This is a genomic window from Streptomyces yamdrokensis (assembly GCF_053890455.1).
Genome location: NZ_CM132679.1, coordinates 6,841,134 through 6,897,867, shown reverse-complemented (window position 1 = coordinate 6,897,867; position 56,734 = coordinate 6,841,134). Strand labels below are relative to the sequence as shown.

Sequence of the window (56,734 nt, the reverse complement as noted above, 5' to 3'; positions counted from 1 at the left end):
TCTCCAGTGCGACCAGCGGCGACCAGCCACGCAGGTCGGCGATCGCCTGCATGCGCGACACCTGCCAGGCAGGGGCGCTGGAGATCCCCACATACAGAACCTTGCCCTGCCTCACCAGGTCGTCCAGGCCGCGCAGGATCTCCTCCACCGGCGTCCTGAAGTCCCATACATTCAGATAGAGCAGATCGATGTAGTCCGTGTTCAGCTGCCGCAGACTGGCTTCCACCGACGCCAGCATGCTCTTGCGGTGCGTACCCCCGGAATTGGGGTCACCGGGCTGGCGCAGCGTCGAGTACTTCGTCGCCAGCACCATTTCGGGGCGGTTGGTGCGGGTGAACTCGCCCAGCAGTCGCTCGGAACTGCCGTTGGTGTAGGTGCTGGCGGTGTCGAGGAAGTTGCCGCCGAGCCCGGTGTAGCGATCGAAGAGCCTGCGCGCCTCCTCGCGCTCGGCACCCCAGCCCCAGTCGTTGCCGAAGGTGGCCGCGCCCAGCGCCAGCGGTGAGACCCGCAGCCCGGAACGGCCCAGCAGCCGGTAGGTGTCGAGAGTGAGTGGCATCGCGTTCTCCTGTAGTTGTGGTACGTGGCGTTCGAAAGGTGCGGGCCGGTTGACCGGCAGGTGTCCGTATGTCAGGCGCCGAGCCCGTAGCCGCCGGCCACGGCGACGTCCTGGCCGGTGATATAGCCGGCGGCGTCCGAGGCGAGGAAGGCGACTGCCTCCGCGACCTCCTGGCTGGATCCGAAGCGCTCGAAGGGGATCTTCGCGCGCATGGCGTCCCGGCCGCTCTGGGGCACTCCCAGCTTGTCGAACAGTGGGGTGTCGGTGGCCCCGGGGCTCACGGCGTTGACGCGAATTCCGCGCGGAGCCAGTTCGAGCGCGAGCGAGGGCAGCATCGCCAGCAGCGCGCCGCGTGTCGCCGCCCCCACTGTGGCGCCAGGGCTGCCGCGACGGGATCCGATGCCCACGGTCAGGACGATCGAGCTGCCGTCGTTCATGAGGGGAAGGGCTTTTTGGAGGGTGAAGTACTGGCCCTTGAAGTTGAGGTCGGCGTGCTCGTCGAACGATCTCTCCGTCACATCGGCCACCGGTGCCGGACGGAATATCCCGGCGTTGAGGAAGAGCAGGTCCAGTGACCCGAACCGCTCCGACACCGCTGACATCAGAGCGTCGGTGTCGGAGAGCACGCGCGCATCGGATCGGACGACGAGCACGTCGTCGGGGAGCTCGGACCGTGCCCGTGCGAGGGAATCAGGATTCTGTCCGGTGACCGCGACCTGGTAGCCGCGGGCGTGCAGCAGCTCGGCCGTCGCTCTGCCGATCCCGGTCGTCCCCCCGGTGATGAGCGCTGTGGGCATGGCAAACCTTTCGTCGCTGAAGCAGTGGGCGGGACCGCTTCACAATCGGGGAACTCCCCGGTTGCCTCACCGTACACTGAACCGGGGACATCCCCAATTCGCTCCCGAGCCTCATCCGACACTCACGATCGCGAAGGTCATGACACCTCCACGCAGCACCCTGCGCGCCGACGCGCAACGCAACCGCGAGCAGCTGATCGTCACGGCCGCCGAAGCCTTCGCCTCCGGACGCGCGATCTCGCTGGATGCGATCGCCAAGCGCGCGGGAGTAGGGAACGCCACCCTGTACCGGCACTTCCCCACCCGAGAGGATCTGGTCGAAGAGGTCTACCGGGACCAGATCCGCCCCTTGCGCGAAGACGCGCGCACCCTGCTGGCTACCGAGCCGCCCGCACAGGCCCTCCACGCGTGGATGCTCCGGTTCGCCGACTGGGCCGGCGAACGACGCGGCATCTGCGAGGCCCTGGTCGCCATGAGCGCTTCCGGCCGCTTCGGCACCGGACCGGTCTGTGACGAGGTCCAGCAGGTCCTGGCGATGGTGCTCAAGGCCGGCGCCACATCAGGAGAACTGCGCAGCGACATCGACCCGACCGACGTAGGCGGCATCCTCGCCGGTTTGCTTTCCGTAGCCGGCGCACCCGAGCAGCGCCCCCAACTAAACCGCATGCTGGACGTCGTCGTCGACGGACTCAGGCCCCGCTAGGCGATACGCCAGCGGGTTCGGCGAGGCGTCGGCCTGTGCCGGACGACATGGCTGCTGCCGCGGCGGTCGTGGTACCCCAGACCTTGGTGAGGACCCACGGGATGGTCGCCTGCGTTCGGCTCGTTCCCCGCCCCGCGACGACGCCCGAAACGGCTCGTCAGGTGCTCCTGCCGTCCTGACCGCTCAAGAGCCTGGCCGTTCTCCTGGGGCGGGGGCTTGATTCTCGGCTCGGATCATTCGACGCAGGCCGCTCCGCCAACCGCCCTGGCCAACCTGCTCGGCCGCACCCGCGCCTGCGTCCTCGGCCACCTCACCCGGCCGGCCAGCACGACCGAACCGGCTCAGCGGTTGGAAGTCACTCCCGGCACGGTGAGCCGGCACCTCGGCGTCCTGCACCGCGCCGGACTGGTCACCCGGACCCGGCACGGACACCTCGTGCTCTACCTGCGCAGCCCCCTCGGCGACCGATTACTGACGTGACGTGGCGAGCCCAGAGGGACCGTGGGACAGGTTGGGGACTGGTTGCCGTGGGGCTACGCGATGGCTGCCGCGAGCGCGGAGCGGGGTGCACGGCCCAGCAGTCGTCGCAGGTCACCGTCGGTGCGGGACATGAACCCGGCCGCGATGGCGGAGTAGGTGCCCACCAGCATCGGCACCTGGAGCGGCTCGGCGCCGGCAGCGGCGATACGGGTGCGGGCCCGAGCGAGGGTCTCCGGTGTGTAGGTGACGTGCGGGCCGTGCGCGTCGGCCAGGTCGGCGCCGCCGATGGCCTGTTCACCGACGAGTTCGTAGATCCGGCCCGCGTGAGCGGGCGCCTCCAGCGTCACACGTGTGGCGGCCTCGGCCAGATCCGCCCGTGCGACGGCGGCCAGGCGGCCCTCGCCGAGCGGGGCAGTGATTCTCCCGTCGACCGACGGCGCCGCGAGCCCGCCCAGCAACTCCGCGTACAGGCCGTTGCGCAGGATCGTCCAGTCCATGGTGCTGTCCCGAAGCCGACGCTCGGTCCAGCGGTGCGGCAGCGCGTAGGGGAGATGATCGCCGTCGCCGGTCAGGCTCGTATAGACGACATGCCTCACGCCTGCCTTCCCTGCGGCGTCGACGGCGGCGCCGTGCCGGGCTATGACGGTGTCGTCCTCGCCGTAGCCCGCGGAGATCAGCAGCAGCACATCCACACCCTCGAAACCCCCGGCGAGGGTGGCGGGCTCGTCGAAGTCGATGCGGCGAACCGGCAGCCGGGTCTTGGGCTGTTGGGGGTCGCGTGTTCCGAGGACGGTGTCGTCGCGGGCGGCCAGCCGCTCGGCGATCAGCGTGCCCAGGGCACCGGTGGCGCCAGTAACCAGGATCATCAGGGTCTTCCCGTTCCGGTAGGTTCTTTTCGGTAACCGGGATCATCCTGCGGTTCCGCGCCGGGGAACGTAAGGAGGCACTTCCATGTCAGTGGGGCACACCGGGGTAACCACCGAGCCCGTCGTCAGTTGCGGCGATGAGCACGAGGACTGCGGGATCCGCGAGGTGCTCGATCGGATCGGCGACAAATGGTCGGTCCTGGTCGTCGTCGAACTGGCCCAGGGCGTCCGCCGTTTCCGGCAGTTGCAGCGTGCTGTACCCGGCATCTCACAGCGGATGCTCACGCTCACCGTGCGCCGGTTGGAACGCGACGGCCTGGTCACCCGGACCGTGCACCCCACGGTGCCCCCGCAGGTCGAGTACGAGCTCACGACGATGGGCCACAGTCTCACCCATCTGGTCAAGGCCCTCACGGACTGGTCGGCAGAGCACCGCGACACCATCGCGCGAGCACGCCAGGAATGGGACACCGAACATCCCGACTCCGGAATCCGGTGAGCAGGCGGGCGCCGGCACCCTGTCGACCACGACCGGGACGGCTTGATCAACCCCTCCGCGGGCTTCCGCGGAGCAGCACTACTCCTGCGGTGCCAGAGTGCGCAGGACGCAGAACTCGTTGCCCTCGGGGTCTGCCATGACCACCCAGCCCCGGTCCGGCCCTTGGCCCACATCCCTCCCGGTGGCACCGAGACCGAGCAGTCTGGTCACCTCGTCCTCGGTGCTGCCGTCGATCGGGCTGACGTCGAGGTGGAGCCGGTTCTTCACGCTCCTGCCCTCGGGCACCCGGACGAACAGCAGGGTGGGCGGCATCTGGCGGGCCCGGACCTCCTCGACGGTCGGCACCCAGGAGCCGATCTCGACCTTGCCCTCGCTCCGGTCGATCACCTCGAAGTCCAGGACCTCGCACCAGAAGGCCGCCAGCCTCCCAGGATCGTGGCAGTCGACGACCAGCTCGGTGAACCTACTCGTCATGACTCTCCCAGACAGGGCGACCACCGGGACACGGCTCACACCTCCACGACGAACCCCACGAAGCACGACCGCACCCCGGTCCACATCTCTCCCTTGACGGCGGGTGAGGCGGTACGGCACGGACCTCCCGTCCCCCGTCCGTGTGCCGGCGTGCCCACACACCGTAGAGGCTGAGCATCACCCCGTCGCCCCGGCGGTGCTCGGAGAGGTGGGAGCGGCCACCGCGGGCCGACCCGCATCGGCTTTGAGGTATTGGCGGTATCGGCGGCGTCAACGGGCCACGTGCCAGGTTGCCTCGTCGAAGTCGGCGGGCAGGCCACCTCCGGTGAGGTCCCAGGCCCACATGCCGACGAACGCGCCGGTGAAGCCGAGAGCCCTGATCTGTCCGTTCTCGAATTCCTCGGCATGCTCGTCGGACAGAACGGTGGCATCGAGGGGCGGGCCGACCGGGTGCCAACCGTCGTCGGTGGCGTAGCGGAAACGCAGGGCCGGCCCTTGGAGATCAAGGCCGAGACGCAGGCGGCGGATCCCGTCGAGAGGTATCCCGTCGGTCTCCTTCACGCTCAGCACACCGCGGTCGCGGCCTGCCACGCGCAGGACCGTCCGCCCCTCGTCGTCCGCCGTGACGTGCAGGAAATACCAGTTGCGTGTGTTGTAGTACGCGGTGATACCGGCCAGGTGCTGGAAGGACCGCGGCCTGTACTCCATCGTCGCCTCGAAGGCACCGTTCGCGGACGTCACCCGGCGGCCCACCAGACTGGGGCCGATCAGGCTCTGTGGCGAACGGCCCCCGTGCAGCCGCAGATGGGAGGGGCGGGCAGTGAGGGAGATCCAGTCGGGCGTCGCGGGACGCCGCAGCGTGGACCACTGCGGTCCGAGTACCGGCCGGTCGAAGCCGTCCGTCTCGCCGTCCTCGCCGTCCTGGGTCCGCGTCACCTCACCGCCGGCCTCACTGTCCCCGGTGACCAGGCCGGGGGCGGGGACTTCCGGGGCGGGCAGACCGGTGGGGACGCGCGGCCATCCGTCGCCGGTCCAGGTGACGGGTGCCAGCGCGGTCTCGCGGCCGAGCACGCACGGACCCCGGCGGCCCTCGGGCCGGGCGACGAGATAGGCCAGGTACCACTGGCCCTCCTTGATCTCGACGAGACTGCCGTGACCGGCCTTCTGCAGAGTCAGGTCCGGGTGGTGGCGGGCCGTGATCAGCGCCCCGTGCGGGTCGCGTTCGAAAGGGCCGGTCAGGGTGCGGGAGCGAGCGACGGTGACCTGGTGGTCGTAGCCCGTGCCTCCGTCCGCGGTCAGCAGGTAGTACCAGCCGGCGTGCCGGCAGAGGTTGGGGCCTTCGATCCAGCCGGCCTGCGGCGGCAGCACGATCCGCATCGGGTCTCCGATCAGACGGCGTGCGGAGCGGTCGTACCGGGTCGCCTCCAAGCCTGCCGAGCCACCGTGCCCCGGCCGCCAGTCGTGGACCAGGTTCAGCAGCCAACTGTCGGATCCGTCGTGGAAGAGGGACGCGTCGAAGCCCCGCGCGTGCAGCGGTACGGGATCGGACCAGGGGCCGTGGATCGACGGGGCCGTGGTGAGATGGTTGGGGCTGTCGGTGAAGCCTCCCGCATAGGTGGAGACGTTGCTGTAGACCAGGTGGAACAGGTCGTCCGCGTAGGTGAGGTTCGGCGCCCACACCCCGCCGGAGTCCGGGCAGCCGGTGAGATCGAGAAGGCGTGTGGTGTCCAGGGCACCGCCCAGCGGCCGCCAGTCCACCAGGTCACGGGAGTGGTGCAGCCGTATTCCGGGATGCCATTCGAATGTCGAAGTCGCCAGATAGAAGTCGTCGCCCACGCGCAGCACGGACGGGTCCGGGTGCGAACCCGGCAGGACCGGATTCCGGATGATCTGGGTGGCTGGCTGCCGCATGCGCCTCGTGCACCTTTCAAGCCATGGACGGCCGCGTCTGTGGAGGCCGTTGATCGCCGAGGACCGTAATGTCGAACACGCTTGCGCGCAATGGGCTGTCCGCTCGCCGCCCACATCCCCCTGCCAGGCGCCTCCTCCCCCACAAGCGCCCGTCCGCGCCGGCACCCGGACGTGTCCGTGCTGCCGGCGTGCGCTGCTGCCTCGTGTCCGACGCGGACACCGGGCCGAGGAACCTGACCGGCCCGGACACCCGGAAGAAGGACCCGAAGCTCCGGGAACCGGGCGAGAAGAACCCGAAGATCTTCAGCTGCCCGGGCCTTTCCGCTGTGACGCCTCTCCCGACCCGGCGTCTCGACGGCGCCGGTGTCCTGAGGACGAGCCCGCCGGACGTGTCCGTCAAACGGCTCGCCCCTGAACGAACGTGAGCACGATCCCGCCCTGGATGTGCCCTCGGGCGGCGCATCCGGCCTCGCCCCCACCCGGCACCCGGCACCCGGCACCCGCGGGGTGCTCCTCGGCCTCCGGGACCAATCCGGAATTGATTATTCCGTGACACCTGTCACACCGCGTCCGCGATCTACGCAGGCCGCTTAGTAGAACCCGCTCCGATGACATAAGGGATTTGTCCGGCTTGCCATGGGCGCGGGGCGGGCCGGGGCGGGCGGTGATCCGGTGGGGAACCGGGAGCCGCGGTTCCTTCGCCGGGCAAGGGCTTCTGACGAGGCGGCAGGCCGCCCGAGGGCCCTCCGCGAGCGGGTCGGCACGCTCTCCGGCCCGCCGCAAGACCCTCGCGGACCTACGAAGCCCGGTAGTACGACGGCCTTTGCGCCCTGTGCCGAGCCGTCCCAAGAATGACGACCTCCGGACAGCAGCAGGTGAGGTCACGCATGGGAAAGCATCGTCATCAGAAGCGGTACCGGCGGACGGTCGTCACGGCAGTCGCCATGAGCGCCATAGGCATACCCTCGGTCGCCATGGCCTGTGCCGACTGGCCCGGCAGCGGGCGACAGCAGAACCAGGACACCGCCGCCCCGGTCGCGGCCAAGGACGGGTGGGGCGACGCCGACCGGTACCGCCCGTGGAGCGGGCGGCAGCACGGCGGGCCCTCGACGGCGCCGTCGAGCACACCGGCCGCCACCGCGAGCCCCTCGAAGAGCGGCACGCCGAAGGACAGCGTCGCCAAGCCGTCGCACAGGCCGAAGAAGACGGCTCCCGAGACGTCCGCCTCCAGGCCCATCAGCACAGCCCCGAAGCCCACCACCGCGGCCCCGAAGCCCACCACCGCGGCCCCGGAGCCCTCTACGACCGCGCCGAAGCCCACCACGGCCGCCCCCGAGCCCACCACCGGTTCCTCGAGCCCCGCGGCGACGGGTGACACCAACGCCTCCGGAGCCGTCACCGAGGTCGTGGAACTCGTCAACGCCGAGCGCGGCAAGGCCGGTTGCTCCCCGGTGAAGGTGAACAACACCCTGACCGAGGCCGCACAGAACCACAGCGAGGACATGGCGGCAAGCGGCAGCATGTCGCACACCGGCTCGGACGGCTCCTCACCCGCCGACCGCATCACACGGGCCGGCTACAGCTGGAGCACCTACGGCGAGAACGTCGCCTACGGCTACTCCACTCCCGAACAGGTGATGGCCGGCTGGATGGCCAGCCCCGGTCACAGGGAGAACATCCTCAACTGCGCGTTCAAGGAGATCGGCGTCGGTCTCGCGCAGCCCGGTGACTACTGGACCCAGAACTTCGGCACGGCCCGGTAGCCGCCGTACGCTCACACCCGCCGGCGGTCTGCCGCCGGCGCGACGTACACGGCGCCGGAACGCGCACAGGCCGGTGCGGCTGAGAACGTACGGCCCCAAGGAGGTGCCGCCCGTCATGCGCGCCGGCACGGCGTCCGGCTCCACGCGGCCGGGGCCGCCGGGCGGAAGCCCACCCCGATCGCTTCAAGATCCGGCTCATAGACGCCGTGCCGGCGGGCGCACCGGGCCAGGTCCCGGTCGTGGCGGAACGCTCCGCCTCGGGTGACGTGCCGGTCGAAGGCCCAGTCCTCGGTGCCCGGCACCTCGGCGGGCGCGCCGGGGTAGGGAGCGTAGAGGGTGGAGGTCCACTCGTCGGCGTTGCCCGCCATGTCCAGCACGCCGAAGGGGCCGGCTCCGCCGGGGAACGAGCCGACCGGCATCGTGGTGCCGATGCCGAGGTCCACCAGATTGGCCAGGCCGGTGCGGTACTCCTCGCCCCACGGGAACTCCCGGCCGTCGTCGCCCCGCGCGGCGCGCTCCCACTCGTCCTCCGTGGGCAGCCGCACATCGAGGCCGAGCCGTCCCCCGAGCCACCGGCAGTAGGCCGTAGCCGCCTCCCAGGCGATCCCGATGACCGGGTGGTCCGCCGCCGGCGTCCGCGGGACCGGCCGGCCGGTGGCCGCCGCGAAGAGCGCCCACTGGCCGGCCGTGACCGGGGTGCGGGCGATCCGGAACGCGGGGACGTGGATCTCCGTGCGCGGGGCTTCTTTCATGTACCACTCCACCGGCACTCCGGTGTCCGCGTAGCGGCGGGCCACTGCCGCCACCTCGTCGACCGGTGTACCCCGACGCAGCAACCCGGCCGGGATCTCGACCCAGTTCACCTGCTCCACACGCACGGCTGCCTCCTCGGCTCGAACGGACCACTCTCATGATCACCTCGGTGGCCGGGGCGGGCATCGGCCGATGGACCCGTCTCGGCGGCGACCTTGGGACCAGGACGTCGGAACGGGACGGCCGAGCTCAGGCCCAACGAGCGGCGCACGTCAGCGTGTACCGGTGCGGCGGACCAGTTCGGTGAACGGCTCTTTGTCCTTCTCCAGTCACAACAGGCGAGTCCTCGCATCGGGTTCCGGACCGCTCGACCTCCGAGGGTCCGTCACCGCGTATGCGCTGCCCGTAGTTCTCGCCGGGCCCGTGCGGGCTTCGCCGCGCACGAGGCGGGAAGAACACCGCAGAGCGCGCAACGCAGGACGCAGAGCAAGGACAAGTGCCGCCTCCGCCCGACCCGCCGCACCTCCCGCCCCGTGCCCGCCTCCCGGCGCACCGCCCCGCAGAGGAGTCGCCGGCCCATGTCCGACAACAGCACCCCCGGGAGACCGGCACCGGAACCTTCGCCGGCCTCCGCGCCCCCGCCGCCCTCCACGCTGCCTCCCGCCCCGTACCCGGCCCCCCCGGGCACACCCGGCTCCTGAGATCGTTCAGGATCCTCATGGCCATCGGGCTCCGACGCTCCCGGCCGGTCCCCGGCCCGGAGCGGGAACGGGGCGGCGCACTCCCGTACTCGCCGTCGTCGCCGCGTTCCTCGCCGGTGGCGGCGTCGCCTGGTGGGTTCTGGGCGAGGACGGCGGCGACGTGATGGCCCATGTCGAGGTCTCGGGCGGTGAGCTCGTCGCCGACGACAGCGACGACGCGTACTGCGACGACGACGACATCTACTCGTACAACGACTGCGACGCGGACCCCGACGGGACGTACGAGTTCACCTGCCGGATCACCAACAGGGGCGACGGGCCCGCCAACTACTCCGTCGTCGTCAACGCCTTCGACGAGGACGGCGACTTCGTCGGCCAGACCTACGTGGGCACGACCCACCTGGAGGCCGGCGACACCGAGTCCGACGAGGGCGAGTTCAGCGGGTACAGCGACTTCGAGGGCAACCGTGAAGTCTCCGACACAGCCTCCGTCGAGGTCGCCCACGCCGAACGCACCGCACTGGCCAACTGAGCCGCCACGGCCGGCGCGACGGGCACGGCCGGGCTGTCGCTCCGGGGTCGTCCCGTAATCATGTCGAACCCGGGCCGCCCGCCGCCTACTCTGGCCGACATGGGACGCGCGAAGACCTCCTACGTCTGCCTGCCCTGCCGGGCCTCCTGCAAGCAGACCTACGCCAGGGACGGGCAGCAGCGGATCTGCCCCCGCTGCGCGGAGCCGCTCATCCACGTGGGCATGGCCTTCGCCGCACCTCCGCGTCGGGACACCGCGGCCTGGCGCACCCTGTCGGTCCTGCTGCACGCGGGTGTCCACTTCCACAGGAATTGCTGCGGCGGGCCCGGTTACCGGCCTCGCACGCTGCGCGAGGTGCGCGAGCGGATGACGTACGCCCGGCGCACCGGCGAGCCCTTCGCCAGGGCCCTCGTCCGTCCTGACATACCGTGACGCAGCCGTCGGCCCGGCTCCGGTTCCCGGCGGTGGCACGGGCCGATCCCGACCGGCCGGCGGACGGGCGCGGGACACGTGGGGTACCGCGCCCGGGGTACCGCGCCCGTCGACGGGTCGAGGGCGCGGCGCGCGCGGTGTGGGTCAGCAGGCGCTGTCGGCCCGGTTGGTGGACTTCCTGAACGCCGCCCGGGTGGCGGACCCGGCGGTGCGGTCGAGCGCGCCGGATTCGGTGGAAGGCATCCTGGCCACGCCGCCACCGTGTCCCCTCGGGGCGCGAACGCCCCTGCCGCGCCCCGAGGGGACACGGCCGCCTCGCCCGCCCCTCCTCACCCCGCCGGCGGAGTGCCGCGGCGGACCCGCCCACGACGCACTCTCCCCGGCAGGACCACCGGCTCCGCAGGAGGCGGCCGGTCCACAAGGTCGCCACCGGGTCGGGAGCGTCCGCCGGGATCGGTGTTGCGGAAGAACGTCGCCCGGAGACGGGCCTACTCCGGCAGGTGTGCCTCCGGCGCGTCCGGGCGGTGGTCGGGGAAAGCCGATCCGGCCGCCGCCTCGTGGTGCAGCCGCAGGAACTCCAGGTGCCGCTCGTACTGGTCGAGGCTGTCGGCGATGAGCTGTTCCTTGGTGTAGCCCATCACGTCGTAGCCCTGGTTGCCCTCGGCGAGCTGGACCTCGAAGCGTACGTAGGTGTCGTGGGTGCTGACCGACTTGGTGGCGAACGCGGGCGTCGGCAACTCCACGGGCCAGATCCGGTAGACGAATTCGTCGCTCGGGCCGCTCGGTACCCTGAGGCCGACATGCGTGAGGTCGTTCTCCTCGTCGACCCCTTCCAGGAATTCCGCTTCCACCCCCTGTTCCCGCAGCTCCTGGACGACCTCCTGGAAGGCGGGGCGGCCCACTTCGTCGACGAATCTGGTGGCCGCCCGCCGGCCGGGGAACGCCATCACCCGCGCCAGCCGGGCCCGCCAGTTCCGGGCCCCCGGCGGGCCCTGCTGCGTGGTGCGCCCGGAGAGCGACGCCGGCAGCGTGGTGGTCAGCGCCTCCGCCCTCATCCGTTCGGTGCGCAGCGCCAGATAGAGCCCCGCCATGATCAGGAACATGACGAAGGAGAAGGGCAGCCCCATGATGATGGTGGCGTCGGTGAGTGCCTGCACACCGCCCACGAGGAGCATGGCGAGGGTCAGCAGCCCTGTCGTCACCGCCCAGAAGATGCGCAGCCACGGGGCCGCGTCGGTCACCGGGGTGGGAAGATCCGCGCTGAGGTTGCCCATGACCAGGGCCCCGGAGTCGGCGGAGGTGACGTACAGCAGCAGCCCGACGAACGTGGCGAGTCCGACGCTGAACAGGGCACCCGGGTACTGGTCCAGCAGGCCGTAGAAGCCCTGCTCGGGGGCGTTCATGGCCGTTTCGCCGAACTCGGTGTTCCCGTCGCGCACCAGGAACAGGGCACTGTTGCCGAAGACCGCCAGGAAGAGGCCGGTGAAGAGGAACGGGATGATCAGCGTCGCCGCGACGAACTGACGCAGGGTGCGGCCCCGGGAGATGCGTGCCAGGAACAGCCCGACGAACGGCGCCCAGGCGATCCACCAGGCCCAGAAGAAGAGCGTCCACGCGTCCAGCCACTCGGTGGGCTGGTCGTAGGCGAAGGTGTTCAGGGTCATCGACGGGAAGCGGCTGACGTAGTCCCCGACGTTCTGGACGAGGGAGTTGAGCAGCCGGAACGGTTCACCCACGACCAGGATGAAGAGCATCAGCAGGACGGCCAGAAGGACGTTGAGCTGCGACAGCCGGCGGATACCCTTGTCCACACCGGCCACCGCGGACACCGTGGCCATCACCACCGCCACGGCGATCAGGCCGATCTGCGCGGGAAGCCCCTCCGGTACGCCGAAGAGGACCTTCAGTCCGTAGTTCAGCTGCACCACGCCGATGCCGAGCGACACGGAGATGCCGAACACGGTGCCGAGGATGGCAGCCAGGTCGACGGCGTCACCGATCCGTCCGTGGATCCGGCGGCCGATGATCGGGTAGAGCGCGGAGCGGATCGCGAGCGGCAGCCGGTACCGGAAGGCGAAGTAGCCCAGTGCCATGCCCATCAGCGCGTACATGGCCCAGCCGGTGATGCCGTAGTGGAACAGGGTCCACACCACGGCCTGCCGGGCGGCCTCGACCGTCTCCGGGTCGCCCTCCGGCGGCGTGAGGTAGTGGCTGACGGGCCCGGCGACCGAGAAGAACATCAGGTCGATGCCGATGCCCGCCGCGAAGAGCATCGCCGCCCATGCGAAGAGACCGTAGTCGGGCTTGTAGTGCTTGGGCCCCAGCTTGACCGTGCCGTACTTGGAGGCACCGATGAAGACGACGAACGCCAGGTACAGGGTCGCGGCGAGGAAGTAGTACCAGCCGAACCACGAGGAGATCCTGTCGACCGCCACTCCGATGACCGACTCCGCACCGGAGGGCGTGATGATCGCCCAGATCGAGATCGCGAGGATCAGTACGGCCGCCCCGTAGAACACCACGGGTTTGAGCGTGCCCGTGCCCGCCGTCCCGGCTTCCGCCGTCGGTTCCTCCGGTGCTGTTCCGGCGCTCTTGTCTCCTGCGGTCGACACGGCCGTTTTCCTCCTTGGTCGAGGGTCAGGGCGTCGGCTCGCGGCGGCCGGCGGCGGTTGCCGCGGCGCACGGAGCGCGGGAGACCTCTCGTCGGTGTCCGGACTCGCTGTGGTACGGGTGGTACGGCAGTGTCCTGGTGGTTCCGTGTCCCCGTCCAGCACCGGTGAAACATGTCGACCTCGTTCTCCGGCCCCGGGTCCCGGACTGCTACGGGCCGGGTCACCGCCCCGTCCCCCCGGCGGGCCCGGGGCGGCCGGTGAGCAGGTCGGCGGCGCGTTCGGCGGTGAGCAGGACGGTCACCATGGGGTTGATGGTGGGCATCGTCGGAAACACCGACGCGTCGACGATGCGCACGCCCTCGACGCCACGCAGCCTCAACTCGGGGTCGCAGACGGCCATCGGGTCGTCCGCGGCGCCCATGCGGCAGGTGCCCGCCGGGTGGTAGACGGTGTGCGCCGCGCGGCGCCCGTACTCCGACAGGTCCGCGTCGGAGGTGACGTCCGGGCCGGGTGCGACCTCGCGGACGAGCCAGCCGCTCAGCGGATCGGTCGCCGCGATCTCGCGGGCGATCTTCAGGCCCTCAACGACGGTGCGTTCGTCGTGGCCCTCGGGATCGGTGAAGTACCGGAAGTCCAGAGCGGGATGGTCGGTCGGGTTGGCGCTGCGCAGCCACATGCGGCCGGTGGAGCGGGCGCGCGGCACGTTCGGCGTCATGCACACCCCGTGTTCCGGAACGGGGTAGCCCAGCCGTTCGGTGTTGACGGTGAACGGCACCTGGTAGAAGTGGAACATCAGGTCCGGGCGCGGCTGGCCGGCCTCCAGGCGCAGGAACAGGCCGGCGTCGGAGTCCATCGCGGAGTTGGGCGGCAGTGGGCCGTCGGTCTCCCAGACGATCACCGACTCGGGGTGGTCCAGCAGGTTCTCCCCCACGCCGGGCAGGTCGGCCCGCACGTCGATGCCCAGGCGGCGCAGGTCGTCGGCCGGCCCGATGCCGGACAGCATCAGCAGCCGCGGGGTGTCGACGGCGCCGGCGCACAGCAGGAGTTCGCGCTCGGCGCGCACGGTGGCCGGCTCGCCGTCGGCGCCGCGGACGGCGACGCGGGTCGGCCTCCCCGACTCGTCGTCGAGCAGCCGGTGGGCCCAGGTCTCCAGGAGCAGGGTGAGGTTGGGGCGGTCCAGGACCGGGTGGAGGTAGGCGACGGAAGCGGAGGAGCGCAGGTTGCCCTCCGGCTCGTAGGCCAGGGAGAAGAAGCCGGTGCCGTCGGCGAAGGGCTCGGCGTTGAAGTCGTCGACGACGGGGACTCCGGTGGCCCGGGAGGCGGCGGTGACGAAGTCCTTGGCGATGGGGTTGCGGTCGGCCTCGGCCACCGGGACGATCTTGGTGAGCAGCCGGTCGCGGTAGGGAAGGATCGTCGCCGGGTCCCAGCCGGTGCAGCCGTGGGCCACCCAGTCGTCGAGGTCCTGCGGCAGGGGCAGGAAGCTGATCAGCGTGTTGTGGGAGGAGCAGCCGCCCAGGACACGGGCACGCGAGTGCAGGATGTGGGAGTTGCCGCGCGGCTGCTCGACGGTGGTGTAGCCGTAGTCGAACTCCGAGCCGAGCAGGTTGATCCAGTTGCGCAGGCGCAGGATGCGGTCGTCGCCGATGTCGCTGGGGCCGCCCTCGATGACGCAGACGCGGCAGTCGGGGTCCTCGCTCAGGCGGGCGGCGAGCACGCAGCCGGCGGTGCCGCCGCCGACGATGACGTAGTCGTAGGCGGACTCGGCGCCGTGCGGGGTGGTGGAGGCCATGGGATGCCTTTCTTCGGCAGCCGTCGGGGGCGGACGGGCCAGGGGCTGCGGGCTGCGGGCTGCGGGCTGCGGGCTGCGAGCGGTGTGTCGCGCCTGGTCAGCCCTTGAACCAGCCGGAGGGCGCGGGGGCCAGGTTCTGGTAGATGTGCTTGGCCTCCTGGTATTCGCGCAACCCGGTGGGGCCCAGCTCGCGCCCCACGCCGGAGCGGCCGAAGCCGCCCCACTCGGCCTGCGGCACGTAGGGGTGGAAGTCGTTGATCCACACGGTGCCGTGCCGCAGCCGCTGGGCGACGCGCTGGGCGCGGCTCGCGTCGGAGGTCCACAGGCCGCCGGCCAGGCCGTAGCGGGTGTCGTTGGCCAGTTCCACCGCCTCGTCCTCGGTGCGGAAGCGTTCGACGGTGACGACCGGTCCGAAGACCTCCTCCTGGACGATGCTCATGGACCGGTCGCAGTCGGCGAAGACGGTCGGCAGGAGGAAGAAGCCGCTGCTCAGCGCCGGGTCGTCGGGGCGGGTGCCGCCGGTGACGAGCCGTGCGCCCTCCTTGCGGGCGGCGGCGATGTGGCGTTCGACCTTCTCCCGGTGCTCGGCGGAGCTGAGGGGACCGCTCTCGGTGCCCTCCTCCATGCCGTTGCCGAGGCGGATCGCCCGGGCGCGCCGGGCGAGGGCGTCCACGAACCGGTCGTGCAGGGAGTCCTGGACCAGCAGCCGTGAGCCGGCGGAGCAGACCTGCCCGGAGTGCAGGAAGGCGGCGTCCAGCGCGTAGTCCACGGCGGCGGCGAAGTCGGCGTCCTCGAAGACGATGTTGGGGTTCTTGCCGCCCAGTTCCAGGGCGATGTTCTTCGGCCCCTTGGCGGCGGCGGCCATGATGGCGCGTCCGGTGGCCAGACCGCCGGTGAAGGACACCAGGTCGACCTCGGGGTGCTCCGTCAGGGCGGCGCCGACCCTTGCCCCGGAGCCGAGCACCAGGTTGGCGACGCCGGGAGGTGCGCCGGCCTCCTCGATCAGCCGGATCATGGCGATCGTGGTGAGCGGTGTGGTCTCGCTGGGTTTGAGGACGAAGGTGTTGCCGGCGGCCAGCGCCGGCGCCACCTTCCACGAGGCCTGCAGCAGCGGGTAGTTCCAGGGGGCGATGAGCGCGCACACCCCGACGGGCTGGTAGACGACGCGGCTGAGGACGTCCGGGCCGACGTCCACGACCCGGCCCCCGTCCTTGCCCGCGAGTTCGGCGAAGTAGCGGAAGGCGTTCGCCACGTCCTCCACGTCGATGCGGGCCTCGGTCAGCGTCTTGCCGGTGTCGAGGGTCTCGGTGCGGGCGATCTCGTCCCGGTCGCGCAGCAGCAGGTCGTGGACGCGCAGCAGGAGGTCGGCGCGGTGGCGGGTGGGGGCGTTCGCCCACTCCTCCTCCTCGAAGGCACGCCGGGCGGCGCGCACCGCGCGGTCCACGTCGGTGGCGTCCGCCTCGTCGACGGTGGTGACGACGGAGGCGTCGTACGGGTTGACCACCTCCCGCTGCCCGCCGGCCGCGGCCTGCGTCCACTCGCCGTCGATGTACAGCTCGCCCACCGCGGGGCCTCCTTCGCATCCGGCCGGTGCCGGCCGGTGTGCCGGTCGGCGACACGGCCCATCGTGCGGTCGGCGGCCGCGGGGCGCACCTCCACGATCGCGACCGGGTGGTCCGGACGGTCCCCGCGACGCCCCCGTGATGTCATGTCCGGTTCACGTGTTGCCGCGGGGTGCGGGGTGCGGGCAGGCCGGTTCCGTGCGCCGGCGCCGCAGTGGTCGGCCGCTGCCGGACCGGGGTTCAGCCGTCGACCCGCAGGGCGTCGAGCAGCATCGGCAGGGAGGCGTGCAGCTCACGTTCCCAGTACGCCCAGCCGTGGGTTCCCGGCCCGTAGAAGTGCGTGGTGACGTGCTTCGCGCCCACGCGTTCCAGCTCGGCGGCGAGGGCGTGGTTCTGCCGGTTGAAGTCGGCCTCGAGCGCGCTGGTGGCGCCCGGCGGGTCCAGGGGGCCGGTGGTGCCGTCGCCGCAGGACAGGTGGACGGGGACCGACCTGAGCCGCTCGGCCAGGTGGAACGGGTCGTGGGCCTGCCAGATGCGGCGCTGCGCGACCGGGTCGCCCCAGACGCGCAGCGGGTCGTCGCCCTGGCCTGCGAAGAAGCCCATGATGCGATCGGCCGACTCGTCGTTCAGCAGGGGATGGGCGGAGCCGGAGTACGCGGCGGCCGCCTTGAACATGCCGGGGTGCCGGGCGGCGTACTGCAGGGCGCCCTGGCCGCCCATCGACAGGCCGGCCACGACGCGGTGGGCGCCTGCGGCCCAGTCCCGCTCCAGAAGGTGGCGCAGCTCGACGGTGTGGAAGGTCTCCCAGGCCGGGGCGCCGCCCCGGCCGTGGTTCCACCAGTCGCTGTACCAGCCGTTCCAGCCGGCCTCCGGCATCACCACGAGGACGTCGTCGCGCAGGCTGTCGATCCCGGCGACATCGGTGAGGCCGGTCCACGAGGTGTAGTCGCCGCAGCAGCCGTGCAGCAGCCAGAGGGTCGGCCAGTGCTGACGCCGGTCACGGGGGTTCCAGCCGTCGGGGGTGAGGAGGCGCACCTTGACGGTCCGGCCGCCCAGGGCCCGCGATCCCACCGACAGGTCGGCCTGCCGCTCGGCGACCCGGGTGACCGCGACGACCTCGGCCCCGCCTCGCGGCTTCGCGGAGCGGACGGTGTCGGCAGTCCCGTTCGTGGCAGCGGCGGGCGCGGCCGGTGTGAGAACGATGAACAGCAGTACGGCGAGGAGGAGCGGGACGCGTGTTCGGTGGGGCAGGACGGCGGTCACGTGCGCGATCACGGCGGCTCCCCGTGGTTCGGTTCCTCGCTGCATGAACGGGGCGACCGGGCCGGGCAGGTGCCTGCCCGTCGGGATCGTCGACCGTGGCCCCGCCTCATGGTGACACCCCTGCGGACGGCCCGACAGTGCACGACCGCCGGCAGGAGGGCGGTTGTCCTCTCTCTGGTTCCTCGCTCCATCCACTGCTCGGCCAAAAGCAGTTGAGCGACGGGAACGAGCGCCCTGCGACGGTCCGGCCGGCCCTTTTCCGCGTCGTCGGCCACGAGAACGCGTGTCCTTGCCGTCACGCGATCGTTGGTCTTCACGTCGAAACGCCGAACCAGCCGGGACGGCCACCTCCTGACTGCGGAAGCCGGGCGACAACGCCCCGACGACATCGGCCCTGGCATTGGCCACCGCCGCTGTTCACCTTGCCACTGCGCGCCCCAGCGGGTGGCCTCGTACGAGCCGGGGCGCCCCGACGAGCACCGGAGTACGACACGTGAAGAACCGCTCACGCGCGGCCCTGTCCGCCCTGACCCTGGCATTCGCCACCGCGCTGTCCCCGACGACCGCGACCGCCGCCACCCCCGCGGCCCCCGCGACCTCCGCGACCTCCGCGACCGAGGAGCATCACCGGACGGGACGAACGGCCCCGCGTCCGGCCCCGTGCACCGGCGCGTACCGGGGCGATGCCCGGCTGGGTCCAAAGGCCCTGCCCCGTCCCTGGGAGGCCCCGGTGGGACCGCTGCTGAAGGACTACCGGCGCACCGGTGACCTCTCCCCCGGCGCGTTCCTGGCCAAGTACTGGAAGGACGAGGATCCTGAGGGGCCGGCGGGGTGGAAGTACCCGCCCAACGACGGGTTCGCCGAGGTCAACGGGGAGGTCGACAAGCACGTGGAGGTCCTGGAGCCGGGTGAGGACCTGGACCGCTTCGGTTCCGAGTACGGCTCCTACCTGGCCCCCGCCGGCGACCCCTACGCCAAGCGGGCGCTGCCGCCGCAGAACCTCAACACCCGTGAGCCGGCCTACCCGTGCGACTACCACCGCTACACCGTCACCCAGCCCTTCGCCGTCTGGCAGGGCGGCATCGCCCCCTGGTTCGAACAGCCCGGCGGCGGGCAGCAGATCAAGCTCGACCCCGCTCTGCTCACCCCGGGCGACGGCGAGCGTCTGAACGTCAGATGGCTCCTGGACAACGGCTACCTCGCTCACGCGGCGGGCTGACCCGGGTCTGCCGGTGAACCGCGGCACTCTGCGCACCGTCCTGCGCGCCCTGGGCGTGCGGGACGGCCACTACTACATCGAGGGCGTGCACGAGCCCTCCCCCCTGCCGACCGACTTCCTCTACCTGCGCCGCTCCCGCACGGCCCCGGACATGTGGGAGACCGGCGCCTACGAACGGGGCACCTGGGCGGTCGTCACCCGGCACACGCGGGAGGAATCGGCCTGCACGCACCTCCTGCGCCTGCTGACCGGAACCGGAAACCCGCCCTCGGGCGGAAGCACCCCGTAGGACGCCTCCACCCGGACTTGCCCCCATAGCGGTGCCCCCTCCTGCCCGAGCGTGGATCGAGGAAACCGACGAACCACGAGTGGCCGCTTCCGGAGCTGCGTCTCCCCCTGTCTCCCCCTGTCTCCCCGCCCCACTTGTGACACCCCTGTGACCGGAACTGTGACCTCTGTCGCACGCACGGGGGCCACACCTTGATGAGATGACCGGATGCCCAGACTCGCCGGCCTCCGCCCGGCTTCCACCGTGACCATCCCCTTCCTGTCGGCTCTCGCCGCGACCGTTCTGCTGCTCACGGCCTGTGGGACGGAGCGCACGGGCGCCGGGAGCACTGGTGCCGACGCGGCCGCGTCGCAGGACGGCACGCGGATCGACGATCCGGGCAGGGACGGCGTGCGGATCACCTCGCTGACCCTCCCGTCGGCCTCCCCCTCGCCCACCCGCAGCCACTCCGTCTCCGCCGACAGGCTCACCACGGGCTCGGACTCGGGGGTCTTCGCCACCTACGAGGTCACCAACGAGGGCACCGAGACCCTGACCTACTCGGTCGTCTTCACCTTCACGAGCGGTGACGGCGGGGCCGTGACCAACCGCACCGGGACCGTGCGCGATGTCGGCCCCGGACGGACCGTGCGGGGCACGGTCCGGGCCGGGGAGCTGCCGCCCACCGCACCGCGGGTGACGCAGGTCGAGGTGCTCGAAGTGACCAAGGTCCCCGCGGGCGAGGCGCCGGCCGAACCGGGCGCCTGCCCCGCCTCCGGGATCCGGGTCAGCGCCGACGAGGGCAACGCGGCCATGGGACTGCGCGTCGTGAGCCTGCGCCTCGACAACTGTGGCACGCGCGTCTACACCGTCGAGGGCTACCCGCTGCTGGAGCTCCTGGACGACGGCCTCGAGCCCGTCGACGGCGTCGAGGTCCTCGACGGCAGCGGTGAGATCACCACCGGCGCCGGGCCCGACGAACAGCCCCGGCCCGTCACGCTCGAGCCCGGCGAGTCGGCGACCGCCGGCCTGGTCTGGCGCAACACCACCGAGTTCGGTACGCCGGTGAACGTGCCCCACGTGCGGGTCCGGGCGAAGGAGGGTGCCGACCCGGTGACGGTGACCCCGCACCTCGATCTCGGAACCACCGGGAAACTCGGGGTCAGGCCCTGGGAAAAGGCGGAACGCTGAAAAACCTGAGTCAGTAACGAGCAAGCGGCTCCGTCGCTGTGACCGGTGGGTCGGGGCGGACAGGGGCCGAGTACCTCGTCGACCAGGTCTGCGACGAACCGGGCGAGGTGGTCCCCGGGCAGCCAGTCGCCCGGCGAGGGAGGCAGCAGCAGGACCTGGTGCGGGTCGAACGCCCGGAACGCCTTGTCCAGCGGCGTCGGACGGTCCTGCCGCCGCCTCGCCTCGACCGGCTCGGTCTCGAACAGCCCATCCCCGCCGCGCCTACCGGGATCATGCCGCCCGAAAGATCACGAGACACAGGCGGGTTGCCCGATGCGCTCCTAGCCGACCTGCTGCAATGCCCAGTAGTGCGGCTCGATGGGAGCCTGCCTCACCACGAGTCGGCCAACTACGTCGGGACTGTCCACCAGCTTCCCCCACGAGCCGGATCGGTCGCCGGGGGTGTGCTCGATGTCGGCCCACACCACGCTGCCGGGCCCGGCGGAGCCGTAGAAGACGGTCCACTCGGCGTACTTGTCAGCGCAGTTGTTGACCGCCACGCGGTGCTCCGTCGTCACACTCAGGCAGGTACGCGGGTTCGAGCCCGGCGCGGAGACCTCCATTGTTCCGTTGGGGCGTTGCCGTACCTGCCAGTTCGCCGAGGTGGACGCGTTGTCCGTGCAGGCGCCCAGCGACACCGCGCCGATACTCCCGTGCGTTTTGGGCCAGACCAGGCACTTGCCGTCCTGGAGAGCCGCGAACCGGTAGACCCCGTCGACGATCGGGGCGGCGTGGGCGGGTTGCGCGAGTGACGCAACGGCCGCAACCGCGGCGGTCATGATGGCGATGACGCGTGAACGCATGGGATGGGACTCCTCGAACAGCCGTGGCCGACGCACATTCCGCCGGAGACGGCGGCGGCATCGATCCTGGGACACCGGCTCGCCCGGTGGCAGCCTGCGGTGGCCGCTGTCACTCGTCTGGCTGAGCCGCATCACCCGATGGCATGGTGGCTCGCGGCCGGAGCCCCGTGAACACAGGCCCGCGGAAGCGGGCATGCGCCGTGGACGTGGCCCGACGGTGTCCGCCGGGCACGCCCGCGCGGGCGGCGGGCGTGGTGCGGGGCGGGGCGTCGGTGGTGGCCCGGTGGATCAGGCGGCCCGCCGTGCCCGGCTGCCGTGCCCGCGGACGATGTCCGCGTACCGGTGGCCGGAACCCTTGATGGTGCGGGTCTGGGTGGCGTAGTCGACGTGGACGAGGCCGAAGCGCTTGTCGTAGCCGTAGGCCCACTCGAAGTTGTCCAGCAGGGGTCGTGTCGCTCAGCGGCAACGGGCAGTACGAGTGCGTCATCAACGACACGAGCGCGCCGACGTCGGGCACGAACACCGTGCCGTCGAAGGTGGTGTCCTACCCCTGATCCCGGCGTCCGGAGCCCGGTGCCCGCCTCGACCGGCGCCGGCGGTCACGGCGGGCACCGGTGTGACGCCGGTGGCGGGTCCTCCCGGGGCGAGTGACCGGGAGGACCCGCCGGTCGTACGGGCCGGTCATACGTTCCATGCGTACGTTCCACGCGTACGTGTCGGCTACCGCACGGGCTCCGTCGCCGGCGCCGGGGCGTAGCCGGTGGGGCGGGTGGTGAAGGTGCCGCGGCCCTGGGTGCGGCTGCGCAACCTGGTCGCGTAACCGAACAGTTCGGCCAGCGGCACGGTGGCGGTGACCGTCGCGGTGACGGCCCTGCCGCCCGTCCGGGTGTCCGAACCGGTCACCCTTCCGCGGCGGGCGGCCAGGTCTCCGAGCACCCCGCCCACCGCGTCCTCGGGCACGGTGACGGTGACCTCGACCACCGGTTCCAGCAGCACCATCGCGCAGGCCCGCAGGGCGTCCCGCAGACCGAACCGGCCCGCGGTGCGGAACGCCGTGTCCGACGAGTCCTTCACGTGGGTCGCCCCGTCGGTGAGCGTCACGCGCAGACCGGTCACCGGATGACCGCCCAACGGCCCCTCGGCCAGGGCGTCCCGGCAGCCGGCCTCGACCGCACGGACGTATTCCTGCGGCACGCGCCCGCCGACGACGGCCGAGCGGAACTCGAAACCGGCCCCGGTCCCGGACCCGGCGGAGTCCGGTGTGTCCAACGGCTCGACATCGAGCACGACATGGGCGAACTGGCCCGCCCCGCCCTCCTGCTTGACGTGCCGGTACACGAACCCGGCCACCCCGCGCCCGACGGTCTCCCGGTAACTGACCCGGGGACGACCGACGTTGACGCCCAGTCCGTGCTCACGCCGGATCTTCTCCACCGCGACCTCCAGATGTAGTTCACCCATGCCGGACAGCACCGTCTGACCGGTCTCCGGGTCGGTCCGCGCCACCAGCGAGGGGTCCTCCTCGACGAGCCGCGCGAGGGCCGACGCCAGACGCCCGGTGTCCGTGCCCCGGAGCGCCTCGAGCGCGACGGAGACGACGGGCTCGGCGGCACCCGGAGGTTCCAGGACCAGCGGGGCGGACGGCGCGCACAGGGTGGAGCCGGCACGGGTCGACTTCAGCCCGACGACGGCGACGATGTCCCCGGCGACCGCGCGGTCCAGCGGGGCGTGCCGGTCGGCCCGGACCCGCAGGATGCGTCCGATGCGCTCGGTGCGGCGTGCGGTCGCGTCCCACACGGTCTCTCCCTTCTCGATCGTTCCCGAGTACAGGCGCAGGTAGGTCAGCCGTCCGGTGGCCGTGGCGTTCACCTTGAACGCGAGAGCGGCGAGGGGCGCCGCCGGGTCGGCGGCACGCTCCCGCTCACCACCCTCGCCCTGCTCGCCACCGTCGTCGTACGTCCCGCGTACGGGTGGCACGTCGAGCGGCGACGGCAGGTAGGCGAGGACGGCGTCCAGCAGCGGTTCGACCCCGCGGTTGCGGTAGGCCGAGCCGCACAGCACGACGACTCCCTCACCGCTGTGGGTCAGGTCGCGCAGGGCGGAGGTGAGAGTACGGGTGCTGAGCGCGCCCGTGGCGCAGAACTCCTCCAGCGCGGCCGCGTGCAGCTCTGCGACGGCTTCCTCGAGGAGCCGCCGCCGACGGTGAGCCTCCTCTCGCAGGTCGTCCGGCACGGGGCCTTCGTGGACGGCCGCCGCACCGTCGCCCTCGGCCCAGGTCAGGGCACGCAGACGCACCAGGTCGACGACGCCGGTGAAGGCGTCCTCAACACCGATGGGCAGCTGCACGACCAACGGCACCGGGTGCAGTCGCTCGCGGATCGAGGTGACGGCGGCGTCCAGCTCGGCCCCGGCCCGGTCCATCTTGTTGACGAACGCGATGCGCGGCACCCCGTGCCGGTCGGCCTGCCGCCACACCGACTCGCTTTGCGGCTCCACCCCGGCGACCGCGTCGAACACCGCGACGGCGCCGTCGAGGACACGCAGCGAACGCTCGACCTCGTCGGCGAAGTCGACGTGCCCCGGGGTGTCGATCAGGTTGACGCGGTGACCGTCCCAGGTGCAGCTGACGGCGGCGGCGAAGATCGTGATACCCCGGTCGCGCTCCTGCGGGTCGAAGTCGGTGACGGTGGTGCCGTCGTGCACCTCGCCCCGCTTGTGCGTGGTACCGGTCGCATACAGGATCCGCTCGGTGACGGTGGTCTTGCCCGCGTCGACGTGGGCGAGGATGCCGAGGTTGCGGACGGTGGCGAGGAAGTTGGTGTGCATGGGGCCGCGCATGGCCTGTGGCCTTTCGGTGCTCTGTGACAGGGCAGCGCGATTGCGGGACGGGACGAACGGTGTGCGGACAGGTGGGCAGGCGAACACCCTGGACGTGCGTGAACGCGTCCAAGCCCCAAACCGTCAGCTGTGTCGTCTCGTCACGACATCCGGCGCCGGCCGCGCAGCGGGCACCGGACGGACGAGGACACCAGGATCACCATGGACCGCGAGGAGGACCAGGAGGACCGGGACCGGGGAGCAACAGCAGCGGCGCGGACACGCACGGCCGGACTCCCCTCACTGGTCACGGATGCGCGGACCCGGTACGAGGGGCCGCGCTCGCTGGTGCTTGAGTGTAGGGAGGGGTGGGAGGACGAGGCCACGGCTTTTCCAGCGACGGTCACGGACCTGCTGGACCGGCATCCGCGCAGCAGCCCGGCCTACCTGGACGTACCACCGAAGTCTCCGGATGGGTGGCGGGCGCCTCAGGTGGTGAGGGAGCACTTGGGACGGGGGAGCACCGGGCTGCTGTCCCCACCTCACGGAGCAGTCGCATGTCATCGTTCCCCGACCGTAGGGTCGTCGGTTTCCAGGAGGTAGTCGGCCTGGGTGAGGGCCATCACCTTGCGCTCGGGTGACGCCCAGTACAGCGCGTTGCGTTCCGCGAAGGTCTCGGGACCCTCGCAGGAGATCAGCCACACGAACTGGTTGCGCTCCCGGTCCACCCAGGCCTCTCCGATCTCGAAGCCCAGCTTCGCCCGCAGCGGCACGATGTCACCGCGCCACCGCTCCACCCGCTCATCGAGCAGTCCGTCACGGACGGTGTATGTATGCAACTGTGTGGTCCGGCCATCTCTCGCTCCCCTGGCGAGTCGAGGCAACCGGCACATCGCCCAAGGCTCCGCCCGGTGTATTGGACGACCTGTTCGAGCGGTCAGTCCAACCACGTCACACGAACCGCGTCCAACCGCCGCCCGATGAAACCGAACTTTCCCCGAACTGTTGTTCCTTGTAGGTTCACCTGTGCATACGGTTGTTGGTGATGCGTGAGTGACGGGGGTCGCGGGATGGTGGGTCACAGGCCGGGTGACTGGCATGTCCTGGACCTGGACGGGGATCCCACCCCGGGTGATCCGGAGCGGGTGCGCAGGCTGGCGAGGTTCCTGCACGACTTCGCCGACGACGTGTCCGAGGCGCTGCGCCTGGTGAAGGGCATGGCGGGCGAGGGCGCGCTGGAGCAGTGGGCGGGCAAGTCGGCGACGGTGTTCAAGGAGGAGTTCTCCGGCGTCCCGAAGAACCTGAGGAAGTTGGAGAAGTCGTACGGGATGTGCGGCGACGCGCTCGCCGCCTACTGGCCGAAGCTGGAGCGGGCGCAGGCGCTGGCGGACAGGGCGCTGGCCAAGGCCCGCGAGGCGCGCGCCGATCTGTCCTCGGCCCAGTCCCGCCTCTCGTCGGCGGAGTCGTGGGTGGGTAGGGCCTCCAAGGAGGCCGACACGTACAAGGACGACCCCACCGGTTCGAAGTCGGACGCGGACGGGCCGGACGAGGCGAGGGTGCGGGCCGCGACCCGTGACGTGCGCAACGCGAAGTCCGCCGAGAGCACGGCTCGTTCGGACGTCTCGGAGGCGCAGGACGCGCTGGCGGCGGCGAAGAGGATGGCCGAGGACGCGCGCAGGATGCGCGAGGAGGCGGCCCGCGAGGCGAAGTCGAAGATCGACGAGGCCTCCGACGCCGGTATCCAGAACCGGTCGGTGTGGGAGGAGGTCGGTGACTGGTTCACCGACAACTGGGACACCATCGTCACGGTCTGCAAGGTCGTCGTCGCGGTCGTCGGCATCGTCGCCCTGATCATCGGCGGCCCCATCCTCGGCGCGATCGTCCTGATCGCCGCCCTGGTCGTCCTCGCCGACACGCTCCACAAATACAGCAAGGGCCAGGCGTCCCTGTGGGACGTGGGCCTGGCCGCGCTGGACTGCATCCCCGGCATGAAGGGCCTGACCAGCCTCGGCGGACTCGCCAAAGGCCTCAAGGCCGTAGGCAAGACCGGTCTCAAGGGCATGGCCATGGGAGTCAAAGGGCTGGGCAGGAGCGCCAGCGCCTTCGGCCGTCAGATGAAGAAGCTCACCACCCGCGGTGATCCGGTAGATCTGGCCACCGGGGAGATGGTCATGTCCGCCACGGACGTAACGCTGGACGGTCTGCTGCCCCTGGTGCTGGAACGTCACCACCGCACCCGCACGCGCAGCGGTCGTCTTCTCGGACCGAGTTGGACATGCACGCTCGACCAGCGCCTGATGCTCGACGCCGCGGGTGTGCGGTTCGCCGCCGACGACGGCATGGTGCTGCACTATCCGATCCCGGACACGGATGCTCCGGTTCTGCCGGTCACAGGTCCGCAGTGGCCGCTGAGCTGGGACGGGACCGCTGAGGGCGAGTTGGTCGTGCACCGGCCGGAGACCGGGCACCGGCTGTACTTCCGTCCTCTGCCCGACCGGTCACCCGCCGAGCTGCCCCTGGCATCGATCAGTGACCGCAACGGCAACACCATCGGCGTGACCTACAGGCCTGACGGCACACCTGAGGAGGTAGTCCACCACGGTGGCTACCGTATCGGCGTGACCTGTGAGAACGGCAGGATCACCGATCTGGTGATGCGGAGTCACCCCGAGCAGCCGTCCCTGGTCCGGTACGGCTACGACGACCGCGGCAATCTCTCCGCCGTGTACAACTCCTCCGGTCTGCCCCTGCGGTTCGCCTACGACGAGAGCAGGCGCATCACCCGCTGGGAGGACCGCAACGGAGTCTGGTACCGCTTCGACTACGACGTGGCCGGCCGCTGTGTGGCCGGCCACGGCATGGACGGGTTCCTGTCCTACACCTTCTCCTACGACGACCGGTCCCGTCGCACGGTCGCCGTCGACTCGCTGGGACACGCCACGCACTATCGGTTCAACGACACCTACCAATTGGTCGAGGAGACCGACGCACTCGGGCACACGGTTGTCCAGGAGTGGGACGACCGTGACCGCCTGCTGTGCCGCATCGATCAGCTGGGCCGTGTCCTGCACCTGGAATGGGACGAGGCGGGACGGCTGGCGGCTGTCCGGCTGCCCGACGGTTCCGTCTCGACGACCCGATACAACGACCTCGGGCTTCTGGTGGAGATCACCGAGTACGACGGTGCGGTACTGCGGCAGGAATGGGACGAGCGCGGCAACTGCACATCGGTGACCACCGCCGACGGCGCCACCACCCGGTTCACCCGCGAGTCTTCGGGCGCCCTGACCTCCCTCACGGACGCGAGCGGCGCGGTGTACCGCTTCACCAACAACCCGGCCGGGCAGCCGACCTCGGCCGTCGACCCCCTCGGAGCGGTGGTCTCGTACGCATACGACTTCTTCGGCCGCAATTCTGTCGTCATCGACCCTCTGGGTGGGGAGGCCCGTCGTGCCTGGTCCCCGGAAGGCCTTCTCACGTCGCTGACCGATGCGGACGGCACCTCAAAACACTGGACGTACGACGGTGAGGGAAACCAGCTCACCCACACAGACGAACTGGGCCGCGCCACTCACTTCACCTACGGCGCCTTCGACCTTCTCACCTCACGTACGACACCGGACGGAGTCCGGCACACCTTCACCCACGACACCGAGCTGCGGCTGGTCCGGGTGGCCGACTCGCGTGGACTGACCTGGGACCATCACTACGACCCGGTCGGCAACCTGGTGTCGGAGACGGACTTCGACGGCCGGACCCTGGCCTGCACCTACGATGCCGCACGCCAGTTGCTGAGCCGCACGAACGCCGTCGGACAGACGGCTGTCTTCTCTTACGACGCGGTCGGCAACCAGACGGAGATGACACTCGATGGCAGTGTCACCACCTATCACCATGACCGGGCGGGTCGTCTTGTCCGGGCCGTCAACTCCGACGCCACGCTCGTATACGCCTACGACGAGGTGGGACGGGTCACTGCCGAGAGCATCGACGGGCAGACCCTCGCCACGGCCTATGACATCGTGGGCCGCCCGGTCGCCCGGACCACCCCGAGCGGTGCCGTCACCAGGTACGCGTACGACGGAGCCGGCCAACGCACCGCGCTCACCACCGCCGGTCGCACCCTGTCCTCCGCTCGCGACCGTCTGGGGCGCGAGACCGAGAGGAGGACCGACACCGGCCTCGCGCTCACCCTGAGCTGGGACGCCGGGGGCCGTCTGACCAGCCAGCAGCTGACCTCCACGGGCCATACGCGCCCTCTGACCCACCGGACCTACACCTACCGGCCGGACGGTCACGTGACCGCGCTCGACGACCGCGGATCCGGGCGCCGCGCATTCGACCTCGACCCCGCGGGGCGCGTACTCACCGTACGTGCGGAGGAGTGGACCGAGTCGTACGCCTATGACGAGCACGGCAACCAGACCCGGGCCTCCTGGCCGGATCGGTACCCCGCCCAGGAGGCCCGGGGCGAACGTGTCCACCGGGGCAACCGTGTCCTGCGCGCGGGAGGAATCCGCTACGAGCACGACGCGGCCGGGCGAGTCGTGCTGCGCCGCAGGACCCGGCTGTCGCACAAGGCCGACATCTGGCGCTACACCTGGGACGGCGACGACCGGCTCACCTCCGTCGTCACCCCCGACGGCACGGTCTGGAACTACCGCTACGACCCCATCGGCCGGCGTATCGCCAAGCAGCAACTGGCAGCCGACGGGCAGGGGGTGGTCGAGGAGACCCGGTTCACCTGGGACGGGCCGCACCTGGTGGCACAGACCACGATCCGCGCCGGTTCGTCCGAGGTGTCCACACTGACCTGGGAACGGGAGGGTGTCCGGCCACTGACCCAGACGAAGCGCACCACCCTCGCCGACGCACCCCAGCACGTCGTCGACGAGTCGTTCTACGCCATCGTCACCGACCTCGTCGGCACCCCGACCGAACTCGTCTCCGAAAGCGGTGAGGTCGTCTGGCGCGCGGACGCCACTCTCTGGGGCCTCATGGCGGACGAAGGCCGTGAAGCGTCGACTCCGCTACGGTTCCCCGGCCAGTACTCCGATCCCGAGTCGCAGCTCCACTACAACTTCTTCCGGTACTACGACCCGGTTGCCGCCGCCTACCTCAGCGCGGACCCGCTGGGACTGGACGCAGGACCCAATCCCCTGGCATATGCGTTGAATCCGTTGACCTGGTTCGATTACCTGGGTCTGCTGTCCTGCGCCGAGAACGCTGAGCTGCTCGCGAAGAACCTCGCGAGGGAGGGGCGGGCCAAGGGCCCGGGCCAGGCGGCCGCCCACATCGTGCCGTCCGGCATGAAGCGCAACAAGGCGGCGGAGACCCGGGCTTTGCTGGAGAGGTACGGCGTCGACATCAACGACGCGGTGAACGGGATCCCCCTCGGACACCCCCGGCCGCACAACTTCACACACCGCAAGAAATTCCTGCTCCGCCTGAACGCGCAACTCAAAGACGTGACGGAGACGATGACGGAGGCCGGGTACGGCGCGCGCGCCATCCGCAGTGCGCTGCGCCAAGAACTGCGCTCCATCGGGCAGCAGGTCGAAAGAGAGCTGGCAGGCGGGCAACCAGGGCCGGGCGCGGTATGGACGGCACCATGAGGGAGCACGCCACATTCCACACGACGAGCACGGACGGTGACGCAATGGTCGATATGCCGGAAAAGAGCGCGGCGGTGTACCGGCTCCTCCCCAGCCTGGCCGACTATCAGCAACTCGACCCGAACAGCTGGGATCTGCGGCGGCTCAAGCGCTGGCAGCGTCTGGGAGCCGACGAGGACCGGCCTGACCGGTTCCGTGCGGAATGGATGGGAGAGCGGAAGTGGCCCAAGGGCCACTTCCCCTCGGGCTATCCGGGCGCTCCCGTGCTCAGTCGGCACGTCGTTGATCGATTCGGGGACGAACCGCTGCGGGCGGCCGGCAGCCTGGTGCCTGTGGAGATCGACGGCGCGAAGGGTGACGAGTACTACCTCCTCCTCGTCGAGCGGGTGGTCGACTGCCTGGATCTCCGCAGGTCATCCACGCCGAAGAAGGTGAACGGCGAGGTCAAGAAGGCGGTGTACCGCGCCGACGCGGTCCCCTCGCACCTGGCGGCCTTCCGTCTGCCGCAGTTCCCCGGCGCCGTCCAGTGGAACGGGTGGGCGGTCGAACGGCTCATCGAACTCACCGGTGACGAAATCGAGGCCCGATTGCTCTGGTCCGAGGACCCGGCGGTGGTACCGCACCCCGATCCGTGGAGCATCTGAGGATGACGGGTGGATCGGGCGGGCACCGGAGCGGGGCAGCACCGACCGCGGCTCGTGACGGCCGGCTTCCCGAGGCCGCTCCCCGCCCCGCCCGCACACCACAGGCTCGTCACCCATGCCGCCGCCTGCCGGACCCCCAGGTGTCTCCGGCCCGCGTCCGGGGGTGACGGTTCAGCCTGCGTACCACCTGCGGCATGTGACCGTACGGTGACGCACCGTACGGGTCGCGCCTCTGGAGCGCACCCCCGCGAGCCCGTCACCGTGGCCCCATGAGCGCAACCATGCCGCAGCTTCCCGCCGCCGTGCGGACGTTCACGCAGCAGGTGTCGTCCACCCGCCGCGGCGCCCGCCTCGCCCGCCTGCTCACCTACGAGCAGCTGCGCGCCCGGGATGCCTCACCCGAGGTCACCGACCGCTCGGAGCAGATCGTCGCGGAGCTGGCGGCCAACGCGGCGCTGCACGGCCGCGACTTCCGCCTCGCCCTCACCCACAACCCGGTCGTCGGTCTCCTCCGCATCGCGGTCACGGACGCTCGCGGGGACCAGCCCCCCTCCCCCCTGACGGACTTCGCCGCGTCACCGCACGAGGAATCGGGACGCGGCCTGCTCATCGTCGCCGCCCTCGCCGACCACTGGGGCACGGAACCGTGTTCCTCGCGTTGCAGGTACCGGACGTCGACGAAGTCGCGCAGGTCCTGCTTGCCCTTCTGCTTGTACCGTGGCTGGACGTGCACGTACTTCTGTTCCTTCAGCCAGGCCGCGAGCGCCCGGCCGATGTACAGGTGGTCGGCGCTGGCTTCGTTCGTCGAGACCCGGTGGCAGGTGCCCGAGGCGACGTGCGCGAAGTGGCACTTCTTGTCGCGGTACTTGCGAGCGGACAGCTTCTTGCCGCAACCGCCGAGGAGCGTCCCGCAGTAGAACTCCCGGGCCGGGTACTCACGGATGAAACGGTCGTACTCGACCGCGTCCATCGGCAGGTAGACCGGGTGGTCGGTGGCGGGAGATCCCGCGACGGCCGTCTGGACCTTGCGGGTGTCTTCCTCCGCTGTGAGCACAAGCATGGTCGGGCTCCGGGCGGGGTCGGGCGTGTGAACGGTCACGCCGGGGTCTGCTTCACGCCCTGCGGGACACCGGTCTCTCGGTTCTCAGGCGGAACCACTCAAGCCGACGAGCCGTACGGGTTGCGACAACACCGCGCGAGCGCTCTGAAAGTCGGCCAGCCGGGCCGCGACCGTGGCGACGGCGAGGCGTTCGGGGAGGGCGGCGGAGAACTTCAGTCCGCGTACGGCGCGGGGGTCGACGTCGGGCAGGACGAGGTTCGCACCGACGCTCTCCCGGGCCGCGTGCCAGTCGGCCGGGGTGAGGTCCTCGCGCAGGCGCAGCCAGCAGTCGGTGGGGCGTTGCAGGGGATCGGTGACCGACTGCAGCGTGGCCGCGAGGGTGGCGTTGGCGCGGTAACCGGCCCAGGTCCACCAGCGGACGTCGCTGCCGACGCGGGTCACCAGTGTGGTGTGGGGGTGCACGGTGTCGGGTGCGTCGGTCTCGCGCTGTTCGGCGAGGTACGCCTCGGCGCGCCGGGTGAGGACGACGGGTGGGTCCGTGCCCAGCAGTACCTCTCGCATGGCGCGGGTGAGGGCGTAGGACAGTCCGGCGATGCCGCCACTCATCCACTTGGCGACGCCGCCGCCGTTGGCGGGTTCGACGAAGACGCGTTTGCGCAGCCAGTCGATGTACGTGACCTGCCAGCTGCGTCCGTCGAGCAGCAGGCGGCGTGGGCCGGGGCGTTCTTCGGTGAGGACGCTCGGGTCGGTGCGGCCGATCTCGGTGCGCCCGGACAGGACGGTGAACTGCGGCGGGGCGGTGAAGGACGCGGTGAGTTCGATGAAGTGCCTCTTGCCGAAGCGGCGTTCCGCCTCCGGGCCGACGAACAGGAGGCCGCCGTCGGTGTCGAGGAATCCCTCCTCGGTGAGGTGGCGCAGGATGGGGGCCGCCGACCGGTCGAAGGGGGCGAGGCCGTTCCATTGCCGGTCCCACAACTGATCGCCGAGCTTGTGCTGTTGCAGGGTGACGGCGAGGAGCTGCTGGGCCACGAGGTGACGCGGCTCGGGCGGCGGGAGGACGGGTTCCACCCACCCCCGCGACCACAGCAGCAGCAAGCCCGCCGCCTGCAGCAGTGAGTCCTTACGGGTGGTGAGGAACAGGCAGTTGCGTACCGTGTCCGCACGCCGGCCGGTGCGACCGATGCGCTGCAGGAACGAGGCGACGGAAGCGGGTGAGTCGATCTGGATGACGCGGTCCAGGTCGCCGACGTCGATGCCGAGTTCGAGGGTGGACGTGGAGACGATGACGCAGTCGCGGGCTTCTGCGAACGCCTGCTCGGAACGGTTGCGTTCGTCGACGGAGAGGGAGGCGTGGGAGAGGAACACGGTCACCTCCCGGGCCCGCAGAGCCGCGCCCAGCTGTTCGACCTGTGCCCGCGAGTCGCAGAAGACGAGGCGTTTCTCCCCCCGGTGCAGCGCCGCGATGAGTTTCGCGGCGTTGTCCAGGGACCCCACGTAGTCCAGTTCCACGTCACCCGCCGGTCTGGAGGTCTGCTCCGCGGCGGTCGGGTCGCCGTCGCCCGCCCCGTCGGACGCCGGGAACCGAACCCCTGGGGCCACGACCTGCCCGGTACGGGTCCCCGCGCCCGCGCCCTGCAGCCAGTGCAGCAGGTGTGCGGGGTTGCCGACGGTTGCGGAGAGGCCGACCCGCTGGATGGGCCGGCCGGTGACCCGTTCCAGCCGTTCGAGCACGGCGAGCAGGTGCCAGCCCCGGTCGTCGCCCGCGAAGGCGTGCACCTCGTCGACGACGACGGCCCGTACGCTCCCCAGCAGGCGGGCGTGATCGGTCTTGACGCCGATCAGCATCGCCTCGAGCGACTCAGGTGTGGTCAGCAGGACGTCCGGCGATTCGGTGCGGATGCGCTGCCGCTGCGACTCCTTGGTGTCGCCGTGCCAGAGCGCCGCCCGCCGCCCCAGCCACTGGGCGTACGCGTCGACGCGGACGACCAGGTTGTTGAGGAGTGCCTTCAGCGGGCACAGGTACAGCACCGAGGTGTCGGTCCACCGGTGTTCGGCCATCGCCGACAGCAGCGGGAAGCAGGCCGCCTCGGTCTTGCCGCCGGCCGTCGGGGCCAGCAGGACGGCGTCCTCGCCGTCCATGAGCGGAGTGATCGCCGCCCGCTGGAGGGGGCGCAGGTCGGGCCAGCCGAGGGTGTTGACGATGTGGTGCAGGACGACGGGGTCAAGCCGGTCCAGTACATCGGCCCCTCCCTCGGCCGGGCCCTCCGCGTCCGCCATCACAGCTCCAGGTCGATGTCGTCGGCGGACGCGGATCCGCCGACGACTGTGGCGGCCAGGTTCCGCTCCACGTCGGTGAGTTCGCTGCTCGCGACCGTCAGCTTGTAGTGCTGCCGGGGGTCGAAGTCGTCGAACTGGTCCACGCGGTCGAGCACGTCCCCGACGAGCTTCTTCAGGAACAGCCGGGGCGCCACGCCGACCTTTCCTCCGAGTGCTCCGCCGACTGCCCGCGCGAGGTCGGCGACGTAGGCGTCGTCGACGACCGTGCGCACGCGCTCGGGTGATGTGGCGGCGTCCGCGTACAGGTCCCGGATGGTGACGCCGAGACCGACCAGGGACTCCTGGGTGAAGCCGGGCAGCCGGATCTGCACCGCGCGGGGGTTGTCGAAGCGCGGGTCGGTGGTGAAGTCGGTGGCGAGCCGCTGGGCGAGCGGGGCCAGGCGCTGGACGCCCTGCTGGCCGTCGTAGAAGGCGGGTGTGCCCGTGATGACGAGGTACAGGCCGGGGAAGCGGCCGGAGTGCACCTCGTCGATGAGCTGCCGCAGCGCGTTGAGCGCCTTGTCGCGGGCGTCGGAGCGGACCCGCTGGAGCGTCTCCACCTCGTCGAGGACGACGAAGAGCCCGGTGTGCCCGGAGTCGCGCAGCACGGTGAGCAGGCCCTGCAGGAAGCCGAGGGCCCCGAAGTGGTCGAGGTCGCCGCGCACCCCGGCGGACCGGCGGGCGGCGGCGGCCACGTGCGGCTGACCGCCGAGCCACGCCAGGACGGCCGCGGCGGTCGCCTCGTCGCCGTCGGCGAGGGCGGCCCGGTAGCCCCGCAGGGCGGTGGCGAAGGACGGCGCGTGCCGGGAGACCTCGGCGAGCCGCGCGACGAGCAGCTTCTCCACCTCGCCGGGCAGTTCGTCCTCGGTCGCGCCGGCGGCGAGTGCGTCCTCCTCCAGGGCGTAGAACCAGGCGTCGACGACCGGGCGCAGGGCGCTGGGCGGGAAGCTGGAGGTGGTGAGGCGCTCGGTGAGCCGCCGGTAGACCGTCTCCAGTTTGTGCAGCGGCGTCTCGTTCTCGGAGACCTGGATCTCGGCCACGGCGAAGTTGCGGCGCTTGGCCCGCTCCCCCAGCCAGCGGGTGAAGAACGTCTTGCCGGACCCGTACTCACCGCGCACGGCCTTGAACACGGACCCGCCGGACGCGACGGCGTCCAGTTCCGCGTCGAGGGCCGCCTCGAACCGGTCGAGCCCGGTGGCGAGCAGGTCGAGCCCGCTCTCGGGCACGGCCCCGCGGCGCAGGGCGTCGACGACGGTACGGCGGCGGGCCGCGCTGACCTGGGCGGGGCGCTTGGATCCGGTGGTGCTCACGGGGACCAGTGTTCCATCTCCCTGTGGCTCAGCGCCTCGGCGAAGGGTCACGATGTCCGGTTGGTCATCCAGGTCGCAACGCCCGACGTTCCGCGCCGCGTCGTGGTGCACCTGCCCCGTCTGCCGGCCGGGCACCGGCGGCGCGGTGATCTCGTTTCTCCGCGAACCGGCTTGACCGTCACAACAGAGCACTGCTGGAATCACTCTCTGTACAGGCAACAAGGCGGGAAGTGGAGTCACATGGCGGCGCTCGACAACGTGAAGCTCAAGGACGTTCTGGCGGATGTCGCTTCGGGTTCCTTACAACTGCCCGACTTCCAGCGGAACTGGAAGTGGGACGACGACCGGATCCGGGCGATCATCGCGACGGTCACGCTGGACTACCCGCTCGGCGTCGTGATGACGCTGCAGACCGGCGGCGCCACCCGGTTCCGCTCCCGGACCCTCACCGGCGCCCGGCCGGACGGGGACCCGGAGGCCGACCTCCTGCTGCTGGACGGGCAGCAGCGTCTCACCTCCCTCTTCCAGGCTCTGTGGCAGGACGCCCCGGTGGAGACGGCGGACGCGCGGGGGAAGCCCATCCAGCGGTGGTACTACGTCGACATCGCGAAGGCCGTCGGGCCGTCCGCGGACCGCGACGAGGCCATCGTGTCCGTCCCGGCCGACAAGGTGATGCGGACGGACTTCAACCGCACCGTGGTGCTGGACCTGAGCACCACCGAGGCCGAGTGCGCGGCCGGTCTCTTCCCCCTCCACTTCGTCTTCGACGCCCAGCGCGTGAACGAGTGGAAGAAGGCGTACATCAAGGCGGACGAGGACCGGAACTGGGACCTGTGGGGCCAGTTCGACGAGGCGGTCCTTCAACAGGTCCGCGCCTTCCAGGTCCCGATGATCCGGCTGGCCGCCTCCACCTCCATGGACGCCGTCTGCGCGGTGTTCGAGCGGGTCAACACGGGCGGTGTGCCCCTGAACGTCTTCGAACTGCTCACCGCGACCTACGCCGGGGACCGCGACTACGTGGAGCGGACCGGGGACTACTACCAGCTTCCGGTGGTGTGGCGGGAGACCAAGCAGGCGCTGGCGAGCAAGTACGCGGTCTTCGGCCGCGTCGAGAACAGCCTGGAGAAAGGCCTGAGCAGTATCGACTTCCTGCAGGCCATCGCGTTGGTGCGCACCTGGGAGCGGAAGCAGGAGGGCGTCGGGACCACGGTGTCCTGCAAGCGCCGCGACCTGCTGGACCTGCCCCTCGCCGACTTCGTCCGCCTGGCGCCCAAGCTCGCCGACGCCTTCGCGTGGGTGGGCGACTTCCTGGAGCGGCAGTGCATCGTCCGCCCGGCCGACCTGCCGTACAAGACGCAGCTCGTCCCGCTCGCGGCGGTCCGCGCGATCCTCGACACGGGGACGGACGGTCTGGGTGCGGAGGAGAGGATCGAGCAGTGGTACTGGTGCGGGGTGCTCGGTGAGATGTACGGCGGCTCCACGGAGACGCGCTTCACCAAGGACGTCGAACAGCTCGTCCCCTGGATCGCGCAGAACGAGCGGGCGCCCGAGACGGTCACGGAGGCGTTCTTCTTCGCCGAGCGCCTCGACACCCTCAGCACCCGCAACAGTGCTGCCTACAAGGGAATCTACGCCCTGCTGATCAAGCAGGGGGCGGTGGACTGGCACCACACGGGCGCCCCGCTCAGCCCCGGCAGGCTGGACGAGTACGGCGTGGACATCCGGCAGATCTTCCCCAAGACGTGGTTCCGGCGTGGCAACAGCGAGGGTCTGCCCACGGGTTCGATCGTGAACAAGACCCCCTTGTCCTACCGTGCGGCGATGGACATGACGGGGGCGCCGTCGTCGTACCTGTCCACGATGATCGCCGCGTCCGACATGCGTCCGGAGTGGTTCGACGACGTCCTGTCCACCCACCTGATCGATCCGGACGCGCTGCGCGAGAACGACTACGAGCGCTTCTACCGGGACCGCTCCAAGCAGTTGCAGGACCTGGTGCACTCCGCCATGGGCAAGAAGACGATGCTCCGCGACCTGCCGGAGGCGGACGTCCGATGACGACCAGGTCTCACGAGCGGGACGTCGCCTCGCTCAAGGGCAGGACCGTGTCCGTGCAGGAGATCCTCGACCTGTTCCAGGTCAGGGTCCGCGACCACCGGACGGTGCACCGCATCTCGCAGGCGTTCACGGACGCCGGGCTGACCACGCTGCCGGACTTCGCCGTCTGCGGTCTGCGCAGCAGCGTCGACGTCGTGCCGCTGGCGTCCGTTCCCGCACAGCGGGCACCGGCCGGTGCGGGCGACGAGGCCGACGCGACCGATGACGCCCTGCCCTCGCACGCCCTGCCGCAGCGGTTGCTGCTCGGCGACATCCCGTCGGCACGGCGCGGCGTGGTGTCCGTGGGCCCCGGCACTCCGCTGTCCCAGACCACCTTCCTGATGCGCACGAAGGGCCTCTCCCAGGTCCCGGTGACCACCGGAATGGCGCAGGTCCACGGGGTCGTCACCTGGGGGTCCGTGGCCAAGATGTACGAGGCGGGGAAGCCGGCCACCCTGGACAACGCGATGGAGAAGGACTCCCTGCCCGTCGCCGACGCCCGGCAGGAGTTCTTCACCGCCCTCCCGGTCGTCCGCGAGCACGGTTACCTGCTCGTCCGCGGCGACGACGGCTGCCTCTCGGGCACCGTCACCGCCGCGGACGTCACGGAACGCTTCGAGGGGGCGGCGCGGCCCTTCTTCATCGTGGGCGAGATCGAGTCGCTGCTGCGCCGCTGCCTGGGCGCGGCACTGGACACGGAGGCCATCAAGGCGGTCCAGACGAACAAGAAACCGGAGCATCGCACCGGCCAGGTGTCGGACCTCATGTTCGGCGACTACCTGAGGCTCCTGGACGGCGACCAGACGAAGCAGTCCTTCGCCGAACGGGCCGACCGCAACTGGGAGGCGCTGAAGTGGCCGAACATGCCCCGGGAGCAGTTCGTCGGCCTGCTGAAGCGGGTGAAGGACATCCGCAACCGGATCGCCCACTTCGACGAGAAGCCGCTTCCGCAGGAGATGATCGACGAGCTGACGACCTTCGCGAAGGTGCTGCGGGCGTTCGCGTCGTGAGGTAGCGGGGGGGGGCGGGCTGCTCCTCACCGCGGGCACGCGCTCTCGGCCCACACCGTCTTCGTGCAGGTGTCCCGTACCTCGCAGCCCCGGCGTTCGGCGTACGCCGCCACCAGGAGCAGCCCCGTCCCGAGTCCGCTTCGAGTGAGCCGGCCTCGGCGGCGGAGGTTGTCGGCGGCAGCCGTTCGGGGCGCGCGTCGGTCACCTCGACATGAACGTGCTCCGGGCAGCCGCAGCAGGAAGAGTCTGAAGTCCCGTCCCGGCAACCGGCCGTGGGTGAGTACCGGTGGGCCACCGGCGAGGTTTCCGCTGTGCGAGATCACCGTCTGACGAGGGACCACGCTCCGGGTGCCTCCGGGACAAGCTCCGGAGGCACCCGGAGTCGTGTCCTCAGCCCGCTCCGAGGGCGAACTGCTCGCGCAGCAGCGCCTCGTGGAGCCGCAGGGTGCGGCCGTCCGGCAGGGTCTCCAGGACCTGTACGCCGTCGTAGTTGAGGAGTTGCCGCAGGACGGCGGCGAAGCCGTCGCCCCGGGTGACGGGCATGCCGGCGCGCTGGGCGAGCGCGGTCACGGGCAGGGTGCCGCCCGCGTCCAGCAGGGCGGCGAGCGCCTTGTGGACCTGCTCCTGCTGCGGCTTGCGGGCCAGGCCGCCGAGCTGCGCCTGGTACGTCTCCGAGTCGAGCAGTGCCGTCACCAGCGTCTCGGCCCGGGAGACGACGGTCGGGGTGAGCAGGGCGTCGTCTCCCCCTGCCGTCAGCGCCACGTCGAAGAGCGCCTCGTGCATCCGGGCGACTTCCGCCTGCTCCTTCTTGGCCTTGCCCGTCGGCTTCTTGGGAGCGGGAGGCGTTGCGGTCACCGGCCGAGCCGCGTGCTCGTCCGGCAGCGGTGCCTTCCCGGTGTCCTCCGGAGCCCACCAGCCCGGCCGCTGGTCGCCCAGCTCCCGCCACCCCTTGGGCGGCTCCGCACCGAACGGCAGGAAGGCCAGCACCGGGATGGTGACCTCGGCGAGCGACACCCCTCCGTGGTAGCCGGCCTTGAGGGCGGTGTAGCGGGAGTCGGCGTCCCACAGGGCGACGACGGACGCGCCGGGCTCGGGCCAGACCACGCGTGGCCCGGACAGGGTGATCTCGCGTTCGGCGAGCGGGCCGCCGCCGGGCAGGCGGTGGCGGGCGGAGGCGGGATCGGCGGCGGTGTCGACCTTCGTGCCGTGCCGGTCGACGACGTGGCCGTGGTCGCTGGTGACGAGGACCGCCATGCCCTGGGTGGCCGCCACCCGCAGCAGGTCGCGCAGGCCGGGTACGTCGTCGATCCGCCAGGCACCGTCGCCGAGTTTCTGCTCCTTGGCGAGCCGGTCGTCGATGGCGTTGAGGACGACGGCGACATGGGTCCTGCCGTCGGCCAGCGCCTCCGTGAGCGCCGGGCCGAAGGTGCCGCCCGCGGTCTCGGTGCGCAGGTCGTCCTTGTGGAACACGGCGGCCCGGGCTCCGCCCCACAGCTTCAGTGCGGGGAAGAGCCGCTTCTCGTCGGCCTGGGTGCCCTTCATCAGCGTGCCCGCGAAGAGTGAGGTGCGGGACACGGCCGTCACGGTGGGCAGGGCGGCGGCCATCGCCCGGCGGTGCGGGGCACTGCCTTCGGGCAGCGGGTCGAACTCGGCCCAGGAGCGGCGCAGTTCCTCCCCGAGTTCGTTCGCGATGGCCGCGCTCATGCCGTCGAGCACGAGCAGCAGCACCCGCCGTTCCTCCCCGCGCCGCACGGCCGGGCCGACCACGCGGTCGAGGAAGGTCTCGACGGTGAGCATGGAGCCGGGCTGGGTGCCGGCCTGGGTCCAGGAGGCCAGGGAGCGGGCGAAGGCCGCGTCGATCTGCCGGCGCCGGTCCCGGACGCGGGTGCCGAGGACGTCGTAGGCGGCCTTGAGGACGGGGTCCGGGTCGCCGCCGGCCTCGATGTGTTCCAGGGCGAGGTCCGCCCAGCCGGTCTCGGCGATGTGCCGCTGTACGGCGTCGGCGACGGTGGGGACGTCGGCGGGCGGGTCGGTGGCCAGCCAGCGGGCGAGGCGCTGGCCCATGCGGGCGCGTTCGACACGGGCGGACTCTTCCGACTCGGCGGCGAGCCGGTGGTCCTCCAGGCGGCGGACGGCGTCCGTCACGGCGGCCGTGTCGTCCGCCGCGAGGGCCTGGCCGACGGCGGTGAACCGGGCCTCGAGTCCGCCGCGCAGGACGGGGCTCGCCGCCACGGCCTGCTCAGCGCCGAACTGGCGGGCCAGCGCGGACGCCCGGTCGAGCACGATGCCGGTGGTGCGGCGCGCCTCCCGGGCCTGGTCGGCGTCGGTGCCGCCGGTGCGGTGTCCGGCCGCCAGCAGCGTGGTCACGTGCTCCTCGGCGGCCCGCCCGAAGACGGTCACCAGGACGTCGAACTGGTCGCCGACCGCGGGGGGGTGGTCACCGAGGTAGCGTTCGGCGCGGCCTCGGGCCCGGTAGGTCTCGGGGGCGGGCTCGGCGTGCTGCCACAGGGCCGCGCACACCAGGCCGAAGGCGGCGGCGTCCGCGCCGCGTTCGGCGTCGACGAGGGCGAGCAGGGCGCGGCCGGCGAGGCCTGCCTGGTCCTCCTCGCCGAGGAAGGCGGCCAGTCCGGAGCGTTCGGGGCCGCGCAGGGCGAGGAGCCGTTCGGGGGCGCCTGGCCGGGTCGACCAGTGCAGCAGGGCCTGGGCGTCGAGCCGGTCGTCGCCGGGGCGGCGCGTGCCGTCCTCGGTGTCGTAGCGGCCCAGGCGCAGGCGGCGCTGGGCGAGCGCGGTGAGGGCGTACTGGCGGGACAGCCAGCCGCCGGGGACGGGCGGCCAGCCGCCCGTGGTGGGCGGAGTGGCGTCGAGGAGTGCCTCGGAGGCCCAGTTGACGTCCTTGAGCCGGGGGTCTATCTGCCGGGCGCCGAACGCCTCGCGGACGACGTCCCAGCTGTCGACCGTGTCGATGCGCAGCTTGTGGACGCGGGCGAGGATCGCCGGGTCGAGTTCGTGCTGCTCCCGGTCGGTGAGGACGACCAGGACCGCGGGGCCGGGACGGCGGCCCGCAAGGTGGTCGAGGACGAGTTCGTGGACGGCGAGCGGCGACGGCGCGACCGCGACGCCGGCCGTGCGGCCCTCGCCCCAGACGGGTTCGGCGGGGCCGTCCCACTGGGGCGCGGACCGCAGCAGCACGACCCGGCGCCGCCCCTGCTCCTCCCCCGTCAGGGAGGCGGCCAGATGCGTCTGGGAGGACAGGTACTGGGTGACGGTCGCGGTGTTCAGCCGGACCGCGCCCGGGACGACGGTGGCGGTGTCCGTCATTCGACGACCTGCCAGGTGATCTCGATGGTCGCGTCGGGGTGGCGGGCGGCCAATTCGGTCAGTTCTGCCTGAAGGGCGGCGGCGGCCTGGCGCACGGTCGTACTGCGGCGCCCCGACTTCTTCGCCGTGCCGCCGCTCGCAGAGGGCGTTTCCTGGGGATGGACGTACGGGATTCGCGGGTCGCAAGTATCCGTGTTCAGGGACAGGTCGTCGGCCGTGGGAGGCAGAGGCGCAACCGGTACAGGCGTCGGGGTGGCGGCGGCCTGGCTGCGCTTGATCAGGGCGACGACCTCGCGCTGGGTGCGGGCGAGCGTGTCGCGCAGGTCGGCGGTGCGCTGGTCGTCGCGGGCCACGTTGCGCAGCGAGTCGAGCAGCGCCTCGCCCTCGGGGCCGAGTCCGGCGGCGAGCTCCAGGGTGCTCCAAGGTGCGGAGGCGACGGCCTCCGCGACCGCGCGGGCTTTCTTGACGGAGGTGCCGTACCGGTCGGCGCTGGTCTCGCCCAGGTCGAAGGAGGCGAGGGCCTCCACGGTCTTCTTCGCCCCGGCCGCGCCCTTGCCGGCCTCCGCCGTGAGCGCGTCCAGCAGTTGCAGGGAGCGGCGGGCGAGAGCGAGCCGTCCGGTGTCGGCGGTCTGGTCGAGGCCGAGGAAGGAGGCGTGGGCCTCCAGCTGGTGCACCAGGTCGGCCGCGTGGTCCCGGTGGGTGCGGGCGGCCTCGATGATCTGGCGGGCGAACTGGTTGACCATCCGGCCGCGCCGCAGCGCGGGCGGCTTCGCCCCGAAGACCGTCTCGAAGCGCTGGCGTGCGGTGTCCCAGTCGGACTCGGCGGGCAGCGGCTGGCTGCGCAGCGCGTCGTGGTCCTTGATCGCGGACAGTTCGGGCGCGGGGTCGAGGACGGTGCCGCCGCGCACCCACACCCGGTCGTCCATCTCGGCGAAGGCGGCGACGACGAGCCGGGCGAGGAAGTCGGGCAGGCCGCGCGGGTCGGGCCGGTCGGTCCAGTCGGTGAGCGTGATCAGGGACAGGTCCCCGGTGACGCCCTGGGAGCGGGCGAGCTGCCGGAAGTGGTCGGGCCAGTACCGGGACAGCTCGAAGTACGCCTCCTTCTGCTGCCCGAGGCGCAGCGGTCCGGCGATGCGCTGCATGAGCTTGCGGTCGGCGGCCGGGACCTCCACCCGCCCGTCGCGCGCCTCGGCGGCGGCCCGGACGTGGGTGAACACCTTCTTGGTGTCGGCGGACCTGACGGCGGTGCCGGTGGCGTCGGGGTCGAGGTCGGGGTGGGCCGGGTACTGGTGGACGAGCAGCTTCCCCGCGACGTGCCGGACGCCGTCGCGCAGGCTCTGCCCGAAGGACAGGGTGAGCCCGTCGACGTCGGGCAGCGCGACGAGGTGGTCGTCGAAGTCGGGCACGACGTCGGCGGCCTGCTTCTGGGCGAGTCCGTACGCCTGCTTGAAGGCGCCCTTGACCTGCTTGAGCAGAGCCTCGCGCTGGGTTTCGAGGAGGCCCTTGGCGCGGCTGCGGTTGTCGGCGTTGAGGTGGCCGGCGTACTGGGTGTCGAAGCGGTGCTCGTCGGCGAGGGCCTTGTCGATGACGACGAGGCGCCGGAAGTCCTGGAAGCGCTGCGCGGACAGGTGCGCGGGCAGCCAGGCGACGGTGCGGGACCGCTCGCCCTGCTGGCGCTCGCGCAGGCGCTGGACGCGGTTGGCGTCCTCGACCGGGCCCCACTCGCCCTCGTCGAAGGGGAGGTCTATGGCGATCCGCCAGCGGCCCTCCTCCTGCGGCATCAGATCGTGGTCGGGCAGCTCGTCCTCGTCGGCGACGTTCCCGAAGACGATCTCGGCGGTGCGGGCGGTGCCGCGCCAGGTGAAGTGGAGCTGGTCGCTCAACTGGCCGTGTTCGACGCCCAGTTCCTCGGACAGCAGGCGGCGGGCGAGCGCGACGCGGTTGCCGGGGTTGTCGTTGACCTGGGCGTTGGCGATGACGGAGTCCACGTCGACGCCGGAGAGTTCGAGGCGGACGCCGGGGTTGGCGTCGGTGCCGGTCTCCTTGATCTCGGGGAACCTGGCGGCCCATTCGGCGACCTTGTTCTTGATGATGCCGACCTCGGCGCCCGGGATGGGGGCGAGGACCGACCCGTGGTTGAGCGCGCCGAGCCGCCGGATGGTCAGTTCGGACAGCGCGGGCACGCTGGGCGCGAGCGCGGACAGCAGCAGGGTGCACACGAGCCGGTTGTCGCCGGTGAACATCCGGCAGCCGTTGAGCCGCTTCGGGTCGGTGAGGGACTCGGGCCGGTTGCGGTACTGCTCGACGTCGTCCTCGGTGATGTCGTACGAGCTGAGCAGGTAGGGCCGCAGTTTGGTCTTGTAAAGCTTGTCGGCGGCCTCGAAGACGACCTTCAGGCTGTCGGTGAACGGCTTGTCGCCGCCCTTCGCGATCACCGGGTAGAGGTCGCCGACGGGGACGAGCCGGCCCAGGCGGATCTCGTCGCGGTGGTCGGCGAGGAGCTCGCCCATCAGCTTCAGACCGGTGCGGGAGCGCTGCAGCGCGGACGAGATGTGGACGAGGGTGTCCATGAACGCCGGCGAGAACGGGTACGTCAGCCGGAACGACTCCGCGTCCGCGCCGGTGGTGCCCTTCTCCGAGCCGAGCAGGGTGTCCCAGACCTGCGGGCCGACCCGCTTGGTCTGCTCGAAGGCGGCGTCGACCAGTTTGACCGCCTCGTCGTCCTTGGGCTTGAGGAGGCGGGCGTGGGCGATCTGCGGGAGGTTGCGGTCCTCCAGGGTGATCTTGTCGAACCGGCCGGAGGCCAGGTTCAGGGTGTCCTGGATGGACGACTCCGCCGCGCCGGACACCTCCTCGCCGACCAGCTCGCGCAGGTCGCGCTGGCGGGCGATGAACGACACGACGGGGATGGCGCGGCGGGCGTCACCGCCCTCCACGAAGTTCGTGATCTTGCTGGCCTCGCGCGCCACGAACTTCTGGTCGTGGATGAGGGTGGCCAGCCACAGGATCAGCTCGTCCATGAACAGGATCAGGCCGTCGTAGCCGAGCGACTGGGCGTGCTCGGCGATGACGGACAGACCGGCGTCCAGGGAGATGAAGCCGTGCTCGTCCTCGGCGGCGTTCCGGGTGAAGCCGGGGAGGAGGTTGGTGCCGGCGTCGTTGACCAGCTTGGCCCGCAGCTCGGCCGGGGCGGAGGGGTTGGTGAGGTTGAGCGGGACGCCCGCCTCGTGGTTCTCCTCGGCGGCGAGCGCGGTGTCCAGGAGCTGCGGGGTCCAGGCGAAGCCCTCGCCCCACTCGTCCTCCTCGCCGTCGTCCGCGTCGCTGGTGCCCAGGCCGCGGATGACGGCCTCGTCGCCCATGTGGGCGCGCATGGCGCGGATGTCGGCGAAGAGGGAGTCGGTCCGGTACACCTGCGGGGTCGGGGCGTCCGGGTGCAGCTTCTTGACGTGGTGCACGTACCCGCCGAGCACCCGCTGTTCCAGGGCCTTCGCGCCGAGCATGTGGTACGGCACGAGCAGGAACTTCTTGCCGTCCGTGGTCAGCCACTCGTGCTTGGTCAGCACCGGGTCGAACTCGGTGCGGGCACGGGCCGCCGGGTCGCCGCTGAGCAGCGCGTACAGCACGGCCATGAAGTGCGACTTACCGGAACCGAACGAGCCGTGCAGGTAGGCCGCCTTGGAGCGGTGCCCGTCGAGCGAGGACTTGATGAGGGCCAGCGCCTCGTCGAAGTTCTCCAGCAGCCGCTCGGTGACGACGTAGTCCTTGAGCGCGTGCCGGGCGCCCTCGGGTGTCGTCGCCTCGGCGAGGGACAGCACGAAGTCCGAGGTGGAGATGGACTCCTTGATGTCGATGACATCGCGGAGGAGGGGCGGCTGGGCCATTGCGGGTCTCGCTCTCCCTGACGGTGGTCGGTGCTGCTGCTCGTGTTCGGTGTCGCGCGGGGTCCGCCGCCGGGGCCCGGGGCCGGTCCGAGCGGTGGGGCGGGGACCAGGGGTACGGATCGCCGGTGCGGCGGACCGGCTGTCCTGGCCGGTGGCGAGGACCGAACCGGTCACGCGGTGACCGGCCGGGAACGCCGCTCACGGCGTCGGCCGGGTCAGGTGGGACGGGTTCGCGTCGTCTGCACTCTTCGTCCCCCTCGTACTGAACGTCACCCGTACGGCCTGCGCACAGCACCCTACATCGGTACCCCCATCGGCCCCGTGCCGTATGTCCTCGCGCACCGTCCGTGCGGGCCGCTCCCGTTCCGCCGTATCCGCTACCGCCGCCGTCGCCCCGACCGGTAGGCGTCCAGCAGGTGCCGGCTCGCGGCCGTGAAGGGGTGTTCGGGGCCCGGGCCGCGTTCCCGCCGCTCGACGACGTCGGTCATCCACGCGATGCCCTCAAACCGGTCCGGCGGTCTGAGTAGGGCCGTCGCTTCGGACGGGCCGCGCGCTTCGAAGGCGTCGAGGGTCAGCTGCCAGGTCGGGCCGGGCGGGTCCGTCACGGAGCGACCGCGCGTACGAGGAGCGTCCCGATGTGCCCGGGATCGACTCCTCTCAGACGGCGATGGCCTGCTGGGCCAGCAGCAGTGCCAGCGGTCCCCCTTGGAGCAGGAAGCGTCCCTCGGTGGCGGCCCGGATCGCGTCGGGCATCGGCCACCACATGAGCTTGAAGCTCTCTTCGCCGGGCGTGAGCTGCTGCGGGCCACAGGTGAGCCCTTCGGCCAGGAAAAGGTGGATGCGGGCAGTGGAGTCCAGGGTGATGGCGTACGAGCCGAGGGGCCGCCAGGTCTGGGCGATGACGCCGGCTTCCTCGCGCAGCTCACGCCGCGCACAGTCTTCCGGTGTCTCGCCCTCCTCCCGGCGCCCCCCGGGCAGGAACACGTACTCGCCGCCGTGCTGGGTGAATTCGGCGGTCAGGACGGCGACCAGGCCCCCCGTGTCCCGGGCCACGATGACGGAGGCGTCGCGCTTCGCCTTTTGTCGGGTTGTGTCAGTCATGGCCCGGGAGCGTATCCGCCTACTCCGACAGCCAGGCCGCGAACGGCACGTTCGACACGGTCAGATGAGCGATGCCACGGCCGGGGTAGCCGTCCTCGCCGAAGGCGTGGCCGTGGTCGGCGCACATGATGATCAGCCATCTGGTGAAGCTCACCCGGGAGGGTGGCCTGCTGCAGCAGCTGACCAAGCAGGTGCTGGAGTCCGCGTTGGAGGGCAAGCCCACTGATCACCCGGGGCACGAGCCCGGTGAGCGGCCGAGGGCGGTCGGGAGAATTACCAGAACGGGCACCGGCCCAAGACGGTGATCATCGAGTCGGAGCCGGTAGAGATCGCAGTGCCGCGGGACCGGGCGGGGTCGTTCGAGCCTCAGCTGGTCAGGAAGCGTGCGGCGGCTGGGCGGGGCCCGCCGTGAGCACTACGGCCGCCGTCGCCCCGACCGGTAGGCGTCCAGCAGGTGCCGGCTCGCGGCCGTGAAGGGGTGGTCGGGGCCCAGGCCGCGTTCCCGCCGCTCGACGACGTCGGTCATCAGGGCGATGGCCTCGCCCACGTGTCCGAGCGCGGCACGGGTCCGGGAGAGGAGCTGCCGGGCGGCGAGCACGAGCGGGTACTCGGGCCCCAAGCGCCGCTCGTACGTCCCGACGACCTGCCGGATCTCACGGTCGGCCTCGTCGAAGCGGCCCAGGAGGTACAGCGCCCACGCGTGGTTGTGCCGGGCACCGAGTGTCACGGTGTGGTCGGGGCCGAGGACGTGCTCGCACTCCGACGGCAGCGTGAGCAGGGTGCCGCCCTCCTCGGTGACCACGTCGGCGGCGGGCAGCATCTCCAGCAGGCCAGCGCGGGCCCGGAGGGTCAGCGGATGCGCGGGACCGAGCGCCGAGCGCCGTCCGGCGACGGTGTCGCGGAGCAGCGCGACGGACTCCTCCCGTCTGCCGAGGTTCGCCAGCACGAGCTGGAGGCCGTAGGCGCTGTCCGTGGTGTCGGGGTCGTCGGCACCGAACAGGCGCTCCTGGGTGTCCCGGACCGCACGGAGCGCTGCTTCGGCCTCGGCGTACCTGCCCAGCCGGAACAGTGCCCGCCCTGCTCTGGAGCGGGCGGCGAGGACCGTACGGTGGTCCGCGTCGAGGTGCCGCTGCGCGAGATCGGCAGCGTTGCGGGCGGTCTCCCAGGCGGAGACGTAGTCACCGGTCCGGTGCAGGGCGGTGGCCAGCCGCGTCGTGACGGCCAGGGCGTCGGCGGCGGACGATGCTCCGATGCGCCCCAGCAGGGCCAGCGCGTGAGGGACCAGCAGGCGCAGTCGGGGATCGTGCGGACCGGCGTCGGGCACGCCGGGCACGGCCGCGTCGAGCAGCCGGACGGCTGTCGTGTCGAGGACGGGCACCAGGTCCGCGGGGGTCGCCGCCGAGACACTGTCGAGCAGGATGCCGTGGCTCTGTACGCAGCGTGCGCCGGCGGCGTCGACCCGTTCCGACAGTGACTGGTCGAGGAGGGCTCTGAGGGCCGTCTCGGTGCGGGCACGCGGCAGTACGACGCCGATGTCGGCGTGGTTGAGCAGGGTCAGCGGCAGCGGCTCTGCGGCGAACCGGGCCAGGAGTCTGAGCAGGGCCGCCGCTTCGGGGAGCCCGCGCGCTTCGAACGTGTCGAGGGTCAGCTGCCAGGTCAGGCCGACCAGATGGCGGGGGTCGGCTTCGGACAGCGCGTCGGCTCCCCGGTCTATCAGCTGGACCCGTTCGTCCGAGTCGAGCTGGTCCCCGTAGGCGTCCATCGTCCAGGGGTCGATGACCTGCCGGGAGAGGAAGCCGCCCGCCAGGGTGAGGGCGAGGGGCAGCCGCCCGAGCCGGTCCGCGACCCGCGCGGCCTGCTCCGTCGTACCGCTGTTCGGGGCCAGATCGCGCAGCACGAGAGCGGCGTCCTCCCGGGGCAGGACGCCGATGTACTGCAGCTCGGCGCCCGGCCACCACCGGGCCGCCGCCCGCCGTGTGGTCACCAGGACGGTGCCGCGCGGGCTGGTGCGCAGCCAGTCGCCGTCCCGCAGGATCTCCGGCTCGTCGGTGTTGTCCAGGACCAGTAGCCAGGGTTCGGCGGAACGGTCAAGATACGTCCAGGCGAGATCGGCGGCGGGTCTGAGGCCGTTGCGCGCGGCGAGCAGTTCGCCGTCGCCTGCCCCTCGGTCGGCGGCGACGGCGAGCATGCCGGCGCGCAGGCTCGCGCGGTCGGAGGCGTTGACCCACAGGCCCACCCGGCCCTGTTCTCCGGTGACCTCCTGGAACAGGGCGCAGGCGACCGCCGTCTTGCCCGAGCCGCCCATGCCGTACAGCACGTAGACCTGGCCGCCGCGCTCCGCCTCGACGCTCGCCCGCAGGCGTTCCATCACCTCGCTGCGGTCGCGCAGCGCGACGAGGGGCCTCCCGACCGCCGGGCGTCGCACCGAGTCCGGTCCGCCGTGCTCCGGCCCGTCACCGCCGTAGTGGTGGTGCTCGCTGATGTGCTGGTCGCCCCGCGACTGGTAGACGCGTCCCTGGTCCTCGGCGTGGCCGTCCGTCCCGCCCGTCATCGCTCGGCGATGTGCTGGTCTCGTCCCGCCTGATAGACCCGGGCCTGACCCGATGCGGTGGCGTGCTGGGCGATCTGCCGGGCGACCGAGCCACCGGGGTCGAGTTGGTCCAGCAGTGCGCGCAGTTCCTCAATGGCGGCAGGCCGGGCGATCAGCAGCCGCCGCACCATCGCCTGCCACTGAAGCCGTAGTTCGTCCAGCGTCTCCTGGTCGTCCGCAGCCGCTGCGGCCAGCGCGTCCTCGCGACCGGCCTCCAACTCGGCGGCGACGGTCTCGGCGCGCTCGGGTTGCGTCCGGCGCCAGAGCTGCGTGACCCCGTCACGCACATGCTGCCAGGCATCGGTCGCCATCAACGCGACCAAGGTGGTCCCCGCGCTCTGCGCGAGCAAGGCCACTTCTGCGTCCACTGCCGCCCCTCCGTTCACCCGATTTTCCGACAGCACAGATGGAAAGTGTCACCCGTCAGGCGTTGGCGTGATCTTCAGTGCGATCAATATCATTCCACCCCTGAGCGGCAGGGAACAAGGAGGAATCAATCCTCGCCAATACCCCTGCGGAGCAGGTCTGACACGTGGTCAGACGGGCGATGTGCGCGCTACAGTGAGGCCTCCCGACCGATCGAGGGGGCGAGGGAAATGGCCAGGCCATGGGAAGCGGATCCGGATACGAGCTTCAAGCAACGTCTGGGAAAAACACCCCAGGAACTGGGAAACACCACCGGAACCCCTGACTGCCCGGACATCTGGGAACTCGCCAACGGCGACATCGCCGTCATCGGCCGGGACCTCACCCAGTCACTCGGCCGGAACCTGCCCGACGGGGTGTCGATCGGGTCGGACGAACGCCTCGTGGTCATTCCCAGGAACATGCTCATCGCGGCGAAGCCGGACATCCCCAGTGTTTGACTCCTTCGCGGGCGGCGCCTCCGAACGCCTGGACCGCCCCACGTACCACGCGGACCTCGGCCGGATCTACTCCAGCGGGATCAGCTTCCTCAACAAGCTCGAGCGCGGACAGCACTTCAAGGAGCGCGGCTTCCCGAGCTGGGAGGCCTTCGCCGGCGGCGACTGGAAGAGGGCGCTGTCCCTGGCCGACGAGAGGCGCGAGGACTACACCCGGGAAATCCGGCGGGCGTCGGAACTGGGCGTCACGCACCGTCGCCTGCGAGTGGTGGAATTCCCTGTCACGCCTTATGTGCAATGGGAGTTGTTCGTCCTGCGTGTGCGTGTGGACGTGGGCGACGCAATCAAGGTCATCGACGCTCGTGAACTTTCCAGCATTGAGCAGAATCGCCTGGTTCCAGAAGTAGTGATTCTCGGCGATGTGGTCATGTACGAGGTCGTGTACGACGAGGACGGCAATGCGGCGGGAGCCAACCGCTATGCGGACGGCTCACTGATCCGGGAGACGAACGCCGGGTTCGATGCGCTGTATGAGCGTGGTGAGGGGTTCTACGAATTCTTCGACCGGGAGATCGCTCCCCTGGCCCCGCCGCGGGGGGCCGGTACTTCAACGGGTTTTCGCGGGTAGCGGTGATCAGCGGGACGGGGTGACGAGCAAGCCCACAGGCCGACAGATCCCCGCCCCGGTGGTGGGCACTCGCGGCGTCAGGGCCTGGGTTCCTCCAGCTTGCGGGTAGGAGTGTCCGCACCGTGCAGTTCGGCGTCCACTGGGGCGAAGGTCTCGTGTTCTTCCACGACTTCGCCGTCCACGACGTCCCCCTCCGACACTCGGTGCGACGGGTCCGCCAGGGGCAGGCCGGCGAGGTGGTTCTTGAGCCTCTTGGCCATCGGAAGGTAGGTCGCGAGAGTGAGCCCGCCGGACACGACGGCCCCGATGACGGGGATGGCTTTGGAGACGCCCTTCGCGAAGGACTGCGTCGTCATCTTGACACCGAGGTACTTCGCGACCTTCTTCACCATCGGGTAGACGACCCCATGGGTGAGTGCCTTCTTGGGCAGCTCCTTGGCGACCTGCTCCGCGATCATCCCCGCGACTTTCCCCACAGCGGCGTTCGCCGACTGGGTGCCGAACATCACGCCGAAGAACAGCGTGAGCACCGCCTTGGTCGCGTCGTCGACGTCATCGCCCTCGTCGGAGAACAGCTCGGGCCAGCTGTAGAGGTAGGCGAGCTTCTGGGCGATGCGCAGCATGTGGCCGACGTACTGGGCCGTGTCGGCGGGCACCGTGGCGGGAAGGGCGAGGATGCCGGGTATCCCGGCGGCGGCCGAGAGAGCGCTGACCTTGGCGGTTTCGTAGCGGATGGATTCGTTGGCGACCTTGTCGAGGACCTCGACGGTGATGCCCGCGGCAGCGGGAGTCTCCTCTATCGCTCGTCGGATCTCGTCCTCGGAGCAGTGGCGAGCCAGCGCACTGCGGAGGTACGCCTCCCTGTGGATACGCACACCCGGAAACTTCGCCGCCGCCAGCAGCACCGTGAAGAAACGCGACTCGGGGTTCTCGACCTCTTTACCCTTTTTCATGGCAGGAACTTACAGGAGCACCGCACGCCAAAGGCCGGGGTGTCTCGGCTCCGTTGAGACCTCGTGATGTGAGTGACGGTGGTGTGAGGCCGGCTCCCTTCACGGTGTCGAGCGTCACCCGGGGAGGGTCACTACGTCCGCTTGGCATGTTGGACGAAGATCGTCCAAGTGTCCCGCAGGACGGTCACGGTTCCCCGACTGCGTGCCTTCGTGTCCCGGACCATCACCTTGTTCGGATCGCTGTCGGCCAGTTCAACGCAGTTCTGTGTCTCGGTGTAGGAGCTGGTTCGCCAGTTCGGGGTCACGGGCTGCATGGGGCCGCTCTCCTAGTCCGTAGGCATCTGGTCGAAGTGCTGCATCGCTGTGGAGATGAGGCCGCGGACGGCGGTGCCGTAGACCGCTGACTGTTTCAGGAGGGCGAACGCCTTGGTGTACAGCTCGATTTCTCGGGGCTGGGTGACGGAGAGCTCAGCCGAGTAGGTCTCGACGAGGACGAGTCGGCTGTCGAACATCGAGAACGCGTTGCCCGGCCAGATGAAGGTGGGGGCGGACTTGGGGACGATGCCCAGGCTGAGGCGGGGAAGTCTCATCACGGCCAGGAGACGGTCGAGTTGCCCCTTCATCACTTCCGAACCACCGAAGTTGGTGTACAGGGCCTGTTCGCCTAGGAGGACGTTGAAGATGCGGTCGCCCCTGTACAGGTACTGCTGGCGCTCAAGTCGCTTGGCCACGGCCGCTTCGGCGTCATCGGGAATCTCGTAGTAGCTGACGCCCTGTCGGAGGACTTCGGCAGCGTACTCAGAGGTCTGGAGGGTTCCCCAGATGAGCGTGGGGTGCCAGATGCGGAAGACCTTGGTCCTGGCGTACACCGGGATCGCCTGGCGCTGTCGTTTCTCGACACCGGTCTGGAGTTGCCTTCGCCATTCGAGCCACAGCTCGTCGACATGACGGACGATCGCGACCAGGTCACCCAACTGCTCGCCCCGGCCGGTCGTCTCGCACCAGACGCGCATGTCGTCCTCGCTGGGACGCTGCTTGCCGTTCTCGATGCGGGAGACCTTCGACTCCTGCCACGAGGTGGCACGGGCGAATGCCCGGCCGCTGGTGAATCCGGCGTCCTTACGGAAGCCACGCAGCCGGGCACCGAGCGCCTGCAGCGCCTCTTCCACCTGCTTGCTCACGGGTCGGTCAGGGCTTGTACTCGGGATGGGGAATGGCGTCTGCCCACAGCAGGTCCCGCAGGCGCACGCACTCGGCCACGGTGTCGGGGTCCTCGACGATCTCCGACCCGAGCACTCTGCCGTCCGAGTCGAAGTGTCCGACTGCGAGGAGGCGGTTGTCGTACAGCCACCAGTCGTTTCCATACACGGGAAATGTGACGCCCTCGGGCAGGTGGTGTCGGGGCAGCCAGCGGATCTTCTCGCCGGCCTCCTCGTTGAGGCCGGTGGTGGCGTGCTCCCACTGGATGTAGGGGGTGTGGGGCTCGGTGACCACGCGGACGCGTCGGACTGTCTTCCCTTCCCCGGTGACGCGCCTGATGAGTTGCGTCCACGGTTCCATGTAGGAGTAGTCGACGCGCTCGCCGCGGAGCCAGCTCGTGAAGGGGCTGTCCTCGTCGGGGACGGAGTAGTCGTCCCTCAGCTCCAGATGGAATGCGTCCTGTGCGAAGCCTTCAAAGAGCTGGTTGCGCTCGGCGCTGGAGATCAGCTCCATGCGGTTCCTCCAGTAGGGCGGTGATCGCGGGCTTGGGGACCTCGACCACGGTCTCGTAGTCCGGAATCTCCATCTGGGCCAGGGCCTCGATGTCGGTGACCTCCCGGCCCTGGACGACGAACGTACCGCCCGGCGTGAGGATCATGATCGGGTCCTCGATGTGCCTGACCTCCCCGGCCGGCAGGCCGTCCTTCACGAGGTGCTCGAACAGCTCTGTGGGGACCTCCACCGCCGTCTCCCCCTCCGGGATCTCAAGCTGCGTCAACAGGTCGTTCGCGAAGATCTTCCAGCCCTGGACAAGGTAGGTGTCCCGGTCTGTGGCGTACAGGGTCGGGCAGTCACCGACCGTGGAGTTCTTACCAAGGAACCGTAGCTTCATGGTCGTTCTCCTGTCTGCTGCCTTGCTCAGGTTTGCGCGACATGACGATGGTCTGCGGGCCGTTCCGGGCCGTCAATCGAGTTGCCGCAAACTCGCGCAATCTCCTGGGGACCTGGGTGACGACTGCTCTACGTTCGTCTCCGTACCCGAACAACCGACGCAGCCTCCGCGCGTTCCGGTACCGAGGGAGATGCGCTGTGACCATCGTGACCGACAGACGCAGGGCTCCAGCCGTCGACAACCTGCCCCTCGCCCCGCATCCGATCGCGGACAGCATCGACGCCACCCTGAGGACGGAGCCGTACATCGTGTTCAAGCACCGAGCATGGAGAAGTGTCGGCAACCAGGCTCTGGTCCGGGTCACGAAGGACCGCACACTCCGGGTCAAGGTCATCGATGCCTGCGGAATGACCTGCACCTTCTGCCACAACGAAGGCACACCCGTCAGCGGCGACAACCACGCTCGGACCGCCGGCGAATTCGGCGCTGTCGGCCGGTCGGGACGGGTCTCCCTCTACCTGGCGACCAACGGAGCGCGCTTCGTGGCAGCTCCCATGTTCCCTGATGCCGCCTTTCGCGCCGCCTTGGCGAGGCTGCGTGACGCCCTGGGCTTCGAGGAGGTTCACCTCACGGGAGGGGAACCGACCCTGCACCCCAAGCTCGCGGCGATCGTCGCCGTGGCCAGGGAGGAGGGATACGAGGTGGGCGTCACCTCCAACGGTGAGAACGGCGCCGGAGTCCTCCCCGCGTGCGCGAAGGCGGGCCTGGGCCGCGTCAACTTCTCGATCTTCGGCACCACACCCGAGGAGCTGGCGCAGGTGCAGAACGTCCGGTTCCGGACGGCTTCCCTGGCGGCGCGGAAGATCGAGGCGCTGGAGCGATCGATCCAGGTGGCGACCGACGAGGGAGTCGGCGTGAGCGCGAACGTGGTCGTCCCGGACCACAGCCACATCGAGCGCGTCCACCGGCTCCTGGACCGGTACTCTCCGCAGGTGTCGTTGAGAATCCTGTCGTCGCTGGCCGACGGGGACAAGTCACTGGACGCCATCGACGAGCTTCTCGGCGGCCTCGGCGCGGTGCCTCAGGAAGTCCACGTCATCGCTGGAAGCTCCGGATTCCGCATCTCCTACACCCTGCCCGGCGGACGCGTGATCAAGGTCAAGCACATTCGGCCCCTGCGCCTGCCCGAGACCTGCGCGAGCTGCCGCTTCAACAACACGACCGACTGCCATGAGGGTTACTACGGGGTCCGTCTCTACCGCGACCCCAGGGGGGCCTTCCACGTAGGCGTCTGCATTCAGCGTATGGACCTCTGTCTACCCATCGACGAGTTCCTGGACGGCGCCGTGTGCAGGGAGATCAGCACGATGCGCGAGCAGGAGTTCCACGCCCTGACCGCTCAGACCGTCACATGACAAGGAGAACCATGGCGCAGAACGAATACGAAGCGAAGTTCCTGGAGATCGACGTGGAGGCCACCCTCGACGCTCTGCGCACTGCCGGGGCGCAACAGGTCTTCCCCAGGACCATGTTCACGCGTCTGATCTTCGAGAACGACGCCGTGCAGGGCGAGCAGTGGCTGCGGTTGCGCGACGAGGGCGGCAGGACGACGCTCACCCTGAAGCAGGTCACCGACGCGACGCACATCCACGGGACCACCGAGATCGAGATCGAGGTCGACGACCTGGCCAGGACCGCGGAACTCCTCGCGGCGCTCGGCCTGCGGCAGGTCCGCTACCAGCAGAACTACCGCGAGGAATGGCACCTGGACGGTGTCACCTACGACTTCGACACCTGGCCGGACCTCCCCACCTTCCTGGAGATCGAAGGCTCTTCCGAGGCTGCCGTGAAGGAGGCGGTGGCGGGACTCGGCCTGGACTACGACCAGGCCCGCTTCGGCAGCATCGACCTGATCTACAAGAGCGAAGCGGGGCGTGACATCCTCGCGGAGCCCACCCTCCTCTTCGCCTGATCCGGCCGGCACCTCGGCGGTGTGCCCGCGGCAGCGGCCTGACTTCCGGCATCACCGCTCAGAGCCGGTGGGGGCTGCCACCTCCACACAGGGCCCTCGGCAAGCACTCGCCCGCCGAGGGCCCTGTCCCGTCAGAGTGCCGCGAACCCGACGAACGCGGTCCACGCCGTGGGGGCCACGGCGAGGGCGGCGCGGGTTGTGTCCTTCGAGTCGCGGACGTGGACTTTGGCGGGGCGAACGGCGACCTCAACACACTCTCCGCCATCACCCGCACTGTAACTACTCTTCAACCAGACAAGGCTGTCCAAGCCAAGCCTGGTGTTTTCCCCGCTCATCTCTCTCCCAACAGCTTCTCGATCAACGCTCGCGATTCTGCCGGAGTGTGTGCCTGTGCGCGCAGGGACCCATACGTTCGTTCAAGCTCTCGGACCTTCTGACGCTCCGTGTGGACCCGACTGTCACCTTGCACCTCCGCATAGGCGATCCTGCGCCCATCCTTCATCTCCATCAAGGTGAACGGACCAGCCAATCCCGCGTGCTCCTGGCGGGAGAGCGGCATCACTTGAACCTCTACGTTCCGCTTCCGCTCGATGAGCAGGAGTTGTTCCAGTTGTCCCCGCCACACCGCCTCACCGCCGAGCGGACGCAGGAGTACAGCCTCCTCAATCACAAAACTCAGGTGCGGGATGGGCCTCTGCTCGATGATCTCCTGTCGTGCCAGTCGGGCGGCCAACCGTTGCTCGATGACCTCTTCATCCAGTTGCGGACGCCACATGGCGAACACCGCCCGCGCGTATTCCTCGGTCTGCAAGAGCCCTGGCACAGCCTGAGTGGCGTACACGTGCAGCACAACTGCCTCGGCCTCCAGCTTGGCCGCGCCCTGGAAAAACGCCGGGTACTGGGCCCGAGCCACCGCATCTTTGCTGGTGCTCAACACACCACGTGCGTCCAGCGCTTCATCAACCTGGTCGATGAACCTCGGCGGCGGGATACGTCTCCCCTGCTCGAATGACGCGATCGTCGAGGCCGAGTACCCGGTCAGGGACCCGAGCCCCGCACGGTCCAGACCCGCCCGCTCCCGGAACAGCTTCAACTGCCGTCCGAACACGCACAGCATGCCCGTCCCGACCTCGTACTCCTCCGGCTGCTGAACCTCGTCGTCCACGCCGCAGCTCCTCTCGTAGAACCGCCCAGTCAGCCAACTCGGGGCCTGGGAACCGGTCACGCCCAACACCGGGTACAAGCGCACCGACC

Annotated in this window: 47 protein-coding genes and 2 pseudogenes (1 of these 49 running past the window's edge); 19 read left to right on the top strand and 30 right to left on the bottom strand. The window is 70.5% G+C overall.

What is annotated here, in order from left to right; translation table 11 throughout:
* Positions 1-556, bottom strand: the 5' portion of a protein-coding gene (locus tag ACWZEH_RS30460) for an aldo/keto reductase (RefSeq protein ID WP_456194275.1). The gene continues 515 nt to the left of window position 1, outside the view; the window shows 556 of its 1,071 coding nt (coding positions 1-556); the start codon lies at positions 554-556; its stop codon lies off the left edge, out of view.
* Positions 557-627: 71 nt separating this feature from the next.
* Complete coding sequence (locus ACWZEH_RS30455) at positions 628-1,353, bottom strand: SDR family oxidoreductase (protein ID WP_456194274.1); 726 nt, start codon at positions 1,351-1,353, stop codon at positions 628-630.
* Between the two features lie 139 nt (positions 1,354-1,492).
* Here ACWZEH_RS30455 and ACWZEH_RS30450 point away from each other — a divergent pair, with 139 nt between their 5' ends.
* The gene (locus ACWZEH_RS30450) at positions 1,493-2,056 is read left to right on the top strand and encodes a TetR/AcrR family transcriptional regulator (protein ID WP_456194273.1); all 564 of its coding nucleotides are present in this window, start codon (positions 1,493-1,495) and stop codon (positions 2,054-2,056) included.
* A 216-nt stretch (positions 2,057-2,272) separates the two neighbouring features.
* Positions 2,273-2,536 carry an ArsR/SmtB family transcription factor gene (locus ACWZEH_RS30445; protein ID WP_456194272.1) on the top strand — a complete coding sequence of 88 codons (264 nt, stop codon included), beginning with the start codon at positions 2,273-2,275 and terminating at the stop codon, positions 2,534-2,536.
* Between the two features lie 53 nt (positions 2,537-2,589).
* Here the strand turns inward: ACWZEH_RS30445 and ACWZEH_RS30440 are convergent, their stop codons facing one another.
* On the bottom strand, positions 2,590-3,402 hold the full coding sequence (locus tag ACWZEH_RS30440) for an NAD(P)H-binding protein (RefSeq protein WP_456194271.1): 813 nt from the start codon (positions 3,400-3,402) through the stop codon (positions 2,590-2,592).
* A gap of 85 nt (positions 3,403-3,487) precedes the next feature.
* Between ACWZEH_RS30440 and ACWZEH_RS30435 the strand changes: the two genes are divergently transcribed.
* A complete protein-coding gene (locus tag ACWZEH_RS30435; RefSeq protein WP_456194270.1) occupies positions 3,488-3,901 on the top strand; it encodes a winged helix-turn-helix transcriptional regulator in 414 nt (137 codons plus the stop codon).
* A 78-nt stretch (positions 3,902-3,979) separates the two neighbouring features.
* Here ACWZEH_RS30435 and ACWZEH_RS30430 read toward each other — a convergent pair whose 3' ends face one another.
* Both ACWZEH_RS30430 and ACWZEH_RS30425 read right to left on the bottom strand, forming a co-directional pair.
* Complete coding sequence (locus ACWZEH_RS30430) at positions 3,980-4,375, bottom strand: VOC family protein (RefSeq protein ID WP_456194269.1); 396 nt, start codon at positions 4,373-4,375, stop codon at positions 3,980-3,982.
* A 270-nt stretch (positions 4,376-4,645) separates the two neighbouring features.
* Positions 4,646-6,286 (bottom strand): glycoside hydrolase family 43 protein, encoded by a 1,641-nt coding sequence (locus ACWZEH_RS30425; RefSeq protein WP_456194268.1) that lies wholly within the window; start codon positions 6,284-6,286, stop codon positions 4,646-4,648.
* An 887-nt stretch (positions 6,287-7,173) separates the two neighbouring features.
* Here ACWZEH_RS30425 and ACWZEH_RS30420 point away from each other — a divergent pair.
* Positions 7,174-8,049: a CAP domain-containing protein gene (locus ACWZEH_RS30420; protein ID WP_456194267.1), complete on the top strand. Its 876-nt coding sequence runs from the start codon at positions 7,174-7,176 to the stop codon at positions 8,047-8,049.
* Positions 8,050-8,162: 113 nt separating this feature from the next.
* Here the strand turns inward: ACWZEH_RS30420 and ACWZEH_RS30415 are convergent, their stop codons facing one another.
* On the bottom strand, positions 8,163-8,927 hold the full coding sequence (locus ACWZEH_RS30415) for a formylglycine-generating enzyme family protein (protein ID WP_456194266.1): 765 nt from the start codon (positions 8,925-8,927) through the stop codon (positions 8,163-8,165).
* A gap of 739 nt (positions 8,928-9,666) precedes the next feature.
* Here ACWZEH_RS30415 and ACWZEH_RS30410 point away from each other — a divergent pair.
* Both ACWZEH_RS30410 and ACWZEH_RS30405 read left to right on the top strand, forming a co-directional pair.
* A complete protein-coding gene (locus ACWZEH_RS30410) occupies positions 9,667-10,035 on the top strand; it encodes an FxLYD domain-containing protein (protein WP_456194265.1) in 369 nt (122 codons plus the stop codon).
* 99 nt (positions 10,036-10,134) lie between these two features.
* The gene (locus ACWZEH_RS30405) at positions 10,135-10,467 is read left to right on the top strand and encodes a deoxyxylulose-5-phosphate synthase (RefSeq protein ID WP_456194264.1); all 333 of its coding nucleotides are present in this window, start codon (positions 10,135-10,137) and stop codon (positions 10,465-10,467) included.
* A gap of 488 nt (positions 10,468-10,955) precedes the next feature.
* Here ACWZEH_RS30405 and betT read toward each other — a convergent pair whose 3' ends face one another.
* The 4 genes from betT to ACWZEH_RS30385 all read right to left on the bottom strand — a co-directional run bounded on the left by betT (position 10,956) and on the right by ACWZEH_RS30385 (position 17,738).
* A complete protein-coding gene (gene betT / locus ACWZEH_RS30400) occupies positions 10,956-13,079 on the bottom strand; it encodes a choline BCCT transporter BetT (protein ID WP_456194263.1) in 2,124 nt (707 codons plus the stop codon).
* A 220-nt stretch (positions 13,080-13,299) separates the two neighbouring features.
* Positions 13,300-14,868 (bottom strand): GMC family oxidoreductase, encoded by a 1,569-nt coding sequence (locus ACWZEH_RS30395; protein ID WP_456194262.1) that lies wholly within the window; start codon positions 14,866-14,868, stop codon positions 13,300-13,302.
* A gap of 97 nt (positions 14,869-14,965) precedes the next feature.
* Positions 14,966-16,432, bottom strand: a complete 1,467-nt coding sequence (locus tag ACWZEH_RS30390; protein WP_456194261.1) for an aldehyde dehydrogenase family protein — start codon at positions 16,430-16,432, stop codon at positions 14,966-14,968.
* 238 nt (positions 16,433-16,670) lie between these two features.
* Positions 16,671-17,738: an alpha/beta hydrolase gene (locus ACWZEH_RS30385; protein ID WP_456194260.1), complete on the bottom strand. Its 1,068-nt coding sequence runs from the start codon at positions 17,736-17,738 to the stop codon at positions 16,671-16,673.
* Positions 17,739-18,186: 448 nt separating this feature from the next.
* On the opposite strand from ACWZEH_RS30385, the gene ACWZEH_RS30380 reads away from it, so the two are divergent.
* From ACWZEH_RS30380 to ACWZEH_RS30370, 3 genes are all read left to right on the top strand, one after another.
* Positions 18,187-18,912, top strand: coding sequence for a TNT domain-containing protein (locus ACWZEH_RS30380; RefSeq protein ID WP_456194259.1), 726 nt, complete (start codon positions 18,187-18,189; stop codon positions 18,910-18,912).
* Positions 18,913-18,925: 13 nt separating this feature from the next.
* Complete coding sequence (locus tag ACWZEH_RS30375) at positions 18,926-19,201, top strand: hypothetical protein (RefSeq protein WP_456194258.1); 276 nt, start codon at positions 18,926-18,928, stop codon at positions 19,199-19,201.
* Between the two features lie 207 nt (positions 19,202-19,408).
* On the top strand, positions 19,409-20,371 hold the full coding sequence (locus ACWZEH_RS30370; protein ID WP_456194257.1) for a DUF4232 domain-containing protein: 963 nt from the start codon (positions 19,409-19,411) through the stop codon (positions 20,369-20,371).
* Between the two features lie 320 nt (positions 20,372-20,691).
* Here the strand turns inward: ACWZEH_RS30370 and ACWZEH_RS30365 are convergent, their stop codons facing one another.
* The 4 genes and pseudogenes from ACWZEH_RS30365 to ACWZEH_RS30350 form a co-directional block, all read right to left on the bottom strand.
* On the bottom strand, positions 20,692-21,213 hold the full coding sequence (locus ACWZEH_RS30365; RefSeq protein ID WP_456194256.1) for a hypothetical protein: 522 nt from the start codon (positions 21,211-21,213) through the stop codon (positions 20,692-20,694).
* Positions 21,214-21,501: 288 nt separating this feature from the next.
* A pseudogene (locus ACWZEH_RS30360) lies at positions 21,502-21,657 on the bottom strand (family 1 glycosylhydrolase); the annotation flags it as partial.
* A 276-nt stretch (positions 21,658-21,933) separates the two neighbouring features.
* Positions 21,934-24,039 (bottom strand): elongation factor G, encoded by a 2,106-nt coding sequence (gene fusA, locus ACWZEH_RS30355; protein ID WP_456199919.1) that lies wholly within the window; start codon positions 24,037-24,039, stop codon positions 21,934-21,936.
* Between the two features lie 551 nt (positions 24,040-24,590).
* Positions 24,591-24,869, bottom strand: coding sequence for an NIPSNAP family containing protein (locus ACWZEH_RS30350; RefSeq protein ID WP_456194255.1), 279 nt, complete (start codon positions 24,867-24,869; stop codon positions 24,591-24,593).
* A gap of 231 nt (positions 24,870-25,100) precedes the next feature.
* Between ACWZEH_RS30350 and ACWZEH_RS30345 the strand changes: the two genes are divergently transcribed.
* From ACWZEH_RS30345 to ACWZEH_RS30335, 3 genes are all read left to right on the top strand, one after another.
* A complete protein-coding gene (locus tag ACWZEH_RS30345; RefSeq protein WP_456194254.1) occupies positions 25,101-29,645 on the top strand; it encodes a DUF6531 domain-containing protein in 4,545 nt (1,514 codons plus the stop codon).
* A gap of 44 nt (positions 29,646-29,689) precedes the next feature.
* Positions 29,690-30,289: a hypothetical protein gene (locus ACWZEH_RS30340; RefSeq protein WP_456194253.1), complete on the top strand. Its 600-nt coding sequence runs from the start codon at positions 29,690-29,692 to the stop codon at positions 30,287-30,289.
* A 269-nt stretch (positions 30,290-30,558) separates the two neighbouring features.
* Positions 30,559-31,206, top strand: coding sequence for an ATP-binding protein (locus ACWZEH_RS30335; protein ID WP_456194252.1), 648 nt, complete (start codon positions 30,559-30,561; stop codon positions 31,204-31,206).
* 227 nt (positions 31,207-31,433) lie between these two features.
* On the opposite strand, the gene ACWZEH_RS30330 is transcribed toward ACWZEH_RS30335, so the two are convergent.
* Complete coding sequence (locus ACWZEH_RS30330) at positions 31,434-33,626, bottom strand: DEAD/DEAH box helicase (RefSeq protein WP_456194251.1); 2,193 nt, start codon at positions 33,624-33,626, stop codon at positions 31,434-31,436.
* Complete coding sequence (brxD, locus tag ACWZEH_RS30325; RefSeq protein ID WP_456194250.1) at positions 33,626-34,975, bottom strand: BREX system ATP-binding protein BrxD; 1,350 nt, start codon at positions 34,973-34,975, stop codon at positions 33,626-33,628. The genes ACWZEH_RS30330 and brxD overlap by 1 nt, the downstream gene beginning before the upstream one ends.
* A gap of 240 nt (positions 34,976-35,215) precedes the next feature.
* On the opposite strand from brxD, the gene ACWZEH_RS30320 reads away from it, so the two are divergent.
* Both ACWZEH_RS30320 and ACWZEH_RS30315 read left to right on the top strand, forming a co-directional pair.
* The gene (locus ACWZEH_RS30320; RefSeq protein WP_456194249.1) at positions 35,216-37,033 is read left to right on the top strand and encodes a GmrSD restriction endonuclease domain-containing protein; all 1,818 of its coding nucleotides are present in this window, start codon (positions 35,216-35,218) and stop codon (positions 37,031-37,033) included.
* Positions 37,030-38,082: a CBS domain-containing protein gene (locus tag ACWZEH_RS30315; RefSeq protein ID WP_406724315.1), complete on the top strand. Its 1,053-nt coding sequence runs from the start codon at positions 37,030-37,032 to the stop codon at positions 38,080-38,082. Before ACWZEH_RS30320 ends, ACWZEH_RS30315 begins: the two co-directional genes overlap by 4 nt.
* A 390-nt stretch (positions 38,083-38,472) precedes the next feature.
* Here the strand turns inward: ACWZEH_RS30315 and pglZ are convergent, their stop codons facing one another.
* From pglZ to ACWZEH_RS30290, 5 genes are all read right to left on the bottom strand, one after another.
* A complete protein-coding gene (pglZ, locus tag ACWZEH_RS30310) occupies positions 38,473-41,400 on the bottom strand; it encodes a BREX-2 system phosphatase PglZ (RefSeq protein WP_456194248.1) in 2,928 nt (975 codons plus the stop codon).
* On the bottom strand, positions 41,397-45,281 hold the full coding sequence (gene pglY, locus ACWZEH_RS30305; protein WP_456194247.1) for a BREX-2 system ATPase PglY: 3,885 nt from the start codon (positions 45,279-45,281) through the stop codon (positions 41,397-41,399). The genes pglZ and pglY overlap by 4 nt, the downstream gene beginning before the upstream one ends.
* Positions 45,282-45,658: 377 nt before the next feature.
* Positions 45,659-45,886, bottom strand: coding sequence for a hypothetical protein (locus tag ACWZEH_RS30300; protein WP_456194246.1), 228 nt, complete (start codon positions 45,884-45,886; stop codon positions 45,659-45,661).
* A 52-nt stretch (positions 45,887-45,938) separates the two neighbouring features.
* Positions 45,939-46,382, bottom strand: coding sequence for an NUDIX hydrolase (locus tag ACWZEH_RS30295; RefSeq protein WP_456194245.1), 444 nt, complete (start codon positions 46,380-46,382; stop codon positions 45,939-45,941).
* Positions 46,383-46,401: 19 nt separating this feature from the next.
* Entirely contained in the window at positions 46,402-46,536 is a 135-nt protein-coding gene (locus ACWZEH_RS30290; protein ID WP_456194244.1) for a hypothetical protein, read from the bottom strand.
* Between ACWZEH_RS30290 and ACWZEH_RS30285 the strand changes: the two are divergent.
* Positions 46,526-46,767: pseudogene (locus tag ACWZEH_RS30285) on the top strand (transposase); the annotation flags it as partial. The gene ACWZEH_RS30290 and the pseudogene ACWZEH_RS30285 sit on opposite strands and share 11 nt — an antisense overlap.
* Before the next feature lie 30 nt (positions 46,768-46,797).
* Here the strand turns inward: ACWZEH_RS30285 and ACWZEH_RS30280 are convergent.
* Positions 46,798-48,933, bottom strand: a complete 2,136-nt coding sequence (locus ACWZEH_RS30280; RefSeq protein ID WP_456194243.1) for a tetratricopeptide repeat protein — start codon at positions 48,931-48,933, stop codon at positions 46,798-46,800.
* Entirely contained in the window at positions 48,930-49,340 is a 411-nt protein-coding gene (locus ACWZEH_RS30275; protein ID WP_456194242.1) for a hypothetical protein, read from the bottom strand. Before ACWZEH_RS30275 ends, ACWZEH_RS30280 begins: the two co-directional genes overlap by 4 nt.
* 228 nt (positions 49,341-49,568) lie before the next feature.
* Between ACWZEH_RS30275 and ACWZEH_RS30270 the strand changes: the two genes are divergently transcribed.
* Both ACWZEH_RS30270 and ACWZEH_RS30265 read left to right on the top strand, forming a co-directional pair.
* The gene (locus ACWZEH_RS30270; protein WP_351697649.1) at positions 49,569-49,838 is read left to right on the top strand and encodes a hypothetical protein; all 270 of its coding nucleotides are present in this window, start codon (positions 49,569-49,571) and stop codon (positions 49,836-49,838) included.
* Positions 49,831-50,463, top strand: a complete 633-nt coding sequence (locus ACWZEH_RS30265; RefSeq protein WP_456194241.1) for a DUF6879 family protein — start codon at positions 49,831-49,833, stop codon at positions 50,461-50,463. Before ACWZEH_RS30270 ends, ACWZEH_RS30265 begins: the two co-directional genes overlap by 8 nt.
* Before the next feature lie 77 nt (positions 50,464-50,540).
* Here the strand turns inward: ACWZEH_RS30265 and ACWZEH_RS30260 are convergent, their stop codons facing one another.
* The 5 genes from ACWZEH_RS30260 to ACWZEH_RS30240 all read right to left on the bottom strand — a co-directional run bounded on the left by ACWZEH_RS30260 (position 50,541) and on the right by ACWZEH_RS30240 (position 53,508).
* A complete protein-coding gene (locus ACWZEH_RS30260) occupies positions 50,541-51,416 on the bottom strand; it encodes a hypothetical protein (RefSeq protein ID WP_456194240.1) in 876 nt (291 codons plus the stop codon).
* Between the two features lie 131 nt (positions 51,417-51,547).
* On the bottom strand, positions 51,548-51,730 hold the full coding sequence (locus ACWZEH_RS30255) for a DUF397 domain-containing protein (RefSeq protein WP_456194239.1): 183 nt from the start codon (positions 51,728-51,730) through the stop codon (positions 51,548-51,550).
* A 12-nt stretch (positions 51,731-51,742) separates the two neighbouring features.
* Positions 51,743-52,597, bottom strand: a complete 855-nt coding sequence (locus ACWZEH_RS30250; RefSeq protein WP_456194238.1) for a helix-turn-helix domain-containing protein — start codon at positions 52,595-52,597, stop codon at positions 51,743-51,745.
* A 7-nt stretch (positions 52,598-52,604) separates the two neighbouring features.
* Positions 52,605-53,129 carry a DUF6879 family protein gene (locus tag ACWZEH_RS30245; RefSeq protein ID WP_456194237.1) on the bottom strand — a complete coding sequence of 175 codons (525 nt, stop codon included), beginning with the start codon at positions 53,127-53,129 and terminating at the stop codon, positions 52,605-52,607.
* Positions 53,089-53,508, bottom strand: coding sequence for a hypothetical protein (locus ACWZEH_RS30240; protein WP_456194236.1), 420 nt, complete (start codon positions 53,506-53,508; stop codon positions 53,089-53,091). Before ACWZEH_RS30240 ends, ACWZEH_RS30245 begins: the two co-directional genes overlap by 41 nt.
* Before the next feature lie 197 nt (positions 53,509-53,705).
* On the opposite strand from ACWZEH_RS30240, the gene ACWZEH_RS30235 reads away from it, so the two are divergent.
* Positions 53,706-54,923 carry a radical SAM protein gene (locus ACWZEH_RS30235; RefSeq protein ID WP_456194235.1) on the top strand — a complete coding sequence of 406 codons (1,218 nt, stop codon included), beginning with the start codon at positions 53,706-53,708 and terminating at the stop codon, positions 54,921-54,923.
* An 11-nt stretch (positions 54,924-54,934) separates the two neighbouring features.
* On the top strand, positions 54,935-55,480 hold the full coding sequence (locus ACWZEH_RS30230; RefSeq protein WP_456194234.1) for a class IV adenylate cyclase: 546 nt from the start codon (positions 54,935-54,937) through the stop codon (positions 55,478-55,480).
* Between the two features lie 131 nt (positions 55,481-55,611).
* Here ACWZEH_RS30230 and ACWZEH_RS30225 read toward each other — a convergent pair whose 3' ends face one another.
* On the bottom strand, positions 55,612-55,815 hold the full coding sequence (locus ACWZEH_RS30225) for a DUF397 domain-containing protein (protein WP_456194233.1): 204 nt from the start codon (positions 55,813-55,815) through the stop codon (positions 55,612-55,614).
* Positions 55,812-56,645: a helix-turn-helix domain-containing protein gene (locus tag ACWZEH_RS30220; RefSeq protein ID WP_456194232.1), complete on the bottom strand. Its 834-nt coding sequence runs from the start codon at positions 56,643-56,645 to the stop codon at positions 55,812-55,814. Before ACWZEH_RS30220 ends, ACWZEH_RS30225 begins: the two co-directional genes overlap by 4 nt.
* Positions 56,646-56,734: the final 89 nt, after the last annotated feature.

What these genes read in the sequence shown, in the direction of transcription:
- ACWZEH_RS30455 (WP_456194274.1), bottom strand. Translation starts at nt 1,353, where the DNA reads ATGCCCACAGCGCTCATCACCGGGGGGACGACCGGGATCGGCAGAGCG.
- ACWZEH_RS30450 (WP_456194273.1), top strand. Translation starts at nt 1,493, where the DNA reads ATGACACCTCCACGCAGCACCCTGCGCGCCGACGCGCAACGCAACCGC.
- ACWZEH_RS30440 (WP_456194271.1), bottom strand. Translation starts at nt 3,402, where the DNA reads ATGATCCTGGTTACTGGCGCCACCGGTGCCCTGGGCACGCTGATCGCC.
- ACWZEH_RS30435 (WP_456194270.1), top strand. Translation starts at nt 3,488, where the DNA reads ATGTCAGTGGGGCACACCGGGGTAACCACCGAGCCCGTCGTCAGTTGC.
- ACWZEH_RS30430 (WP_456194269.1), bottom strand. Translation starts at nt 4,375, where the DNA reads ATGACGAGTAGGTTCACCGAGCTGGTCGTCGACTGCCACGATCCTGGG.
- ACWZEH_RS30425 (WP_456194268.1), bottom strand. Translation starts at nt 6,286, where the DNA reads ATGCGGCAGCCAGCCACCCAGATCATCCGGAATCCGGTCCTGCCGGGT.
- ACWZEH_RS30420 (WP_456194267.1), top strand. Translation starts at nt 7,174, where the DNA reads ATGGGAAAGCATCGTCATCAGAAGCGGTACCGGCGGACGGTCGTCACG.
- ACWZEH_RS30410 (WP_456194265.1), top strand. Translation starts at nt 9,667, where the DNA reads ATGGCCCATGTCGAGGTCTCGGGCGGTGAGCTCGTCGCCGACGACAGC.
- ACWZEH_RS30405 (WP_456194264.1), top strand. Translation starts at nt 10,135, where the DNA reads ATGGGACGCGCGAAGACCTCCTACGTCTGCCTGCCCTGCCGGGCCTCC.
- ACWZEH_RS30395 (WP_456194262.1), bottom strand. Translation starts at nt 14,868, where the DNA reads ATGGCCTCCACCACCCCGCACGGCGCCGAGTCCGCCTACGACTACGTC.
- ACWZEH_RS30385 (WP_456194260.1), bottom strand. Translation starts at nt 17,738, where the DNA reads ATGCAGCGAGGAACCGAACCACGGGGAGCCGCCGTGATCGCGCACGTG.
- ACWZEH_RS30370 (WP_456194257.1), top strand. Translation starts at nt 19,409, where the DNA reads ATGCCCAGACTCGCCGGCCTCCGCCCGGCTTCCACCGTGACCATCCCC.
- ACWZEH_RS30365 (WP_456194256.1), bottom strand. Translation starts at nt 21,213, where the DNA reads ATGCGTTCACGCGTCATCGCCATCATGACCGCCGCGGTTGCGGCCGTT.
- fusA (WP_456199919.1), bottom strand. Translation starts at nt 24,039, where the DNA reads ATGCACACCAACTTCCTCGCCACCGTCCGCAACCTCGGCATCCTCGCC.
- ACWZEH_RS30345 (WP_456194254.1), top strand. Translation starts at nt 25,101, where the DNA reads ATGGTGGGTCACAGGCCGGGTGACTGGCATGTCCTGGACCTGGACGGG.
- ACWZEH_RS30340 (WP_456194253.1), top strand. Translation starts at nt 29,690, where the DNA reads ATGGTCGATATGCCGGAAAAGAGCGCGGCGGTGTACCGGCTCCTCCCC.
- ACWZEH_RS30335 (WP_456194252.1), top strand. Translation starts at nt 30,559, where the DNA reads ATGAGCGCAACCATGCCGCAGCTTCCCGCCGCCGTGCGGACGTTCACG.
- ACWZEH_RS30330 (WP_456194251.1), bottom strand. Translation starts at nt 33,626, where the DNA reads ATGGCGGACGCGGAGGGCCCGGCCGAGGGAGGGGCCGATGTACTGGAC.
- ACWZEH_RS30320 (WP_456194249.1), top strand. Translation starts at nt 35,216, where the DNA reads ATGGCGGCGCTCGACAACGTGAAGCTCAAGGACGTTCTGGCGGATGTC.
- ACWZEH_RS30315 (WP_406724315.1), top strand. Translation starts at nt 37,030, where the DNA reads ATGACGACCAGGTCTCACGAGCGGGACGTCGCCTCGCTCAAGGGCAGG.
- pglZ (WP_456194248.1), bottom strand. Translation starts at nt 41,400, where the DNA reads ATGACGGACACCGCCACCGTCGTCCCGGGCGCGGTCCGGCTGAACACC.
- pglY (WP_456194247.1), bottom strand. Translation starts at nt 45,281, where the DNA reads ATGGCCCAGCCGCCCCTCCTCCGCGATGTCATCGACATCAAGGAGTCC.
- ACWZEH_RS30295 (WP_456194245.1), bottom strand. Translation starts at nt 46,382, where the DNA reads ATGACTGACACAACCCGACAAAAGGCGAAGCGCGACGCCTCCGTCATC.
- ACWZEH_RS30280 (WP_456194243.1), bottom strand. Translation starts at nt 48,933, where the DNA reads ATGACGGGCGGGACGGACGGCCACGCCGAGGACCAGGGACGCGTCTAC.
- ACWZEH_RS30270 (WP_351697649.1), top strand. Translation starts at nt 49,569, where the DNA reads ATGGCCAGGCCATGGGAAGCGGATCCGGATACGAGCTTCAAGCAACGT.
- ACWZEH_RS30260 (WP_456194240.1), bottom strand. Translation starts at nt 51,416, where the DNA reads ATGAAAAAGGGTAAAGAGGTCGAGAACCCCGAGTCGCGTTTCTTCACG.
- ACWZEH_RS30255 (WP_456194239.1), bottom strand. Translation starts at nt 51,730, where the DNA reads ATGCAGCCCGTGACCCCGAACTGGCGAACCAGCTCCTACACCGAGACA.
- ACWZEH_RS30245 (WP_456194237.1), bottom strand. Translation starts at nt 53,129, where the DNA reads ATGGAGCTGATCTCCAGCGCCGAGCGCAACCAGCTCTTTGAAGGCTTC.
- ACWZEH_RS30240 (WP_456194236.1), bottom strand. Translation starts at nt 53,508, where the DNA reads ATGAAGCTACGGTTCCTTGGTAAGAACTCCACGGTCGGTGACTGCCCG.
- ACWZEH_RS30230 (WP_456194234.1), top strand. Translation starts at nt 54,935, where the DNA reads ATGGCGCAGAACGAATACGAAGCGAAGTTCCTGGAGATCGACGTGGAG.
- ACWZEH_RS30225 (WP_456194233.1), bottom strand. Translation starts at nt 55,815, where the DNA reads ATGAGCGGGGAAAACACCAGGCTTGGCTTGGACAGCCTTGTCTGGTTG.